General features: G+C 53.7%; 58 protein-coding genes and 2 pseudogenes (2 of these 60 running past the window's edge). 24 read left to right on the top strand and 36 right to left on the bottom strand.

Annotated elements, in window-relative coordinates:
- From GOW60_RS17985 to GOW60_RS17965, 5 genes are all read left to right on the top strand, one after another.
- Nucleotides 1-73: the final stretch of an NAD(P)H-dependent oxidoreductase gene (locus tag GOW60_RS17985; protein WP_171230347.1), read on the top strand. Its footprint begins 536 nt before the window's first position; 73 of the gene's 609 nt are visible here — the last part of the coding sequence; its start codon lies off the left edge, out of view; the stop codon is at nucleotides 71-73.
- Nucleotides 60-779, top strand: a complete 720-nt coding sequence (locus GOW60_RS17980; protein ID WP_171230346.1) for a glutathione S-transferase family protein — start codon at nucleotides 60-62, stop codon at nucleotides 777-779. Before GOW60_RS17985 ends, GOW60_RS17980 begins: the two co-directional genes overlap by 14 nt.
- A 3-nt stretch (nucleotides 780-782) precedes the next feature.
- Entirely contained in the window at nucleotides 783-1436 is a 654-nt protein-coding gene (locus GOW60_RS17975; RefSeq protein WP_371813382.1) for a DsbA family oxidoreductase, read from the top strand.
- A 198-nt stretch (nucleotides 1437-1634) separates the two neighbouring features.
- Nucleotides 1635-2825 (top strand): low temperature requirement protein A, encoded by a 1191-nt coding sequence (locus tag GOW60_RS17970; protein ID WP_171206319.1) that lies wholly within the window; start codon nucleotides 1635-1637, stop codon nucleotides 2823-2825.
- Nucleotides 2818-3783, top strand: coding sequence for an ion transporter (locus GOW60_RS17965; RefSeq protein ID WP_171230345.1), 966 nt, complete (start codon nucleotides 2818-2820; stop codon nucleotides 3781-3783). The genes GOW60_RS17970 and GOW60_RS17965 overlap by 8 nt, the downstream gene beginning before the upstream one ends.
- A gap of 786 nt (nucleotides 3784-4569) precedes the next feature.
- Here the strand turns inward: GOW60_RS17965 and GOW60_RS17960 are convergent.
- The 3 genes from GOW60_RS17960 to GOW60_RS17950 form a co-directional block, all read right to left on the bottom strand.
- Nucleotides 4570-5106 (bottom strand): hypothetical protein, encoded by a 537-nt coding sequence (locus GOW60_RS17960; RefSeq protein ID WP_171230344.1) that lies wholly within the window; start codon nucleotides 5104-5106, stop codon nucleotides 4570-4572.
- Entirely contained in the window at nucleotides 5090-5860 is a 771-nt protein-coding gene (locus GOW60_RS17955; protein WP_171230343.1) for a hypothetical protein, read from the bottom strand. Before GOW60_RS17955 ends, GOW60_RS17960 begins: the two co-directional genes overlap by 17 nt.
- Nucleotides 5861-5935: 75 nt before the next feature.
- On the bottom strand, nucleotides 5936-6451 hold the full coding sequence (locus GOW60_RS17950) for a DUF805 domain-containing protein (protein ID WP_171206323.1): 516 nt from the start codon (nucleotides 6449-6451) through the stop codon (nucleotides 5936-5938).
- A 556-nt stretch (nucleotides 6452-7007) separates the two neighbouring features.
- Here GOW60_RS17950 and GOW60_RS17945 point away from each other — a divergent pair.
- From GOW60_RS17945 to GOW60_RS17915, 7 genes are all read left to right on the top strand, one after another.
- Nucleotides 7008-7307 carry a hypothetical protein gene (locus GOW60_RS17945; protein ID WP_152456658.1) on the top strand — a complete coding sequence of 100 codons (300 nt, stop codon included), beginning with the start codon at nucleotides 7008-7010 and terminating at the stop codon, nucleotides 7305-7307.
- A 364-nt stretch (nucleotides 7308-7671) separates the two neighbouring features.
- On the top strand, nucleotides 7672-7971 hold the full coding sequence (locus tag GOW60_RS17940) for a hypothetical protein (protein ID WP_171230342.1): 300 nt from the start codon (nucleotides 7672-7674) through the stop codon (nucleotides 7969-7971).
- 55 nt (nucleotides 7972-8026) lie between these two features.
- The gene (locus GOW60_RS17935; RefSeq protein WP_171230341.1) at nucleotides 8027-8641 is read left to right on the top strand and encodes a hypothetical protein; all 615 of its coding nucleotides are present in this window, start codon (nucleotides 8027-8029) and stop codon (nucleotides 8639-8641) included.
- A 53-nt stretch (nucleotides 8642-8694) separates the two neighbouring features.
- The gene (locus tag GOW60_RS17930; protein ID WP_171230340.1) at nucleotides 8695-9000 is read left to right on the top strand and encodes a hypothetical protein; all 306 of its coding nucleotides are present in this window, start codon (nucleotides 8695-8697) and stop codon (nucleotides 8998-9000) included.
- A gap of 41 nt (nucleotides 9001-9041) precedes the next feature.
- Nucleotides 9042-9215: a hypothetical protein gene (locus tag GOW60_RS17925; protein ID WP_170755412.1), complete on the top strand. Its 174-nt coding sequence runs from the start codon at nucleotides 9042-9044 to the stop codon at nucleotides 9213-9215.
- A 781-nt stretch (nucleotides 9216-9996) separates the two neighbouring features.
- Nucleotides 9997-11430, top strand: a complete 1434-nt coding sequence (locus GOW60_RS17920) for a hypothetical protein (protein WP_171230339.1) — start codon at nucleotides 9997-9999, stop codon at nucleotides 11428-11430.
- Complete coding sequence (locus GOW60_RS17915) at nucleotides 11420-12361, top strand: metallophosphoesterase (RefSeq protein ID WP_171230338.1); 942 nt, start codon at nucleotides 11420-11422, stop codon at nucleotides 12359-12361. Before GOW60_RS17920 ends, GOW60_RS17915 begins: the two co-directional genes overlap by 11 nt.
- Here GOW60_RS17915 and GOW60_RS17910 read toward each other — a convergent pair whose 3' ends face one another.
- A complete protein-coding gene (locus GOW60_RS17910) occupies nucleotides 12362-13084 on the bottom strand; it encodes a hypothetical protein (RefSeq protein WP_152456651.1) in 723 nt (240 codons plus the stop codon).
- Between the two features lie 217 nt (nucleotides 13085-13301).
- On the opposite strand from GOW60_RS17910, the gene GOW60_RS17905 reads away from it, so the two are divergent.
- Nucleotides 13302-14234: an SdiA-regulated domain-containing protein gene (locus tag GOW60_RS17905; RefSeq protein WP_171230337.1), complete on the top strand. Its 933-nt coding sequence runs from the start codon at nucleotides 13302-13304 to the stop codon at nucleotides 14232-14234.
- Between the two features lie 166 nt (nucleotides 14235-14400).
- Here the strand turns inward: GOW60_RS17905 and GOW60_RS17900 are convergent, their stop codons facing one another.
- From GOW60_RS17900 to GOW60_RS21205, 5 genes and pseudogenes are all read right to left on the bottom strand, one after another.
- Nucleotides 14401-15894, bottom strand: coding sequence for a cryptochrome/photolyase family protein (locus GOW60_RS17900; RefSeq protein WP_171230336.1), 1494 nt, complete (start codon nucleotides 15892-15894; stop codon nucleotides 14401-14403).
- Nucleotides 15895-15897: 3 nt separating this feature from the next.
- Nucleotides 15898-17142 (bottom strand): FAD-binding domain-containing protein, encoded by a 1245-nt coding sequence (locus GOW60_RS17895; protein WP_171230335.1) that lies wholly within the window; start codon nucleotides 17140-17142, stop codon nucleotides 15898-15900.
- Complete coding sequence (locus GOW60_RS17890; RefSeq protein WP_371809425.1) at nucleotides 17139-17270, bottom strand: DUF2256 domain-containing protein; 132 nt, start codon at nucleotides 17268-17270, stop codon at nucleotides 17139-17141. The genes GOW60_RS17895 and GOW60_RS17890 overlap by 4 nt, the downstream gene beginning before the upstream one ends.
- A 5-nt stretch (nucleotides 17271-17275) precedes the next feature.
- A complete protein-coding gene (locus GOW60_RS17885; protein ID WP_254444021.1) occupies nucleotides 17276-18349 on the bottom strand; it encodes an FAD-binding domain-containing protein in 1074 nt (357 codons plus the stop codon).
- A gap of 111 nt (nucleotides 18350-18460) precedes the next feature.
- Nucleotides 18461-18817 (bottom strand): annotated as a pseudogene (locus GOW60_RS21205) (deoxyribodipyrimidine photo-lyase); the annotation flags it as partial.
- Nucleotides 18818-19448: 631 nt separating this feature from the next.
- On the opposite strand from GOW60_RS21205, the gene GOW60_RS17880 reads away from it, so the two are divergent.
- The gene (locus tag GOW60_RS17880) at nucleotides 19449-19988 is read left to right on the top strand and encodes a thiol-disulfide oxidoreductase DCC family protein (protein ID WP_371813381.1); all 540 of its coding nucleotides are present in this window, start codon (nucleotides 19449-19451) and stop codon (nucleotides 19986-19988) included.
- 174 nt (nucleotides 19989-20162) lie between these two features.
- Here the strand turns inward: GOW60_RS17880 and GOW60_RS17875 are convergent, their stop codons facing one another.
- From GOW60_RS17875 to GOW60_RS17865, 3 genes are all read right to left on the bottom strand, one after another.
- Nucleotides 20163-21257: an ABC1 kinase family protein gene (locus tag GOW60_RS17875; protein WP_371813384.1), complete on the bottom strand. Its 1095-nt coding sequence runs from the start codon at nucleotides 21255-21257 to the stop codon at nucleotides 20163-20165.
- 231 nt (nucleotides 21258-21488) lie between these two features.
- Nucleotides 21489-21962, bottom strand: coding sequence for a DUF427 domain-containing protein (locus GOW60_RS17870; RefSeq protein ID WP_171230332.1), 474 nt, complete (start codon nucleotides 21960-21962; stop codon nucleotides 21489-21491).
- Between the two features lie 183 nt (nucleotides 21963-22145).
- Entirely contained in the window at nucleotides 22146-23270 is a 1125-nt protein-coding gene (locus tag GOW60_RS17865; RefSeq protein WP_171230331.1) for a pyridoxal phosphate-dependent aminotransferase, read from the bottom strand.
- A gap of 41 nt (nucleotides 23271-23311) precedes the next feature.
- On the opposite strand from GOW60_RS17865, the gene GOW60_RS17860 reads away from it, so the two are divergent.
- Nucleotides 23312-24067, top strand: coding sequence for an N-acyl homoserine lactonase family protein (locus tag GOW60_RS17860; RefSeq protein ID WP_171230330.1), 756 nt, complete (start codon nucleotides 23312-23314; stop codon nucleotides 24065-24067).
- 49 nt (nucleotides 24068-24116) lie between these two features.
- Here the strand turns inward: GOW60_RS17860 and GOW60_RS17855 are convergent, their stop codons facing one another.
- The 4 genes from GOW60_RS17855 to GOW60_RS17840 all read right to left on the bottom strand — a co-directional run bounded on the left by GOW60_RS17855 (nucleotide 24117) and on the right by GOW60_RS17840 (nucleotide 27305).
- A complete protein-coding gene (locus GOW60_RS17855) occupies nucleotides 24117-24845 on the bottom strand; it encodes an SDR family NAD(P)-dependent oxidoreductase (protein ID WP_171230329.1) in 729 nt (242 codons plus the stop codon).
- Between the two features lie 314 nt (nucleotides 24846-25159).
- Nucleotides 25160-26425, bottom strand: a complete 1266-nt coding sequence (locus tag GOW60_RS17850; RefSeq protein ID WP_171230328.1) for a DUF2254 domain-containing protein — start codon at nucleotides 26423-26425, stop codon at nucleotides 25160-25162.
- Nucleotides 26426-26469: 44 nt separating this feature from the next.
- Nucleotides 26470-26754 (bottom strand): coiled coil domain-containing protein, encoded by a 285-nt coding sequence (locus tag GOW60_RS17845; protein ID WP_171230327.1) that lies wholly within the window; start codon nucleotides 26752-26754, stop codon nucleotides 26470-26472.
- Nucleotides 26755-26804: 50 nt separating this feature from the next.
- Nucleotides 26805-27305 carry a Dps family protein gene (locus GOW60_RS17840; RefSeq protein ID WP_171230326.1) on the bottom strand — a complete coding sequence of 167 codons (501 nt, stop codon included), beginning with the start codon at nucleotides 27303-27305 and terminating at the stop codon, nucleotides 26805-26807.
- A gap of 259 nt (nucleotides 27306-27564) precedes the next feature.
- Between GOW60_RS17840 and GOW60_RS17835 the strand changes: the two genes are divergently transcribed.
- Nucleotides 27565-27735 (top strand): hypothetical protein, encoded by a 171-nt coding sequence (locus GOW60_RS17835; protein ID WP_170791963.1) that lies wholly within the window; start codon nucleotides 27565-27567, stop codon nucleotides 27733-27735.
- A gap of 239 nt (nucleotides 27736-27974) precedes the next feature.
- Here the strand turns inward: GOW60_RS17835 and GOW60_RS17830 are convergent, their stop codons facing one another.
- The 8 genes from GOW60_RS17830 to GOW60_RS17795 all read right to left on the bottom strand — a co-directional run bounded on the left by GOW60_RS17830 (nucleotide 27975) and on the right by GOW60_RS17795 (nucleotide 35998).
- On the bottom strand, nucleotides 27975-28949 hold the full coding sequence (locus GOW60_RS17830; protein ID WP_171120681.1) for an adenylate/guanylate cyclase domain-containing protein: 975 nt from the start codon (nucleotides 28947-28949) through the stop codon (nucleotides 27975-27977).
- Nucleotides 28950-29674: 725 nt separating this feature from the next.
- Nucleotides 29675-30316 (bottom strand): 3-oxo-tetronate 4-phosphate decarboxylase, encoded by a 642-nt coding sequence (gene otnC, locus GOW60_RS17825; protein WP_171230325.1) that lies wholly within the window; start codon nucleotides 30314-30316, stop codon nucleotides 29675-29677.
- On the bottom strand, nucleotides 30313-31590 hold the full coding sequence (gene otnK, locus GOW60_RS17820; protein WP_171230324.1) for a 3-oxo-tetronate kinase: 1278 nt from the start codon (nucleotides 31588-31590) through the stop codon (nucleotides 30313-30315). Before otnK ends, otnC begins: the two co-directional genes overlap by 4 nt.
- The gene (locus GOW60_RS17815; protein ID WP_171230323.1) at nucleotides 31587-32384 is read right to left on the bottom strand and encodes an N-acyl homoserine lactonase family protein; all 798 of its coding nucleotides are present in this window, start codon (nucleotides 32382-32384) and stop codon (nucleotides 31587-31589) included. The genes otnK and GOW60_RS17815 overlap by 4 nt, the downstream gene beginning before the upstream one ends.
- Complete coding sequence (locus GOW60_RS17810; protein ID WP_152456632.1) at nucleotides 32381-32668, bottom strand: putative quinol monooxygenase; 288 nt, start codon at nucleotides 32666-32668, stop codon at nucleotides 32381-32383. The genes GOW60_RS17815 and GOW60_RS17810 overlap by 4 nt, the downstream gene beginning before the upstream one ends.
- Nucleotides 32668-34179 (bottom strand): tripartite tricarboxylate transporter permease, encoded by a 1512-nt coding sequence (locus GOW60_RS17805; protein WP_171230322.1) that lies wholly within the window; start codon nucleotides 34177-34179, stop codon nucleotides 32668-32670. The genes GOW60_RS17810 and GOW60_RS17805 overlap by 1 nt, the downstream gene beginning before the upstream one ends.
- 4 nt (nucleotides 34180-34183) lie before the next feature.
- Nucleotides 34184-34933: a hypothetical protein gene (locus GOW60_RS17800; protein WP_171230321.1), complete on the bottom strand. Its 750-nt coding sequence runs from the start codon at nucleotides 34931-34933 to the stop codon at nucleotides 34184-34186.
- 57 nt (nucleotides 34934-34990) lie between these two features.
- Nucleotides 34991-35998: a tripartite tricarboxylate transporter substrate binding protein gene (locus tag GOW60_RS17795; protein ID WP_171230320.1), complete on the bottom strand. Its 1008-nt coding sequence runs from the start codon at nucleotides 35996-35998 to the stop codon at nucleotides 34991-34993.
- Nucleotides 35999-36134: 136 nt separating this feature from the next.
- Between GOW60_RS17795 and GOW60_RS17790 the strand changes: the two genes are divergently transcribed.
- From GOW60_RS17790 to GOW60_RS17775, 4 genes are all read left to right on the top strand, one after another.
- Complete coding sequence (locus GOW60_RS17790; protein WP_171230319.1) at nucleotides 36135-37223, top strand: isocitrate/isopropylmalate dehydrogenase family protein; 1089 nt, start codon at nucleotides 36135-36137, stop codon at nucleotides 37221-37223.
- Entirely contained in the window at nucleotides 37220-38251 is a 1032-nt protein-coding gene (locus tag GOW60_RS17785; RefSeq protein WP_171230318.1) for a Gfo/Idh/MocA family protein, read from the top strand. Before GOW60_RS17790 ends, GOW60_RS17785 begins: the two co-directional genes overlap by 4 nt.
- A complete protein-coding gene (locus tag GOW60_RS21460) occupies nucleotides 38248-38925 on the top strand; it encodes a GntR family transcriptional regulator (protein WP_171230317.1) in 678 nt (225 codons plus the stop codon). The genes GOW60_RS17785 and GOW60_RS21460 overlap by 4 nt, the downstream gene beginning before the upstream one ends.
- 165 nt (nucleotides 38926-39090) lie before the next feature.
- Entirely contained in the window at nucleotides 39091-41028 is a 1938-nt protein-coding gene (locus GOW60_RS17775; RefSeq protein WP_171230316.1) for a DUF3604 domain-containing protein, read from the top strand.
- A 209-nt stretch (nucleotides 41029-41237) separates the two neighbouring features.
- Here the strand turns inward: GOW60_RS17775 and GOW60_RS21455 are convergent.
- A pseudogene (locus tag GOW60_RS21455) lies at nucleotides 41238-41390 on the bottom strand (adenylate/guanylate cyclase domain-containing protein); the annotation flags it as partial.
- A gap of 481 nt (nucleotides 41391-41871) precedes the next feature.
- Between GOW60_RS21455 and GOW60_RS17765 the strand changes: the two are divergent.
- Nucleotides 41872-43182: a phospholipase D family protein gene (locus GOW60_RS17765; RefSeq protein ID WP_254444016.1), complete on the top strand. Its 1311-nt coding sequence runs from the start codon at nucleotides 41872-41874 to the stop codon at nucleotides 43180-43182.
- 106 nt (nucleotides 43183-43288) lie between these two features.
- Here the strand turns inward: GOW60_RS17765 and GOW60_RS17760 are convergent, their stop codons facing one another.
- Genes GOW60_RS17760 through GOW60_RS17750 form a run of 3 tightly spaced genes read right to left on the bottom strand, consistent with a single transcriptional unit; the run spans nucleotide 43289 to nucleotide 44824 of the window.
- Complete coding sequence (locus GOW60_RS17760) at nucleotides 43289-43804, bottom strand: CIA30 family protein (RefSeq protein WP_254444015.1); 516 nt, start codon at nucleotides 43802-43804, stop codon at nucleotides 43289-43291.
- Between the two features lie 50 nt (nucleotides 43805-43854).
- Nucleotides 43855-44307, bottom strand: a complete 453-nt coding sequence (locus tag GOW60_RS17755) for a TspO/MBR family protein (RefSeq protein WP_171171727.1) — start codon at nucleotides 44305-44307, stop codon at nucleotides 43855-43857.
- 13 nt (nucleotides 44308-44320) lie between these two features.
- Nucleotides 44321-44824 (bottom strand): aggregation factor core, encoded by a 504-nt coding sequence (locus GOW60_RS17750; RefSeq protein ID WP_171230313.1) that lies wholly within the window; start codon nucleotides 44822-44824, stop codon nucleotides 44321-44323.
- Between the two features lie 63 nt (nucleotides 44825-44887).
- On the opposite strand from GOW60_RS17750, the gene GOW60_RS17745 reads away from it, so the two are divergent.
- The gene (locus GOW60_RS17745; protein WP_171230312.1) at nucleotides 44888-45091 is read left to right on the top strand and encodes a hypothetical protein; all 204 of its coding nucleotides are present in this window, start codon (nucleotides 44888-44890) and stop codon (nucleotides 45089-45091) included.
- A 454-nt stretch (nucleotides 45092-45545) separates the two neighbouring features.
- Here the strand turns inward: GOW60_RS17745 and GOW60_RS17740 are convergent, their stop codons facing one another.
- From GOW60_RS17740 to GOW60_RS17730, 3 genes are read right to left on the bottom strand one after another with little or no spacing between them, the layout of a single operon-like run.
- Complete coding sequence (locus GOW60_RS17740; protein ID WP_171230311.1) at nucleotides 45546-46526, bottom strand: GTP-binding protein; 981 nt, start codon at nucleotides 46524-46526, stop codon at nucleotides 45546-45548.
- A gap of 14 nt (nucleotides 46527-46540) precedes the next feature.
- Nucleotides 46541-48007: a guanitoxin biosynthesis MBL fold metallo-hydrolase GntH gene (gene gntH, locus GOW60_RS17735; RefSeq protein ID WP_217355620.1), complete on the bottom strand. Its 1467-nt coding sequence runs from the start codon at nucleotides 48005-48007 to the stop codon at nucleotides 46541-46543.
- Between the two features lie 10 nt (nucleotides 48008-48017).
- Nucleotides 48018-48263, bottom strand: coding sequence for a hypothetical protein (locus GOW60_RS17730; protein ID WP_171230310.1), 246 nt, complete (start codon nucleotides 48261-48263; stop codon nucleotides 48018-48020).
- A gap of 87 nt (nucleotides 48264-48350) precedes the next feature.
- Here GOW60_RS17730 and GOW60_RS17725 point away from each other — a divergent pair, with 87 nt between their 5' ends.
- Entirely contained in the window at nucleotides 48351-49685 is a 1335-nt protein-coding gene (locus GOW60_RS17725) for a hypothetical protein (RefSeq protein WP_171230309.1), read from the top strand.
- A 599-nt stretch (nucleotides 49686-50284) separates the two neighbouring features.
- Here GOW60_RS17725 and GOW60_RS17720 read toward each other — a convergent pair.
- The 4 genes from GOW60_RS17720 to GOW60_RS17705 form a co-directional block, all read right to left on the bottom strand.
- Entirely contained in the window at nucleotides 50285-51391 is a 1107-nt protein-coding gene (locus GOW60_RS17720; protein WP_171230308.1) for an alkene reductase, read from the bottom strand.
- A 122-nt stretch (nucleotides 51392-51513) separates the two neighbouring features.
- Nucleotides 51514-52110, bottom strand: a complete 597-nt coding sequence (locus GOW60_RS17715) for a TetR/AcrR family transcriptional regulator (RefSeq protein WP_171230307.1) — start codon at nucleotides 52108-52110, stop codon at nucleotides 51514-51516.
- 110 nt (nucleotides 52111-52220) lie between these two features.
- Nucleotides 52221-54638 carry a DNA topoisomerase (ATP-hydrolyzing) subunit B gene (gene gyrB, locus GOW60_RS17710; RefSeq protein WP_171230306.1) on the bottom strand — a complete coding sequence of 806 codons (2418 nt, stop codon included), beginning with the start codon at nucleotides 54636-54638 and terminating at the stop codon, nucleotides 52221-52223.
- Nucleotides 54639-54752: 114 nt separating this feature from the next.
- Complete coding sequence (locus GOW60_RS17705) at nucleotides 54753-55325, bottom strand: TetR/AcrR family transcriptional regulator (protein ID WP_171230305.1); 573 nt, start codon at nucleotides 55323-55325, stop codon at nucleotides 54753-54755.
- Between the two features lie 100 nt (nucleotides 55326-55425).
- On the opposite strand from GOW60_RS17705, the gene GOW60_RS17700 reads away from it, so the two are divergent.
- The gene (locus GOW60_RS17700) at nucleotides 55426-55992 is read left to right on the top strand and encodes a carboxymuconolactone decarboxylase family protein (RefSeq protein WP_171230304.1); all 567 of its coding nucleotides are present in this window, start codon (nucleotides 55426-55428) and stop codon (nucleotides 55990-55992) included.
- On the opposite strand, the gene recF is transcribed toward GOW60_RS17700, so the two are convergent.
- Nucleotides 55989-56356: the final stretch of a DNA replication/repair protein RecF gene (gene recF, locus GOW60_RS17695; protein ID WP_171230303.1), read on the bottom strand. It continues 730 nt past the right edge of the window; the window shows 368 of its 1098 coding nt (coding positions 731-1098); the start codon falls outside the window, past its right edge; its stop codon occupies nucleotides 55989-55991. The genes GOW60_RS17700 and recF overlap by 4 nt on opposite strands.

Genomic DNA, 56356 nt, shown 5'->3' with positions numbered 1-56356 from the left:
CGAGGCCGATTTTGCTCGATTTGACGCACATCTGAAAACCACATTTGCGGAGGTTGAACATGTCCCAGCCTGATATTCACCTGTATACCGCAGGCACGATGAACGGCTACAAACCGGTCATTTTTCTGGAAGAGGCAGGTATCGCCTACGACCTGACCCATATCAACTTTTCCAAACACGAGCAGAAGGCGCCGGACTATTTAGCGCTTAATCCGAACGGAAAGATCCCAACGATTGAGGACCGTTCGGAAGGCCGCACGATCTTCGAATCCGGCGCGATCCTGTGGCATCTGGCCGAGAAATACGGAAAATTCCTGCCTTCGGACCCGGCCAAGCGGTCCGAGGTAATGCAGTGGATGCTGTTTCAGGTCGGTCACGTCGGGCCGATGATGGGTCAAGCGATGTATTTCCAGCACATCGCTGCGCCTAATGGCCATGAAGAGCCCTTTTCAATCCGTCGCTACGTGGACGAAAGCCGCCGGTTGATGGAGGTGATGAATACGCGTCTGGACGGGCGGGACTGGATCGCAGCGGACGAATACACCATTGCCGACATGATGCTGTACCCGTGGGCGCGTGCTTATGTCTGGGCACGGGTGGATGTGTCGGACCTACCGCATCTGAACGCCTGGTTCGACCGTATGGATGCGCGACCTGCCGTCCAGCGAGCGCTGACCATCCCCAAGGCTAACCCACAGTTCTGGGATGCTGACGCAGATTCCAGCGCCTTTGCCAAGGAAAACGCGGCGCGTTTTTCCGGCGACGTGAAAGGAACCTGAGCCGTGCAAGCTGCTCTGCCTATTCGCGTCGATATCGTGTCAGACGTTGTTTGTCCTTGGTGTGTGATCGGCTATCACCAACTTGCCAAAGCCGCGCGCGACACTCAGACCGAACTGGATATCCATTGGCATCCATTCGAGTTGAATCCGCAGATGGCCGAGGGTGGTGAGAACCTGCGCGAACACTTGGCATCGAAATACGGGACGACGTTGGAAGGGTCGATCAAGGCACGAGCCCGCCTGACCGAGATGGGCGCGGCACTGGGGTTCACGTTCAATTACGCCGATGACATGCGGATGTATAACACCTTCCGTGCGCATCAATTGATTGACTGGGCCACCGAGCAAGGCAACGGCCATGAAATGAAGCAGGCCCTTTTTTCGGCGTTCTTTACACGCCGCGAAAACGTCTCGGACATACAGGTTCTGGCAAATGCGGCTGCTGGCATCGGGCTGAACCGCGCGGATGCGTTGGACATGTTGCAAAGCCAAGATCGGGCCAATCACGTGCGCCAGAAAGAGCAATTCTGGATCAGCCGAGGAGTTCAGGGTGTGCCCGCAATGGTGTTCGACAAACGTCACCTTGTGACCGGCGCGCAGGGCGAGGAAAACTACGCCCGCATCCTGCTGCATCTACGAGACGACAGGGCCGCGTGACATCCGTGAATACCGGGCACTGCCAGCGCAATAAACCCACGATCGAACAGGTATTGCCTGGCATGCCATCGCTGAACAACCATTGTGGGGGTTGCATGACGAAAGTCTCCGCGACAACCTTCATCTTATAGTGAAACTCAATCTGGGTGGCCGCTTGTCGGCCACCACAGCCTTTCAACCCTGAAGAGTTCCCAATTTATGGCATTGCATGACCACCCCATGTGGCGAAAGCCCCAACATCACCAGGACCTTGACCATGCACATGATCATGTCCACTGGGCCGAGCTGTTCTACGACCTGATCCATGTCGTGACGATCTTTCTGCTGGGCAATTACTTGTCGCATCATCTCGATCTGCATGGATTTCTTGTGTTCGCTGGTATCTTCATCACGCTCTGGTACGCGTGGGGCGAACTCAGCATATTCAACTCGATCTTCGTCAGCACCGATTTCTGGCACCGGCTGATTATGGCCGTGATGATCTGCACGGTGATGTTCATGGCAGCGGCGATCCCGGCTATTGACGGCAAGGGTTGGGTTTTCTTCGCGTTAGGATTTGCAGCGAACAGGGCCATGCTCGCGGCGCTGTACTATCGCGCCCGGCGGGCCAATTCATCTGGCGAGTCCATGTCGACGGCCCAGATCCGGAATTTTTCGGTTTTTGCGGTGATCTTTGCCATCACGGCATTTCTGCCAACACCCTTGGCCTATTGGGTGTTTGCTGCCGCAATGGTGGCCACGCAGGCGATGTACATGATCCCAGGCCTCACTGTATTGCGCTTCGAACGTTTCGTCCCGCGCCTTGGCCATATGGCGGAACGGTTTGCTCTGCTGACACTGATCGTTCTGGGCGAAGGGTTCTTCAAACTCGTCGTAACTTTGTCCGAGAAAGGCATCTACAAAGTCTCACTTGATGTGCTTGTTAATTTCGTCATCGGTGGCGTTTCGATGTTCGTCATGTGCTGGATTTATTTTGACTTTGTCGGCAACGCCAAGCCCAACGACAAGAAGGTGTCGACATTGGTCATCTGGTGGCTTGCGCATCTGATCTTGATGTTATGCGGCGTCATGGTAGGCGTGGCCCTAGCTGCCGAGGTCAAAGTCGGTTTTTGGGAGCCATACCCGACCGAATATGCCGCCATTGGCTGTTTCGGCCTTGCAGGATATATCGCCATGCTTTGGGTGCTCCAGAACGTTATTGAACACCGTCTTGCATCGGACTTTGGGCGCTGGGATGTGCGGGTATTTGGGATCGTTCTGGCTATTGCCTGTTTCTTTATCGTCCCCCATGTTCCCTCGTTGGTTGGCAATCTGATCTGGGGCACAGCCTTGCTATCGCAAATCGCGATCCCCCTGACGCGCGCCTGGACGCAGTTTCGGCATGAGTGAGGCAGTTACAAAGTCGGGCTATCTAAAAAGGAAAGTCTATTGGTGGCTCGAGCGCCCGGACAGGGCGGCCACCGGTCCATGGTTGCTTGAAATAGCTCTAATTGCCCTCATCACACTGAACGTGGCCGCCGTTATCCTGGAGACGGTCGACTCCATATATACCCGTTGGGGCCTAGCGCTGAACCTCTTTGAGGGTTTTTCTCTATTCGTATTCGTGGTCGAATACGCGGCAAGGCTGTGGGTCGCCACCGAAAATCCAAGTTACAAAACGCGCGCTGCCTGGGCCGTCTCCCCGATCGCCATCATCGATTTATTAGCGATTTTACCTGCGCTGCTCTATTTGATCTTCCCGGTTGATCTGCGTCTGTTGCGGACCTTCCGCATGTTGCGGCTCCTCAAACTCACGCGGTACTCGCCTGCACTCGGAATGCTGCTCGCTGTGTTTGAGGAAGAGGCCGGCGCCTTTTTTGCAGGTTTTTTCATCCTGATGGTGATGCTGATCTTTGCTGCCAGCGGTGCCTGGCTGGCAGAGCACGAGGCGCAACCGGAGGCATTCGGATCGATCCCAGCGGCGATGTGGTGGGCGATGGCAACGCTTACGACCGTTGGTTATGGCGACGTGACGCCCGTGACAGTTGCCGGTAAGATCTTCGGCGCTGCGATTACGGTGATTGGCATTGGGATGGCCGCATTGCCCGCAGGGATCATTGCCAGCGGCCTGAACGACCAGTTGCACCGCCGACGGGCCAGCCTGGAACGTGAATTTCGAAAGGCCCTGGAAGACGGCGATATCTGCGACGCGGACGAAGCCGTTATTGAAGCCGTTCGCAAGCAATTGGGTCTCTCGCGTCGCGCTGCCGATCATATCCGAAACCGCGTGCATGCTGAGACCATGTCACAGGCCGATCACTGCCCTACCTGCGGGCAAACTGTGCAAAAGGCCAAGCCCCAAGCGTGAGCAATTGGCCTGCCACGGATCAAGTGCCGAGCTCCCAACTGGATTACAGCAGATCTGTGAAAATGTGGGATTTCGAATAGAGTGTTTCGCGTGCTTGGGTGTTTCACCGCTGTCCTACGCGATCTGTGTTGTCGACGGCATCCACACAACTTGCTGTCGATTGCACGATGGAACAGAACAAGCTTTCTCAGGTTTTTGCGAGTTCAAGCCGGGGGCGAATGACCCAAGCCTGCTTTGGCTGCAATAGCCGCTTCTGTACCAACAGCCGTCCCTTGTTCCAGGGGCGCGACGTGTTGCGAAAACGGGAACTTGGTTTTTGAACATTGTGGAACCTACATCCATTCCCGTCCTTCCCAAAAATCGGCAAGGTGCCAATGGCTGTAGTCTGGTTGCTGCTCGCGTGCCTTCCCTTCGCGCAAAGTCGCCCATGATCGCTGAAATGAAAGCCAGAAGAGCTGCCGATCAGCTCGATTAATACTGGTACCACCTGAGGTGTCGTGACGCAGAACTTGCGGGGAAGCACATGCTGAAGCTTCAAAATGCAGCGGGAGCCGACCACTCTGAACTGCTGCTTGTTGCCTCTTTGTCATCTGTTCTTTTGTCTGAGGTCGTGGGGATTTACCTGCGGTTGAAGCGTATAGGCCGCCCTGTGACTTAAGAAAAACCGCAGAACCTAACCCATAAATCCACGCGGTGTTTGGTCACAGCTTTCCCATAGATCTGCATGCCACAGAGAACCCCAGGAACAAAGGGTCCTCTGACACAGTTGCTAAACACAAAAACAGTTTACTCCCAGCTTCCAGAAGTCGAGCGCCAAGTCTTGGCTTCGGCATCCCAAACACTGGCGCTGACGCATGGCGTCGGATTTATTCCCTCGCAATCGGATCCATGGACGTCCGCGATGACAATGCGTTGGCGCCCAAAGTCAACGACCGACCAGCCTTGGTTGAGCAAGGAATGCACCTCTTCGCTAATCCAAAAGTGCGACATGCATCCGCCGGTACTACAGTAAAGGGATGCGGCGCTCGAACACGCAAAACCAGACTCATTCAGAACCCAGTCGCGTTGTAGATCTCCGTCGAGATCGACCCTTTCAACCGCGCCCCAGGCTATGTCAAACTGACCGTCGTTGAACTCCGCGCAGGCTCGTGCCGCCAGATCAACCTTCGCCTGCAAACCGGGCGGAAGTTGCGATACATCAGCCGCGACAGCTGGTGAGGTCCAAACTAGTCCCGAAACAAGTACGATCCCGAAAACCAAATACTTCAGCTGGTGCACTATTGGGGAAGCTGGTTGGAAGGCGGCGTCAATTGCATTGATCATATCTGAAGTCCCCGTATTCCAGCCAGTTTTTCGCGCCTTCGTTAAAAATCAGAAATTCGGACCTGTCTTCCCCAAGCAGGGCGACGACAAATCCGGCGGGCGGCACAGAGTTTCCGAAGTAACTGTAGGCTGTCATGGCTCTGATCGACTCGCCGTTGACCGTTACTCGCGCGTCCCACTCCCCCTCTGGATTGTCCAGAATTACATATTCGATCTGGCGTTTTATCGCTCCGCCACCACAATAGACAATGCCTTCGGGTGCTTCGTAGGAACCCCCCTGGCGAGCACCTGAATCGCAGGCGGAACGAAGGGACCGAATTGCCGTGCCGGAACCCTTCAAGTCAAAGATTCCGTAGCTGACATCTTGATCAATCATCGACAGATTAACCGATGCATTGGCCGCAAGCTGGTCCAGTACAAAACCATAGTCCTCTTGACTATTGAAACTGACCTCGACGAGATAGTTTTCGACGATCTGCACGGCAGCGTTTTCTGCGCCAACCTGAAATGCCCCAACTTCGGTGGTGCCGTCCTTAAAGAAACGAATGGAAAGCCCCTGCTTCTGCACACTGTCCTGGCTGTCCTCGTATCCAGCCGGAGCAAAGCGAATACGGTCACACTGAAGTTCCAGCGTTATGTTTCCTGTCTGAATAAACGCATTGGGACTAGGCCCGGAACTGAACGACCACTCCGCCGATGCTGTGGTTGCCATTGCCATCATCAGCGCTCCAACGGAAATCGGCTTGAAATTCATTCTTTCTCTCTCCACGGCGTTGCATTTGGCTCTTTCTTTCAGCAGAGCTTCGAGCCCACCGCCCGGGCAACCAGATCAGGAAACAGGTGCGCCGTATTCGTTTGCGCCTTCTTGAGAAGGGCGCGTTAGCCACCAGATCATCAGGATGGACAGAACCAATTGAAGAATTGAGAAAACAACAATGCCGGTTGCGCCCAAGACTGCCGCAGGTCCTCGTAGTGTATCGGGGTTTTCCGTTCCTTGCTCCAATACCGAGAAGAACGCCACCCCACCCAGCATAACAAAAAGCGTTGTAATGCTAAGCGCCATCGGCAGCAGCAAGTACCAGCCAGGTCGCCCTGTATCATGCAGCCTCCGCCAACCGGCGGCTAGCATGGGAATAAGAACGGCCAGTTGGAAAACAGAGGACAAAACCCGAGATCCCTGCCCCGTTTCGGGATTGGTCCCGAATATGATCGTATCCAGCACAGCTAATACGGCACTCACGAGAACCACGAACAAGAAGAACCACCAGTATTCTGATCGTAAAGCCCGACCAGAGAACTGGAAGTATTTCGAAAAACACGTTTTTACTGCTTCAACGAATCCCATGTTTTTGTCCCTTCGTCGTTGCTTGGCGGCGTCAAAAACGCTTGGCCGCGTAGGGAACACTCGCTTTTGCGAAAATCCCCACATTCTTTTTGTTTGAAAGCAAAAGCCTTTCGCACGAAAGCCTAGAGAAATTTACGCGCGGAAAAAATATTGATTTATGAAAAATTAGATTCAAATATGAGAATTCGACGCAACTTTATTTTACCTCCGTTGTTGTCGCTGTCGCCCGATTTACCGGGCCCTTCCGACTGTCGGAGTGAGTGCTGGCAGTCGGAAGGCGTTTTCAATGATTGAGCGTTGGGAGAACGCGATGCTAAGACTCAAAATACTAGCTCTTCTTCCAACATTCGCTCCAGCTTTTTCCAGTGCGGTCACGCGTTGTTGGCAGTGCATGCGATCAACGCAATATTGTTCTGCCGGCCAAACCTTGAATGGCGAGTCTTTTGGGAACGGCAGTCACCAGTTCGAGGTATGCACTATTGGCCGCTTAGGCGCTGGAGCTTCAAAACGTCGCCTCTAATTCAATTGAGATCAAAGAACCCAGAGGGAGAAAAAAATGACCAACAAGATGGTGATGGTTGCAGGCACGACATGTTTCGCACTGCTTGCGGCCTGCGACGATACAGGTACATCAAGCGCGTCTGCCGAGCTCACGCCCGCTCAGCAAGCGTGTTTGCGAGACGTGGCCAATACAACGAACAATTCGCAAGTCGTTGTGCTGTCGTCTGCGTTTAGCGAGGCGGGAACCCAGGTCACTGTCGGCGTTGGCGAAGATCGTGCCCCATGGAACTGTATTGCTTACAGTGATGGCGCCACAGCCGGTATCGAGTTCCTGGGCGACGAAGGCGCATTGTGACCTGCTTGGTGCGTGGCTGAACACGGCCGCGCAGCACTGGCTCGCTCATCGGAAAGCTCGACTTGGTTTGTAGAATAGCCACTATCGTATTCGCGATCCTTTACCTGTTGGCGTTGATTGCGTTCATGACGGGTACATTTGGTTGGTTGGGGCAAGAAAAAGACCCTTTGTCCGGGGTGTTCCTTTTGCCGTTGGGATTGCCTTGGATACTTCTAGCGGACTTGGTCTCGGAGTCGACCAAACCGTGGTTGGCGGTGCTCGCACCGGTTTTCAACCTTTTAGCGCTGGTCTTGATTTGCAAATGGGTACGCAGTTTGCGGCAGTAGTGAACGCCGAACGCATTCTCACCAAAAGGGAGGAAAACATGGGAAAAGTGATCTTGGGTATCGTGATCGGGCTCGTCCTCGGCGTGGTTGGGGCGATGACCTTGGGTGGAGGTGCCGCGATGGGTGTTGGCGTTGCGACAGGCTTGTCCGCCGGTGTCTGCTCTACATTGAAAGGCGCACAAGCCGAGAATCTGATCACCGCCGAGCAAGCGGATCAGATCCTCAATCGCGTGAATTCCGAGATGGCATCACTGCAAGGAATTGAAACGACGGACGAGATCGTCGGCAGCGCACAGGCATGCGATGAGTTTCTGTCCAAGTTGCAGGAAGCGAAATGAAGTTCCGCTTTGTACAGAAGAACACTGTAAGGATTAGCCAACAGGGGACAATCTGATGAAACTCCGTTTACTGAACCTCCTCACACCCATGTTTGCAATTTCGGGCACAGCTGCTCTTGCAATGTCGGAAGCCGATGACGCGTGTATCGATCATTTACGGCAAGTTGGTGGGCCAGACGGTCAATCCGGTACGATTGAGAGCTCAGAGTTTTCCGAAGCTGGCACGCTGGTCATGCTACGTGACGCAGGTGGGACACTTTGGCGATGCATCGCGTACAAGGATGGAAGCATTGGAGAGATGTCGGTTGTCGAGGCGATGGATGATGGTGGTGGAGCTATGGCCGGCGCCGAAGGATCTACTGAAAGCCAACGCGTCAAATTTGATACTGGTTCAACTGGCGCCGAACTCGTTGGCCAACTCGCGCCCGGAGCGTCCGAGCAATATGTCCTTGGCGCCAAAAACGAACAGTTCCTTTACGTTCGCGTTGCTCCGCGAAATGGCTCCTTGGACTACGTTATTCGAAACCCCGATGGTTCTGAACTGTTGGGATTGATGTCGGCGGACAAGGAGTATCGAGGGCAGCTTTGGCAATCCGGTGATCATGTTGTCGAGGTCATCAACCGCGGCAACTCTTCCGTCGGCTACAACGTAATTTTCGGAATTGAATAGATGCTCGACGGAAAACCCTGGAACGGAAACTCAAATCAGCTAGGAAAAAACAGATGAAGTCCAAAGTCTTTTTGGTGATCGGTACAGTGTGTATTTCTGTACTCGCAGCATGCGACGAGAGTGGCGGTTCAGTGGATGCGAGTGCACCAACTGTGGGCAGCTCTAGCGATCTTTCGTCATTTGAAGGGGCCAGAGCGGGTCAGGCTGAAATGGGCATTCAAAGTCTTGGGTTTGAACTTATCCGAAGCGAAGGGCTGACCTCTTACTGGTTTAACAAAGATACCGGCGCATGTGCGCGGATCACGACATCTGAAGGAAGGTATTCAGATGTAACTATGCTGCCATCAGGCGACTGCTGACAATTTTCAACAATCCCAAATCTGAAAAAAGGAGCTCTAGTTTGCATTTCGATCTGGCACATGCGGCGGTCATCGTTGTCGCTTTGATTATCACAAACCTGGCATTGAAATCGGCCGGCGTGATCAACGAAGAAAACAAACACCAGTGGAATTGGAAAGTTGTTCTGGCCTACTTCGTGGTCGTCGTTATCATCAATCTGGTGTGGCCAATTTGAGGCTTCACGGCGGGACGCTAACCGCCACCAAAGATGTTTACGGTGAATGTGTCTCTCCGAGAGAATTCCGGCAGGAAAAGTGTGAGCATCACGGGCTGAACACAGAAAGGAACACGCATGCGGTTTTTGACGTCACTCATATTCATTGGTGTTCTGGCAACCGCTGCGACTTCTGACGTCACCAGCCGAAACGGTGGCCCTAGCAACAGCCAAATGCTTTCAAAAAGTGGCGACGGAGGGGTCGATGGCGTCGCTTTCTTCCGCCCAGTCTTAAGCGGTGTGTTGTATCGATCCGGTTTCAAGGGCGGCGACAAGGATCGAACAGGTCTGAGTGACGTTCAACGCGAAACCTTGTGCGAAAAAGGGTTTTCAACCGGATTTTATGCCGACTTCGGCAAAAACACTCAGTACGGCCGCACAGGTTGTGGGAACGGATCCTTTGACTATCAGAGCGCCAGATCCTCCCGACCCGGCGCCGTCATGGCATCCATACACGAAGTAATTGAAAACCCGGGTAAAGGCCCTGTTCTGGTGCACTGCATGTGGGGTGTTCATTCCTCTGGCGCACTGTCGGCAATGGCGCTTGTTCAGTTTTGCGGTTGGACGGAAGAAAGGGCCAAAGATTATTGGAATGATGCCCGAAACGGGGCACCTTGTTCAGGCGGGTGTGACCAGTGGATTGACTCAAAATTCTCCAAGTTCAGTGTCGACCCAAATCTGAAGATATCCGCCGAACAACGGGCTGCGATTTGCCCTAGATGATCTCCGGAGGACTATTCAAATGAAGTTCCATCTTCTGGGGTCTCTTGCTTTCATTGCACCCACCATCTTGTGGGCAAGCGACGATGTTCAGGGTGAAGCCACGACATTTGATAGTCCCAACGGCGTTACTGAACGCTGTATTCGGATCGAAAAAGTTCCAACGGGCGGGTATAAGAAAAGCGATCTTGAGGAAGAAACAACCTATTGCGAGATTGATTTCTATGCCTCCGAAATTGCTGTTTGCCCAAAAACCTGGAGCACCAGCCCAGGAATGGCCGTCTACGATATTTCGGAAGGACCCTACGCCGGGAACCGTTCCGAATTCGAGAGAAACGCTTGCAAAGAGGGGAAGGCGGCAAAAGATCTGGCAAAGGACAGGGTGGCTAAATTCAAATCCACCATGAACCATAAGGGTACAAGCGGAACGTTTTCAACCTCTTCGCTGCTCTACTACCATTTCTCCAGGTATTTCGACGCGACGGTGAACGTTCCGGTGGCGGTCTGGCGTAGCATGGACGCTCAGGCGCATCTCACCGAGGTCGCAGAGCCCGGCCTTGCGATTTCTGGTGGCTCTCATGGCGGGCGTATGAACCATGAAGGCTGGCGGGTATTCTTGGCTGCGGATGCCGATCCGAACTCGTACCAGCCAACCGATGATCTGTTCACCGCGGATCGAACGCAGATATACGGTGTCCTGCTTGACAGCCCCGGTCATCGCTATGGCTCGGAAATCAACGGCACCCGTAAATCCGGTTGGGGCAAAGGCCAAAACCGCGATTTTCAGGAAACACCCGCCTTCTTGGCCTTGCGGTCTTCAAAACCCTTGCCCGAGGCCATTGCAGAAGGTGTCAGGGAAGGTCGAAAGGATCGGCAGATCAACAAGGATCTCGGCCCCGATGTCAGCGACCAACAGATGGCATTTTGGATGCAAGAACTTACCGAGATTGTTCTGCTCGACTTCATCTTCAGCCAGCAGGACCGCGTAGGAAACATAGACTTCACACCCTATTGGTATTGGGTCGAAGACGGAGACCTGAAGCACAAGAAGGCCAAGCACCATAAGCCAAACCATGGAGATGTTCCAGCCGACGCATTATTGATCCGTCGCAGCAATCTAAACGACAACGATGCTGGTGGGCGTGTCGAATATGCCAACTTTGCGAAATCCACTCAGATGCTGGAGAAAATGCGACACTTTTCTCCACGCACTTACCAGCGCTTGTTTGCTTTGAATAACGACCTTCAAACGCAAGGCCCGATTTATGACTGGTTGTCGCAAAGCTTTGGCCTGTCAGATAGGCAGATTGCGCAAGCCGTTAAAAATACAGCGCTGGCAACGTCCATTCTCCAGAGCAATTGTTCAAAAGGTGTTTTGATGTTCGACTTGGACCCCGTCGCATTCTTTTTGAAAAACGACACCGAGGTAAAGGCTGTGGACTGTAATGACCCGTAAGCGCTCCGTCACCGCGGCGGTGTTGATTTGGTCCGCTCTGCTCACCTGCAAAGCGGCGGCATTGGATGTCATCGTCATATCGGATCTGAATGGAAGCTATGGTTCGGTAAGATACGATGCCCGCGTCGACAAGGCGATTGAAAGGATAATCGAGATTGATCCCGATCTGGTGGTTTCGACCGGAGATATGGTTGCGGGTCAACGCGTTCCCAACTTGTCAGACAAACAGGTCAGAGAGATGTGGAAGGCGTTTCACAAGGAAGTGTCAGACCCGCTTGAGGCTGCCGGAATTCCATTTGCGGTCACGCCGGGAAACCATGATGCCTCTGCCTATCGCGGGTTCGAACGTGAAAGAAAAATATACGCCGAGGAATGGGCGCCGAGAAAACCAGACGTCGATTTCCTGGTTTCGGATGACTATCCGTTCTTCTACGCGTTTGAGATGCAAGGCGTCACGTTTGCGTCTTTGGATGCCACGACCCTTGGGCCGCTATCCGGCGATCAGCAGGACCAACTTGAGGAACTGGGGGCGAATGGAAACCCGATTGTCACTTTCAGTCACCTGCCGCTTTGGCCCTTCGCGATCCAGCGCGAACGCGAAATCATCGGTGACCCGGCACTTGAGAAAATCTACCTGCAAAGCGGGGTCGTTCTGCATCTGTCCGGCCACCATCATGCCTTTTACCCAGGCTGGAAAGACGGTGTGGCTTATGTTTCGCAAGCTTGTTTGGGCGGTGGTCCACGACGGCTGATTGGTGATAATGCCAGATCACCTCACAGCTTCACTCATGTTACGTTCCAGCCGAACGGAGAGTTTGGGATAGCAGTATATCGAGGGCCCAATTTCGAAAGGTCGGTAAACTTCAAGTCGCTCCCGAAAGAGATCAGATCCCCGAATGCGGTGTTGAAACGATTGGACCTTGTGAAATAACTAGAGGTTGAGTTTCAACTCAACTTTTTCGGGGACCAGATCGTTTATCATCTCTTCGATCCGGGCTTCTGAAAGTCCACCCGAAGTAATGAAAAGCAATGAAACGCGAGACTTGCCGGGGACGTGGTGTTTTCTGACCAGCTTCCAGCCGGCGTCTGCGGCCATGGCTTCAATGTCTCCGCTGACGTTCAATGAGTGTTCTTCATCTGAAGCCTTGAGCGAAACTTCCACGCCCTTGTTTCGCCCTCCGAGCCAAATGAAGCACCAACACACAATCGCTACCAGTGTGGCCATTAGTGGCAAGCCCAAACCGACCGCAAGACCAAGAACAGTTACGACTATCATTTCAACGGTGTCTACCGGATCATCAAGATTGGATCGGAACCTGAGCAACGCGCCGATGCCAAAGATAACGAATCCGATCATTGACCCATGTTGAACAACCAGGAATCCAACAGCCATGCCGATAAGCGCATAAAGGAAGAAAAGCCTCGGCATGACCAAGTCGCCGATGCTTCTACGGGCTTTGCGTCTCACCGGATGATAGACGATCAAGCCAGCCAGAATGATCGTGACCACCACATCGAGAGTAAAGAAATACAGTTCCTGTTTGCCGCGAAACTGAGTCCATTGGCGTTCGATCAGAATTTCTGATTCCGAAGCTCCGGCCAGCATCGTTGCAGGATCAATTTGCGACACCGCAGCGCCTGGCAACAGCAGCATCAACAACGCGGTTTTAAACGGGAATGTCGTATTCAGCTTTTCTTCCTTCCTGCTCAGGCCAAGGGCTTAGGCTTCACCACAGGCACATCATGCCCCATTCAATTCAATCGCAACAATCGGGATCAGGTAAAGAGTTCAATGAGCATTCTTCCGACATCGCATCTGAGTTGTGATAAGAACGCGATAAAGGGATGTGTTCCACGGGCGAGAAAACTGAATGGCAGAAAACAAACTGTTTCCGTCAAAACCTGAAATTTCACGGAGCTTCTTTATGCTTAGACGGCTCGCTTTTGCGCCCGGGTTATTGGCGGCGGCCTTCCTGTTATGGGCTGGTCTTGCCCGCGCCGAAAGTGCTGATCTGGTTCTGGTCGATAGGTTCAAGGTCGCAGACAAAACAGAAGGGTTTTCAGAGCCTTCAGGTCTGTCGCTTTCCAGCGCTGAAGGCTTCTTGTGGTCTGTCAGCGATGCCGAACCTAAACTGCACCTACTTGGAATCGACGGGGCATTGGGAAAATCTTTCAAGTTGCCATCACTGAAGGGATCAGACCTCGAGGGTGTCGCTTGGCGAAAAGATGGATCTGTTTTGGTGCTTCAGGAAACTGACCGGTCAATTCTAGTCGTTCACCCAACCGACCCCATTCAACTGACAACGATTCCACTTGCTACTCTCAAGGGTTATTCGGATGCAGCTGAAATGCTCGTCGGCAATCCATTAAACAAAGGGCCTGAGGGCATCACAGTCGATCCGGACACTGGGCGAGTATTCGTGGTCATCGAAGGGAAACCGCGGTTGTTGCTGGTATTGTCGCCAGAGCTGACGGAGATTGAGGAAATCACCCCCTTGGATCGCGAATCTGGTTTTAAGTCTGATCGCGTAAATGACGATGAGCTGGATGTAAGCGGATTGGCTTGGTCTGCGTCCTCAGGTGTACTGTGGATTCTGAGCGACAAAGGGCGCCAGATCTTTTTGTACAATCCCGAGACGAGAACGGCAGAGACAATAGAACTAACTTATATGAAAGACGGCGACCGCAAGGTTGTGAAGCATCCAGAAGGGATCGCCCTGGATGAGCCCAATGGACTTCTCTACATCCTGACAGATGATGCCGAGAAATCGCGACTGTATGTTTTTGATATTCCCGAATTTTGATAGCTAGAAAACGAAGCTCACACCGCCACAATGGTTTCCGCAAGTTGTTGCAGCTTGCTTTGTACGCATCTACCTTGGTCCGCCTCAATCAGAACCGCCGTTGGAGTGTGGCTGGGACTAGGCGACCTTGATCCAGCGCCGGACATTGCGCGGTTAAATTTCATGTTCACGTCATACGTCGCAAAAAGGCTTCAGCCGTCGTGACATGCTTGTTTTTGACCTCTGGCGACATGCGCCCAGCCGTACGGCACATCATCGCCCAACGGGGATTGCCAGCAAGTCTATCTGTGTGTTTCAGGATAAAGCGCCAATAAAGCCCGTCCCAGATATCTGCCCATGGCCCTTTGCCCCAATGGCTCATTTTTCGAATGTAGTTTGAGCCGGAAAAATACGGTTTGGTGGTGATCAACCCGCCATCGGCATGCTGGCTCATCGCGTAGGCATTGGGAACCATCACCCAATCATAGCTGTCGACGAACATTTCCATGAACCAGCGATAGACATGGTCTGGATCAATCTCACACAGAAACATAAATCCTCCCAGTACCATAAGGCGTTCAATGTGGTGGCAATACCCGGTTTCGAGCACCCTTTTGATCGTGTCGTCCAGCGGATCAATACCAGTGGTTCCGTTGTAGAAAGAACGAGGCATAGGGCGGTGATGGCCCCAATGGTTTGTAGTGCGCATCTGCACACCAAGGTTCTCATAGGTAGCACGCATAAACTCGCGCCAGCCAATGATCTGGCGGATGAATCCTTCTACCGAGTTAAGGGGAATGCCCTTGCGATCAGCATGCGCTAGGGCAGCGTCCAAAACTTGCTTAGGCGTCAACAAGCCGATGTTCAAAGCGGGCGTAAGAACGGCATGCCACAGCCAGTTTTCCCCCTCGACAATGGCATCTTCATAGTCGCCAAAGTGTTCGAACCGCCGTTCCAAAAACTGCTCCAGCCAATCGGATGCAGCTTTGTGTGACGTCGGATAAAATAGCGTATCCAGGCTGCCCGATGCATCTGGAAACTCAGCGATAACGCTCGCTTTTGCGGCTTCATCAACTGCGTCATGGGCAGGCCAGTCGATCCAAGGCAGGCTGCTCAACAGCGCCTTGGGCACTTTTTTGCGGTTTTCCTCGTCAAAACTCCATTGTCCCCCGGCCGGTTGGCCGCTGTCCATCAACACGTTCAAACGGCGGCGTTGGCCCTTGTAGAACTCTGCCATGAACCAGCGTTTTCGACCGGCAGACCAATCCAGATTGTCGGCCCGCGTATTCAGAAAACCGGGGGATGGCTGGATATCGAGCGTGATGTCGGTATTGCCAGCCGCTGCCCGAAAACGTCTTTCTGCAATGAAGTCTACTGGATCAACCATGATCACTCGGCTGACACCACGATCACGCAGGTTCTGAAAAAGCCGCAGACATGCACCCGGCTGCCGCTCAAAAGGCCAGATCGCAGCATCAAAGCCCTTGGCGACCAAGCCATCGCGATAGCGCGCCATTGTGGCGCGGTGCAGCCAAAGCTTTTGCTTGTGCATCGTGGCGGGATAATACGCGTCGCCAAAGAACAGCGGGTCTTCGAAAAGCACAACAGTATCGGGCCGGGCGGCCAGTCCCGGGTGTTGGGCAAACAATTGGTTGGGAAGTAAAAGGGCGGCAGTGGACATGGGCTATGGTCTTTGTTGGGTGGCCATGTTCAGTGGGCGTAAGAGCACCGGGATCTTCTTTCGAAGGCCGAAGAACCCGGCCTTCGCATGAGGCCATGTTATAGCGTCGTACGGCCGCATTATCCTGTTCAAAGAAAGGCCTGCGTCTCTCAATACAGGTTCCGCACGATCCAGCCGTGACCGAGTGGGACCGACAGGCGCATAGGCTGTTGCAATGGTCGTAACACCTGCATTCCGTGCTGCCTCGATCAACGTACCACACCAGTCCTCGGTCGATTGCCCGAGTTTTCCGTGGGGTTCCAAGGCGCTGCTCATCGCGCCCTTGGCAAAATCCTGTACAACGTCTCCCAACGGGTTTGGGGATCGACCATGCGTCGCCAAAAGTCCAATCGCGGCAACGGGCGGTGTCGGCATCAATTGATGAGCTGACAGATCATCCTCTGTCAACAGCAACAGATAAGGGCTGTCTGAGGGCAATTGCGGACTTGAAAGGGGAACGAGCGGGTGTTCTACCGGCTCGGTCAGCGGTTCCGCAAATTTGGCCAGGCCTTTCGGTTGAAACCGTCCTTCAGTGTATTTGGCGATGTTGTCAGGGCGCGCGAGGTAAGTTTTGCCTTTCGTGTGCAATCCGCCAACCCAGCGCCAGCTCAGCGTGTTCGATGCGGGATCGCCATCCAGCAAATGTCGCAAAAAGAAATCTGCACCAAGCTGCCAGGGTAAGCGAAGTGTAAAAATCCAGATTGATGCAAACCACATGCGCGCATGGTTATGAAGGTAGCCTGTCGCCATCAGTTCCCGCGCCCAATGGTCGAAACAGTCGATGCCGGTATTGCCGTTCACTGCATCATTGAAACGGGCCTTTAGGCCCTCATCATCCCTTAACCGCTCACAAGCGCTCAGCAAATCCCGCTGATACAGTGACCAGACGCTGGGCCTTTGTTCCAGCCAACCCTTGAAGTACGTGCGCCAAAATACTTCTTGCACGAATTTCTCCGCCGCGTTGAAATTATGCGACGCTAAAACCGTTGCCAGTACTTCTTTCTCCGTTATCAAACGGTGGCGCAGCCAAGGTGACAAACCCGAAACATTGCTGCGACGCTCAGTCCCAAAATCGTAGTTTCGCGCACTTGCGTAATGGCGCCCGGTGCGTCCCACGAACTGCTTCAGCCTTATAAGACCGTTGGTCCTTGTGGGTTTGAAATCAAATGTCTCTTTCGCTTCATCAAGTTCTGAAAACATCTCGATCATGCAGCCGATCTGCATTTTTTTGAGCAGTATTTCACCTCATCCCAAACGTTTTCCCATTTCTTGCGCCAAGTGAACGGGCGCTGGCAGACCGGGCAGACCTTCTGGGGTAAGTCGGCTTTCTTGCGCATCTTCATCACTGATCCTCCAGAGGCAGTCTGAGTTGCTTTTGATTTTGAGACGCCCGCGCGACTTTGCGAGGATTCCGCCGATTCTTTCGGCTGGCGTGTTTTGTCACGATGGCGTGTGCTTCGGAACGAAACTCCGCACTTCGGCGCACGCCCCAAACCCGCTCGCGCGCGGCCTTGGCTGCCGCTAGATGGTCAAAAACACGCTCTGGATAAAGCGTTCCAATGATGTCTTTCGCGTTGTGAGCTTTCCAGGGTTCATGGATATGCTGATCCGCAATTTGGGACAATTCCGGCAACCATGTCCGAATGAACAACCCTTCTGGATCCTGATCATAGCCCTGCTTAACCGGATTATAGATGCGCACGGTATTGATGCCAGTGGTGCCTGATTGCATCTGCACCTGACTCCAGTGAATGCCCGGCTCATAGTCGGTAAACATGCGCGCCAAATGCTCACCCGGGGCCCGCCAATCCAGCCAAAGATGATAACTTGCAGTGGCCATCACCATTGCGCGCATCCGAAAGTTAAGCCAGCCCGTTGCCTGCAATGACCGCATGCATGCGTCCAGAAATGGATATCCCGTTTCTCCGTTGGACCATGCGGTCAAGAGCTGGGCATCTGGCGCTTTCGGTCGAAGACCATCGTAGAGCCGATGCAGATTTTCAAATTCAATCCGGGGTTCATCCTCAAGTTTCTGAATAAAATGGCAATGCCAATGCAAACGGCCCGAAAACGAGCGAAGCGATTTACGCCAATCCTTTGCCTGCGGCGGCAACCGGCGTCTCTGATTTTCAGTAGCTTGCGACACCTCGCGCATCGAAAGCGCACCCCAAGCCAGATAGGGCGACAGCCGCGAACACGCAACGGCCCCCTCCAAGGGGCTGGACATTTCGCGTTGGTATCTTTTGCCACGGTGGGTCAGAAAACTGCTCAGACGTTCCAAACCCACAGCTCGTCCACCGGCTTGACGACCAACACATGTATCATCCCGCAAGCCAAGGTCGCGCCCCGTGGGAATATAGCCTGGTTCTATGTCGATATGCTTAAGCGCAACTGGTGAAGCAACGGGCAAAGCCATAAACCGGTCCCAACGTTCCGCCCAGCCATCGCGAGACCTGAGCCTGCGAAGAACGCCATGGTTTTGTACTTCGTGCCACCGCACGCCGTGGTCCCTGCACCATGCAGCAACCTGACGGTCCCGCTGATAAGTCCAATTGTTTCCTGTTTCTTCATGTGACCAAAGTACGTCTATCAGACCACGATCTTTTAACTTGGAAAGGACCGCCAAAATTTGTCCCGTGCGCACAATGAGTGGTTGTCCCAGTTTCCCAAGGTCATCACGCAACTCAGCGATTGTCTCAGCAACAAAGTTCCACTGCCGTGTTGACGCGTCAGGTTGCTGCCAAAGCTCAGGTTCAACCACATAGAGTGGCAGAACTGGCCCGACCTCAGACGCTTGCGCCAGTGCCGGATGATCATTTACCCGTAAATCCCGTTTGAACCAGACGACCTGCACGATACCTCCGTTTTCAAGGTTTGTACGCATGGCCACTAGAAATGGATCTATGTTCCAGTCTTCCTCACATTCCGCTGTGACGTGGTTTTTGCAGAGAAGCCATTGGCCTTCGGTACATGAATGTCGGAAGCGTTCGCGAACCCACCGAAAGCACGTGGCCAGAAGAAAAAGACCCCGACAAAGGTGACACTGTTGAGTTTTCGCTCTGAGCCTTAAACCACCAAAAAAGGAGCGGGTTAGCCCATCTCTGTCTTATTTGAATTTCTGATTTCTGAGTAAAGGATAAAGAGACCAGCCCGTCGATTTGAACGTTACCAGGCACGGTTGGCAACGGACCTCAGAGCATCCGCCCCGAAAGCTCTGTAAACGCAAGAGGGAGGTATTCAAACGGGACCATCTTGTTTGCGCATCGAAGGCAGTAAGCTTGACTTATGCGGTATCAAGCCCCGTGGATCATGAGCTGCGCCAACCGCTGAGCTTGTGAGATTGCCGTAGTGATCTTCTGGTGGGGCAACTTTTCAGTGCCTTTCGACAAACAGCGAGGGATCTACAAACCCCTCACTTTATTCAATAAAATTTCCCGCACGCCTGCAATTCGGGCGACGCAATCGCTAAAATTTGGCTAGCATCATCACCAGTTGCGGCCTCATAACGCATCTGTATGTCACTGCTGAACCCTCGTTTCTTAGGTATCTGCGCTAAGTCTTGCAACGGGACGGATGAAGCCCACAAGACGAGGTCAAACAAAATGGACAAAACGGACAAAGCTGAGGTTGCGCTCACATCTGATGACGCCGCAACCCATCATTCGTTTGCTACGGTTTATTACGACGGATCTTGCCCGCTTTGCTCCGTTGAGATCGAACACTATGCCTCCTGCGAGGGCGCTGAACGCCTGAGGTTTGTCGACGTTTCCAAATCCAATGTTCGAATTGATGAAGATCTAACGCGGCAAGAAGCTATGGATCGTTTCACTGTACGTCGACCAGACGGAGAACTAGTATCTGGTGCACGCGCGTTTACGGAACTGTGGGGCACTTTACCTAAATGGCGTTGGCTGGCACGGGTGGCAAGCTTGCCGGGGATAACGGCTTTGCTAGAGCTTGCATATCGGTGCTTCCTGCCACTAAGACCGATGCTTTCGAGGATCGCGTCTTGGGTCGGAGCGAAGTCGACTAACGAGACAGGTTCGTCGACATGATCAATCTGGGCGATGGTTATTTCAATGGCTGGTTTGGCTCGTAAAACGGGGGCTCGAACCCGCACTTGGCAACACTCGCATTATACTCGCGCTTTGTTTTGGGTTGGTCACGCATATCGGTGCCGCGGGTTCTGCTATTGCTCGGTTTGCTGGGTTAGGGAGGATAGGGGTCGTTCAGATGACATACTTTGCAAGAAGCGTCTTTACAGGCAGCGAGGCACTCAATCGCGTGGCCAATAAGAACATCCCCCCAATCTTTCGCTGAAGGTAAAGAATATCCATTGGCATTGGGGGCGGGATATACCCGGCCCGGGCCAAGGCCATGCCTTCCTTGTTCAGGTGGTTGGAGAGCGTTCGGTCAGAAAAATCAAATTCATTCGCGGATAGGATTGCGTCGAAGACACTGCGGATCATTCCGAGGATCCGGTCGTCGAACGGGCCATCACCTTCAACAAGCTTCAATTGGATGGCAGCGTTACGAAGCTCTTCTTCATCTTCCCGCAGGCCAGCACGCAGCAGATGCATATACCCATCAATTGCCAATGGTTGCAGGGCTCGGGCCGCGCCAAAATCCAAGAGGCTGATCTTCCCATTTGACGGGTTGTATCGGTAATTGGCAAAATTTGGATCGCTTTGCATGATACCGAACTCGAAAACCTCGCGCAGCGTCAGATCGACCAAGGCTTCTGAGACTCGATTGCGTTCCTCTCTGGTCGCATCACTCACGGTCTCGATAGGGCGACCTTCCAGAAAGGACATCGTTAGAACCTCGGGAGTGCTCCAATCCGGAAAGAACTCCGGAATTTCGAAGGCTTCATCACCCTGCAAGAGGTCAGCAAAGTGGCGCATGTGCCGCCCCTCGCGTTCATAATCCGTTTCTTCATGTAATTGACTGCGCGCCTCTTGGATATACGGCCCCAGATCAAAGCTTTTGGGAAGTAGACCGGACATTCGAACCAGCGCGGCCACATTGGCAACATCGCTGTCGATACTGCGAGCGATACCGGGATATTGCACTTTGATCGCCACATCACGCCCGTCTTTCAAAGTTGCACGATGTACTTGCCCGATACTCGCCGCCGCAATGGGCCTTACATTGAACGTTTTGAAGGATTTGCGCCAATCTGTACCCCAGTTTCGGTTCAGGACGTCACGCAATTGCTTCGGTGGCATGAAATGCGCCTGATCCCGCAAACGTGCCATGATGTCAGCCAGCTCAGGTGGCAAGGCCTCGCCTGCATCCATCGAAATCAGCTGACCCACCTTCATCGCCGCCCCTCGCATGCGCGAAAGCTGATCCGCGATCCGTGTCACGTTACCTGGGGTCATCAACAAACCACGCATATCGGGTCGCGCACCGCGACCGATCTCTCGAAGGGCGCGCACTGCCACGTTTCCTGCAATGCCTGCCGTCATGCTGCTTAAACCGGCAACACGGACCAAACGGCTTGTAGGAACTGCCAAAGAGGTTGTTGAGGATTTAGGGTCAGTCATACATCCTCACCAAAATTCCGTGCCCGGAGAGCCTTTGATGCGACCTTTCAAATTCTCGGTGACCCAACCCCCATAAAAGTCCCCGGGTTGCGGGATCACACGATGCTTGCCAACGAAACAACCGTCCATAAGCCCGGCGTAAAAGGCGACATAGCCCATTATCTGTTCAAACCTGGTGGTTGGTTCCTCGTAACTCCATGCGGCTTTTGTGGCCTTGGCCGCCCCGCTCTGAACGTCCCAGTAACTCGCAACGCCCTTCCATTCGCAGTATGACCTGACCGAGGTTTTTGTCAGAACGGCATCAATGTCATGCGGTGGGATGTAGTACGTTGGGGCGTGGTGGGTCTCGAGTACCTGAAACGCCTGATCGGTTTCTACGATTGTTCGACCGCCAAACTCTATCCGCACGTTATGGGGCACCTCCCGCAGCGCAGGTGGCCGCGGATAGTCTTGCACGTCTTCAATTGTCAAAGCTGTCATTGTGGAACCGGGTTGTGTATTAGGCTGTTCCTTCTTCGAGATAGCGCGCCGACAGCGTTATTCTAGCGAAAGAACTTTCAACACAAGGTAGGCGAACTTGAACCACAATTGGGCTTAGTGTCAGCTTTGATCGGGCTGCACTGTTAGACCGACTTTGCAGCCCGAACCGTCAAAATGAATGTCCTAAGTCTGCCAGTTCGCCAACAGTTCACCCATGCGCTCTAGGCCAAGGTCGAGATTGGCAGCAGCACCTCCTCCGACGCCTAGTCGGACGTGGTTCTGCATCCCGTAAGACGAGCCCGGTAAAAGAAATGTCCGATACGGATCGGCGAGCAAGAGTTTGGCGAAAACATCGCCATCAATCCCGTCAAGCCGTGCCAAACCAATCAATCCAGCCTGAGGTTTGACCCAATCGAGGCGGGGTTGTTCGGCAACAAACCGATCAAGGCGTTCCAGTGTTTTCATCCCAGCTGCCCGCGCAGTTTTCATTGACTGATTGTATCGGTCAGGCCTCAAAGCGATTTCGGCAATGACTTCGCCGAGTATATTCATAATCTCGCTGGAGTTTTCCCGCAGAATTATGGCATCCCAAATCAGATCGGGATCACGGCAAATCATCCATCCGGTGCGCAGCCCCTGGAGCCCCAATGCTTTGGACACGCTGCCCGTCGTGATACCTCTCGGATACAAACCGGCAATCGAAGGGGCACGGGACCCGTCCCATTCCAATCCTGCGTAAACTTCATCAACAACCAGCCATGCGCCGACACGGTTTGCAATTTGCACAAGCCTTTCCAGCTCTGCCCGGGTCATCAGGCGGCCGGTTGGGTTATTGGGGTTGGTGACAAAGATGAGCCGCGTGCGTTCCGTTACTGCGGCTTCAACTTCGTCCAGCGGCAATACCCAACCAGCGCTCTCTTCTCGGTCTACAACTTTGAGAGTCGCGCCAACAGCCTCTGCCAATACGCCCGCTTGCGGCCAGCCCGGGCGTTCAGTTACGACTTCGTCACCCGGTTGGACCAATTGCATGAATGCAAGATAATTGGCTTCCGCAGCGCCTGCGGTGATCAGAACATCGTCTGTTTTGCAAACATCAGACAAGCCGGCGCGGTCCAAGACATGTCGTCGTAAAGCAGGCAGGCCCCGAAAGCTCTTTTGGTTCCAATCCAGCGGCAGTGCTGGGTCCAGCGCATCCATAAACTCACCCAAACACGGCGACGCAGACAAGGAAAACCCAACGAAAGCTTCTGGATCCGCTTCGGTGGTATCCAGCAGGTACTGAAAAAGTGTGTGTATCTTGACTTTCATGCTCAACTCAAAATCCTTGTAGTCAACCAGGGAGAGAGTCTGTGCAAGCAGAAGGATTTGTCAAAGGGCGACCGAGTGACTTGGCAGTTTTGGACTACGGGCTGTTCAAGGTCCATTCCACCGGCCGCATTATTGGGATCTGCGGGTTTCTGATCCGGACGGACTTAGGAGAAGCAATACTCATCGACACTGGGTTTCCTGAAAAATACGCGACCGATACCGACGCCGCAGTCAAAGAAGATCGATTGGACGAGTTCGGCGAGGTCCTGAAGTGTGAACCAGACAATCTGCCACGCGCACAACTGGCAAAACTCGGACTGACTCCGTCAGACATCACATTGCAGATTTGTACGCACACTCATATCGACCATATCGGCGCATTGGCCGACTTTCCAAGCAGTCCAATTCTTATCTCTTCCGCGGAGCGAGCCTTGCCTCGCCCATTGTATTGGGGCGATATACGGCCTTTGGAATGGCCCGATCAGGATTATCTCTTGGTTGATGGCGACGTAGAGATTGGGCCGGGCATCTTCGTTTTGGCCTCACCCGGTCATGCGCCTGGCCAGATCGCAGTAATGGTCGATCTTCCTTCGGGTGCAATTTTGTTAACGAGTGATGCAATATCCCGACCGGCAGAAATCGACGAGAAGTTTGCCGGCTCGTGGGACGAAGATGCCGCAATTGCCAGCGCAGACAGGTTGATGCGTATAGCATCCGAACGAGATGCCTTTGTAATCTATGGGCATTGTCCCAAGCAGTGGCCCGTTCTGAAGAAAGCACCAGAAGTCTACCGTTGATCCCAACCTATGGCTCACTTTTCCCGAAAAGTGATGTCGCGCCTGACAGTTATCTGACGTCGCGCCCTTGATTCAGAATAATCACGTTCCCGCTGGAAACATCACCGGCCGGCGAAATGAGAAAACTGACCCAAGAGGCGATTTGCTCGGGTAGCATCGCGCGACCATGCGGCATGGCACTAACGGCTTTCTCCAAGACTTCCTCGGTCAAGACATTGAACAAAGGTGTCGCGGTCATGGCAGGTGCCAGCGAATTCACACAGATTTTTTCGTTTGCGTATCGACGGGCAAGGTCTTTCGTAAGGGTATCCATAGCAGCCTTTGACGCCCGGTAGTGCGGAGGGTCGAAAACATCGAAATTGTAAGCTCCGTTCGAAGAGATATTTACAATCTTTTTGATGCCTTCGCGTTCCAACATCAACTGAACCGCCTGCTGGCAACAATGGAACGCAGAGTTAAAGTTGATTGCCATCTGTTTTTCGAGTTCCTCGGGCGGAATGTGCGGGAAGTCGGACATGAAGCAGGTGCCCGCGTTGTTTACCAAAGCATCCAGACCGCCGTGCGCTGACTTAATGCCATCAAACGTCTGAGCGATAGCCATGGAATCCGTTAGGTCAACGGAGATCGACTTGAAATCTCGGCCAAATTCAGTTGCCAGTTCGCCCAGACCCTCTTCATTAAGGTCCAGTCCAACGACGTGGAACCCATCTGCCCGCAATTGGCGGCAGATGGCCTTCCCCATCCCTCCCGCGGCGCCAGTCACAACCGCTGTTTTCATAGCAACTCCTCCCACCTTGGCATGAATTGGGGTACTTCGAATTAAAGAAGGAAACTCACAACCCTTTTATCTGAAAGCTGGGAAAGTCAATTCTGCTTGAATTCAGTGCCCGCCCGTTTTGGGCTTTATGTGGTCATTCCCTGCTATCTGCTTTTTAGCTGCTTGGCAGTCAAAACTGCCGTCTGCCTTCATCACCTGCATGCCGTCTTTTTTTAACTTGAAGGCAAGCCCGGCACTCAAGTACGTCTCGATATCACTGCGGATGGCCCAAGCACTTCTCCCCGGCAGAACGGGACTACGCGCGTAAGGGAAGTTTAACTAAGCCCTCGCATTGCAGTTTCGATTTGACCACAAAACTTATCAATATCGCGCTCCAGCATATCGCTTTCTCGGGTCTCATCTCTGACTGCGGTTAGTTCATCTACAATAGCCCGCGCTTCCTTTTCTGGAGCCGCTTCAGCAATGCGAACCAAAGCTCGAATAAGGGCGGCCGTCACGAGGCCATTGCCCCGAGCGGCGCGTCTTAGAGCTGGCATCGAGTCGTGAAACAATGACTCTGCCGTGATGGATGGGTAAACCACCCGCACGGCTCCGTCGTCATCTCGATACACACCCGTGCAGAGCTTGGACGACCACGCACGGGCCAGAGAGGCCGATAGACGGTCGATGCAGACAATTGCGGTGAACGTGTCGTTGACACCCGGCGATAATGCCCGAAGTGCGATTTCAACGAGAAGATGGACAGAAAAACGGATATCTCCGTTAGGGTCTCGCGCGGGGATCAACGGAGCTGCCGCTTGCACCAGATCATTGAGGCTCTCATCAATATCACCATGAACATTGGCCAAAATGTCCGATGGAACCATAAAGTCACCAGGCTGCACATCAAAAACGACGACTGCTCCTGCTTGTTTGGCCGCACGCACCAGTTCTTCGGTGTTGATCGAGTTTACATAACCAGTTCCCGAAGCCGGGACCGGGCGCTTGTCTCCCTCCTCGGGGATTGCCTCTGAAGATGGAATATCTGCACTGTTTTCGATCGCGGTGCTCACTTGACCATCCAAAGCTTCAGAAATCCGCGCCGCCTCCTGATCAATGGTTACGCGCGTCGATACTGTATGGACGAAGAGCAGCAGCAATAGTACTGAGACGATCGAATAGATTATGCCAACCACCACGGCTAGGTTCACGGATGTGTCATCGCGTACCAACCACAAGATCATCAAGCTGTACAAAAACGTTGCTCCAAGTGAACCAACTGCAACCTGGTTTACCCTGTCTTCGCCAAAGCGTTGCAAGAGCCTGGGGCCAATAGATCCAGCTGCCAAGGTGTAGACCAGAAGAACAATGGAATAGACCATGACCAATGCGGACATGGACGCTGCCGAGATTGCGCTCAGTACATCGCTCGCAGTGCGATTCGAAACGCTGAGCCAATCGGAAGCGGACCAACCCCACTTCACAAGCGCTTGCTCGGTCTTGAAGACAATCCCAGCCACCACAAGACCTGAAAGACTTATGGCGGCAGGGATGGTTAGGAATCCGCGAAAATATCTCACTAATTCTCTGGGTGTTTGCATTCCAGTCCCCATTCACAACGCGCGCTTTCTTGACGAACTCTGCTTTACGCGAACCGGTCGGCCGCTTTTTTCAAAGCACTCTGCATGTCATTCCATGCAGCCTCGTAGCCCTCTTTGACGTCTTCCCAGGCCTCGTCGCTGGTCGACTTCAACTCTTTCAGCTGAGCTTCTGCGTCAGACTTTACCTTGTAGAGCTTGCTGAGTTGTTCCTCGAGCTCGATCTTGGCATCCGCTTCCGCCACTTTCAGCTTGGCTTCAAGAACATCAATCTGGGCATTCCAACTATCCAGTTGCAGCTGTGCCTTTTTCTCGTACCCAACACGTGTCATGAGTTTTCCTTTCTTCTCAAACGGTGGTTCAGATCGACGGGAGCCGCCCACTAGGCCGCAACAATCGCCTTGAGCATCCAGACTGCTTCTTCATGCTTCGCCATCCTGGCGTTCATCAGATCCTCTGTAGCCCCATCGCCATAACGGGCGGCGGTCGCGGCAGTCTCACGCAGGTTTCGGGCGATCGCTTCATGGTCTGCAACCAACTGCTTGATCATACCTTCTGCGTCTTTGACCGTTTCTTCTTCGGTCAACTTTGCCTGGCTAACCATGTCAGTGAACGAAATCGGTGCCACCTGACCCAACGCGCGCACGCGCTCGGCCAATTCATCAGTGGCCTCAAACAGGTCACGATACTGACGCTCTGTAAGCTCATGGATCGGCAGGAATAGCGGGCCGACGACGTTCCAATGTGTGCCTTGCGTTTTCACCATCAGGATCATTGTATCGGCCAGTATTTCCGTCACCGCGTTGGCGATCCACGCATTTTTGTCGATGCCTGTATCGTTCGTTTCTTCCTGAACTTCAGACTTCAAAACTTGCTGTATCATTTTCACTCCATTTCGTTTCTTACAGAGTAGAAACTAGGGAGAAAATGGTTAATTTCAAATGAAATCATATACTTATTATAGGTATGCCACGCATAATGGGGCGCTTCATGATCATGGGTATCCAGCCCAACATGCCAACATTGATGTAGACACACAGGCCCATTGCCATACATGCTTGGAGTAACTGACGTAAGCTACTGAGGTCATGCCAGTGTCTGATCAAAATCGACCACCAAAGCGCACTGAAAAACTGCAACTAATGCTCGACCTCGAAGAGCTTAAGGCCATCGATGATTGGCGGTTCGAGAACAGACTGCCATCCAGAGCGGCCGCCATTCGTGAACTTATCCGTCGCGGTCTGATTTCCAATGAGTTCGAAGAACCACCTACTGACGCGCCTTCCGGTGAGTTTCGTGTTGTGGACGAGTGATAGAAGCATCCACAGCGCATTTCGTCTTTGGAAGGACGTGACACTGAACCAACCGAACGTTCCGGCGCGCGAGAAATTGTATGCTGATCTTGTTGCATACTACACACGTGACAGTAGGGCGATAGCCGCAATCCACCGGAGTATTTTGGCGATTTTCTGTACTGTGCAACACAGTGCTTTGTACCCACCTGCTTCGCGAGGGAACCATTCGACTTGTCGGGTTAAGTTAAAGTCAACGCTCAGTTATTCCACTGGAGCCGATACAGTACGTGGTGGCCACGGAGACCTTTGAGCAATCTTGGTTCTAGGCCGGAAAACGAAAAACCGGTCTGTCCGGCAACCATGGCGCGGGTCACATCTGAAACGAGTATTTCACCTGCCACACCAGCCGTTGTAATGCGTGACGCCTTGTTGACCACGGTACCGAAAAAATCTCCACGTGATTGCACGACATCGCCAGTGTGAATTCCAATACGAATACCGAAAAACGGCTCTTCTGAAACCGATGCAATAGCCTTCTGAATTTTGATGGCAGCCGCTAATGCCTCTTTCGCAGACGGAAAGACAGACAACGTTCCGTCTCCAAGCGATTTTACGAACTGGCCATGATGCTTTTCAATGATCGCCGACAAGACCCGGAAATGGTTTTCGATCAGCACCGACCAACGCTGATCACCCAACGCCTCTGCCAATGCCGTACTGCCCTCCACATCAGTGAAAAGTACCGAAGCTAAACCTTCGGTTTGGGTCAGCTCGGGCCCTTCATCGCGTGCGGCATCAATCAGTTTTTGGATGGCCAGCTGTTCCTTACCCACAAGTTCAATATTCGGAGTGGGTACTGAAGCGTGGCGATTGATGATCTTCCAGGCCGCTCCCTCCAGGACAAAAATCAGGACGGTGCGATAGAAGACGGCTTCGTCAAAGCCGACAAACTGAATCTTATGGACAAAGGATGACCATCCCGTTTCTCCGTTTTCGAAGGCTTCCGCTTCAATTTCTTCGAAAACGACCGGTGCCGGGATTTCCGCAAAAAAGCCGCTAACCCCATCACGAACGGCTTGCCCGCTCCAATACTCGCCTTCGCCGGTTCCAACGAACCGAAGTTCTTCTGCTTTCGACAGAAAGTTCCGCAATTCCTCAGTATTCTTCTTGGTTCTGAGAATCTTGTACCAACGCCTGGAAACTGCCAGCAGTTCAGGTGAGGAACGTATCATCGCAAGCAACCCGAGACGCTACATGGGAAGAGACTAAGAAGGCCTTGCAAACGGTATCCCCATTTTTCGAACGACGCAGGTCAATGCTGCCGCCGGGATTTGGTCAGATCAAGACTTTTGTGGCTCTTCAGGACATGACCTGAGCCCGTAAATCTCCTCCAGTTTTGCGTAGAGTCTGGTCAACTTAAGGACGGACAAGTGAAAGTGAGATTCACTGGCGAACAGATCATTCAGATGATCAGCGAACAAGAAGCCTGCGAGAAGACGGGGATGTTTACAAGCACTTTGGGATCAGCCAGAGCACCTTCCACAAATACAAATCGAAGTATGGCGGCATGGAACTGTCCGACGAGAAGCTGCGTGCTTTGGATTCTTAGAACCGGCGGCTGAAGAAGCAGCTAGGCCGCAAGTTCCGCCCACAGTTCATCAAAAACACCCCTGTATTTGAACCGCACGCTCCGCGGAAATCTAATTTTTGTCATCTAAACTGAAGTCCCGGTCACCCGTGAGAAATGAGACATTGAGAGCATAAGCGTTTGTCAGAGTCCGGTGCAGTATTTGCATTCGGCCAGCAAAGAACGCCCGCAATTGATAAGCCACACCGGGTTTAAGTGCCTCAAAACGCGGCTTTCTTGCCATAGATTTCGTTCATTATACTCAAGTTTAACGCCCATAGCCCTGCCCGATTTGCCCAAAAGTCTGCACAGTCAGTATTTGGCGTCGGATTAAACCCCTCCGAATGTCTCTTTGAGTTCTGCGACTTGTTCTGCATCCAACGTTCGGGTTGGCATACCCCGCAGTGTCACGAGCAATTTGGCCGTTTCTTCCAACTCTTCTGCTGCACAAACTGCTGAGAACAGATCCTTTCCCGAGACTACGGGTCCGTGGTTGGCCAACAGTACAGCACTGTATTTACCGCTCAGTTCGCGGATCAGGTCACCAGATTTCGGATCACCCGGCTTGACGTATGGAACTAGTTTGACCGTGCCGACGCGCATCACCACGTACGGCGTCAACGGAGGAATACAATCATCTGGGTTGATGTCTTCCAGACACGACAGGGCGGTGGCCCAGGTCGAGTGCAAATGAACCACCGCGCCCGCTTCTGGTCGAGTCTCATAAAAGGCCTGATGCAGAAAAACCTCTTTGGTCGGCTTGTCGCCAGAGACGTGGTTTCCATTTAAATCAATCTTGGCGATGCGCTCGGGGTTGATATCTCCTAAAGTTGAGTTGGTTGGCGTCATTAGGATACCGTCGTGTAGACGTGCGGAGACATTGCCCGCAGTGCCGACGGAAAATCCACGCTCAAACAGCGAGGCACATAACTCCGACATCTGCTGCCGCAATACCAATTCTTCAGATTTCATGTGCCTGCCTCCATCATTCTGAGAGCCTTCAAAAAGAAGTTCGGAGCGCCAAAGTTTCCAGACTTCAACGCCAGCGCGATGGGTTCGGTTTTTCCAACGCTCAGGACCGGCACGCCCGGGTCAATCTCTGGCCCAACCGACATGGCAGGAGACCCCAGTGCCGCAGACACGGCTTTGGCGACAGCGCCCGACGTCTCCCCTCCTGCCACCACCAATCGCTTGCACCCCGTCAGGACAAGTTCTCGCGCGGTGTCTGCAAAGAGATTGTCCAGCTTTTCCGCTACTTCTTCCTGACCAAATTGGTTTTGGATCGCGCGAACATCTTCCGGGTTTCCCGACGAATATGCGAGCGGCGCCTGACCCAAGTGCGTTTCAAAGAATTCCAAAAGCGTTTGCGTGGTCACATCCCCGGAAATGACGCCCGGAACATCAATTGCGAAGGTCGGATGAGAACTCGCATGAACATCGATCTGCTCACGGGTAGCGCCTGAGCAAGACCCCGCAAGGATCGCCTCGGGCCCCGTGATACCCGGGAACACACTGCCAGCACTTTTGGGTGAAGTCCCTCTCAAGAAGTTTCTTGGTAACCCCAGTGCTATGCCCGATCCCCCAGTAATGAGCTTGGCATCCTTTAGAGTTTCGCCCCAGGCCAACAAATCTTCATCCGAAATCGCATCGCCAATCACAAATCGTTCGTCGGCGCTCTTCAAAGCAGCAGCAATCGCCTCGGATCCTTGCTTCACGGCGTCAATGGGCACCAACCCGACCGCTTCTTCGGTCTGACGCTGCAACCATCGCCGGATGTTTGCATCCGTCATCGGAGTAAGAGGGTGATTTTCCATCCCAGACTCGTGCAACAGCTTGCCGTGCACAAAAAGATGTCCCTGATAGACGGTACGCCCCGTGGTGGGAAAGGCCGGACAGAAAACCACCTTTTGCGCACTCAGTTCATTGGCCAACGCTTCCGCAACGGGGCCGATGTTTCCCGCCAACGTGGAATCGAAGGTCGAGCAATACTTGAAAATGAACTGACCGCATCCTTGATCCGCGAGCCAGCGCAGGGCGCGCACGCTATCTGCAATGGCTTCATCGACGGGTGCAGTGCGGCTTTTGAGAGAGATCACACCCGCTTCGATCGCCTCGTCCGCCGGGGTAGTTGGAATGCCTGTAAACTGAGCCGTTCGTAACCCACCTTCCGGCTCAACGCCCTTTGCCAAGGTGTTCGCAATATCACTCGCACCAGTGAAGTCGTCCGCTATGACGCCGATCTTCATAATTTGATGTCCCTCGTCGGCCCTGGATCCAACCTATGGATATGCGGTGCTGCTCCGACGGGATAAACCTCGCGCACAAGTGGATCGTGGCCGGGCACTATGAGTCGAGGATGCGAAGCCAACCTCTCGAGCGTCTCGAAACCATCCATCATGTCCTGCAGGTCGACGACGATGGGAAAAGCTTTGCGCGCCATGAAATTCTCGTAGTAATGCGAGGCATCTGAGGCGAGTACCATCCACCCGCCTGACGTCCTTACCCGAACGCATTGCAACCCGCGCGAATGCCCCCCGATGCAGTGCACCGTGACCCCATCAGCTATCTCGGCTTCTCCGTCGTAGAATATGACGTGGCCTGAATAGAGACGCTTTACGACCTCGCAAATATGGCCCGCCGAGAAAGGCGCACGCAGATGATCGTGGCACATACAGGGGCCCGTGGCGAAGGCCATTTCCGCCGATTGCATATGCAACTTCGCGTTAGGGAACATATGCAGTCCCCCCGCGTGGTCATAATGAAGATGGGTCACGATGACATCGGTCACCGCTTCGGGCGAAATACCTAAGGGCCGCAAAGCCTCGCGAGGGTCCATCGCGATGGGACGACCCCGGGCAGTGGCCTCGCCGCTATCGTAACCAGTATCGACCAGAATGACTTTGTCGCCGCGTTTGAGCACCCAAACGAAATAATCCATCGCATGAGGCGCGTCGTGATTGTCATCCAAGATGAAGCTATCGCGCCGAGTGCGGGCATTGCGATCTGCATATTTGACGGCGTGGATTTCCCAATCGTTCATCGGATGACCTCGGAATACTGGTGAACAGCTTTGGCTTCTATCATATCAGCCACCGCAGCATCGAAGGACTTGAAATGCGGGCTTTCGAGGTGAACGCCGAACGCGGCAGCGTCCTCATAAACCTCGTAGAGGAACACTGTCTCGGGATCGTCACCGAGGCAAACGTCAAACTGATGGCATCCGGGTTCTTCACGCAAAGAGGTTGAAGCGTTTTCGACCATCAGCGGTAAAAAGGTGTCTCTCGTACCGGGCTTGAGAGTGAAGGTGACAGTAACCGCAAACATCAGACAGAAATTCCTTTCAGACGTGAGAAAGCGCGCTTTGCGACAGGCAGTTGGCTGAGGATCAAACCAATGTTGAGCAGCAGCAGAATGGTCGCACCGGGTCGTGAAAAGAAGACCGAAAGATCCCCGTCCGACAAGAACAGCGACCGGCGGAAGGTTTCGTCAAACAGGCTTCCCAGAATAACACCGATAACCAACGGCGCGATTGGGTATTTCATCAGGTTCATGAAATAGGCAACGGCACCCACACCAAGCATAAGGTAGAGATCATTGATGCCGCCACCAACGCTGAAAGACCCAATTGTTGTCAGAACCATAACGACGGGCAAGAAGATGGTCTGCGGGATGGCGAGTATCTTGATAAATACCCGAGCCGTGAAAAGCCCCATCAGGAACATTGTCAGGGATGCCAGCACAAGTATTGCAACCACGCGCAGAATGATCTCCGGATCAATCGTCGGGCCGGGGATTACGTTGTTGATCTTAAAAGCCCCCATCAAGGCGGCGGCGGGTGGAGAACCGGGAATACCCAACACCAAAAGCGGGATCAGAGCACCACCAATACAGGCATTGTTTGCAGTCTCAGAGCACAACAGACCTTCCAAAGAGCCTTTTCCGTATTTGTCGCCCTCGGCAGATACGGTCTTGCCAACACCGTAGCTGACCCAACCGGCGACGTCTTCGCCCACTCCGGGAAGTGCTCCTACCCCGGTTCCGATCACTCCTGACCGGCCAATGGTCGGTAGGTAGCGCCGAATAGAGCGAAGGTTTGGAACAATACGGCCTTTCAGGGCCAGAACTTTCCCGGCCTCAACGTGCCTCAAACCGTCAATGATTTGGGGAATGGCAAAGGCCCCCATCAAAACTGGCACGACCTGAAATCCGCTCATCAGGTAAGACCAGCCGAAAGTATAGCGTGGTTCAGACAACAGAGGGTCAAGCCCCACCATGGACATCGCAAGCCCGATCAGACCAGCGATCCATCCCTTGATCACCAGGTCTTCGCTCATCAAAGTGCCAGAAAGCAGAATGCCGAACAGGGCCAGCAGTGCTTTCTCCGGGCTTGCGATGTTCTTTGAAACCAAAAGCAGCGCCCAGACGAAAATCAAAAGCGTGATGGTCCCGATTACTGTGCCAATGAAACTGGCCGTCGTGGTGAGCCCTAATGCTTCGCCCCCTCGACCCGCTTTGGCCAGAGGATAGCCATCCATGGCCGTCGCCGCGCTGGCTGCTGTGCCCGGTATATTCAATAGAATTGAGGGGTAAGAGCCGCCGTAAATCGCGCCCACATAGGCGCCGAGCAATGCGATGAGTGAATAGTCCAATGGGATCTTGTTGCCGAAGAATCCCGTCAGGATCGTCACGGCCAGGGTTGCCGTAAGTCCCGGCAATGCTCCAAATGCGATGCCTAGGAATACGGACGCGACCAAGTACAGATAGGTCAGCGGGTCCACTGCCAGGCCCACGAAAGCGGCCCCAAATCCAGCCAGTTGCGAAAGGATAAAGTCCATCCGATCAATCTTTCCATAGAGGATGAAGCGTCACGTAATAGTGGTATTCGATTTGCTTGAAGATCAGCCCGCCGCGCGCGGGCACGTTCTGCCGGAATACAAAGGCCATCGCGCTTACAAGGATGAGCGGGGCAAGTATCGCCACCACTGGAACGAACCGCAAAACGCGTTCAGTAACCGCTTTGGTCAACACCACAAGTGTAAGCGTGACCCAAACGGCCAATGTAAACCAATCATCACCGTGTTCATTCCAATCCGCCTGAGCAGGAAACACGGCGAACGCAAACAAACCGGCAGCGACAACTGCGACACAGGCCACCAAAGCACGCCGCGCATGACCCCCGTAGTAGCCGTAAGTCAAAGCCGTGATCAGCAACCCAGAGCACAGAATGAAGTCCACTCTGGGAACCAGTCCGACGACATATGCAAGAAGGATCAGGCCTATTGTTGAAGCACGGTAGGCTTCGCACTTATCCCATCCAATCCCCAAGGCACTGAACGCGTTTTGAGCTCCGCCCGAACGGACCGAAATAGCCAGCAAAACGAAGGAAAGGACAAGTAACCCGCCGAAGATGAACAGCGGTACAATTGCAGCCGAGTTGTACCAGTCCGATCCACTTACACCGGCGCGGTTTTCACCCCAAAGTGGAATGTCCAATGTCTTCCAAAGGAAAAAGACGGACACTGTGATAAGAGCAATCGCTGCCCAAAAATCGCGCGTCCGCAGGATCAGTGTTTCGTCAGGTTTGTCCATGGCCTGCCTCCTTCAGGAAAGGGCGCGATCGAACGCGCCCTTTCAAAATTGATCGGATTAGGGCTTCTCGATACCCAGCGAGGCCGGATCTACAGTGGCAGCACCAAGGTCCTGCAAGGTATAGGCAAAGGTAGCCTCAAGGTTCGCAAACAATTCTTGAGCTTCTTCGCCGTGCTGACCGCCGACATCGTATTTGTTTGCCGCAGCCCATTCAGCGACGGTGTCGGACGCAATCGCCTGCTCGAACGCATCGCCAAGCGCAGCCTTTACGTCATCTCCGGCTGAACTGTGAACTGCAAACCCGATGGCCTGTTTGAGCGGCAGATACTGGTCGAGCCCGTCGTAGATGCCAAAGGCAGATGGCACTGTTGTGCCAGCAATCTGCGCATCTTCGGGCGTCAACATCGCAAGCGGTTTCAATTGGCCACCCTCGATCAATGGGGCCTGTTCAGCCAGTGAAGTCACAACCAACGCAACTTCACCCGCTATCGCCGCTTCCTGCCCGGGTGCTGAGCCTTTGTATGGAACAAATTTGAATTCTGCACCGGACCCTTTTTCGATGGCCAGAAGGTTCAAGTGGTGGATCGAACCTGCACCGGAAGCCGCTGCTGGAATAGTACCCGGAGCAGCTTTGGCAGCGTCGACCAGTTCTTCCAGCGTATTGTAAGGGCTGTCCGCTGGAACCGAGATCAGATCAGGCGATCCGCCGACAATAAACGGATACCAAAAATCAAATTTCTTGTCCCACCCCCCCTGCACAGCGGCCGTGACATTCGATTCAGACAGACCAACCAACGTGTAGCCATCGTCTGGTTGGTTCATGACGTAGACCATGCCGTTGGAGCCTGCGATCCCACCTGTTTGATTGATCACATTGATCGAAACCGGAAGGTGTTTTTCCATCTCGGCCATGATCATTCGGTTGATCGTGTCCGTGCCACCACCGGCCCCCCAGACCACAGCTGTGGTGATATCACGATAGGGATAATCCTGCGCGGCAGTTGCCCCTGCGATCCCGGTCGCCATCACGGCTGCGGCCGCTAACCGCCCTAGCTTTAGTTTCATTTCCAAGTCCTCCCAAAACAACTTTGCGTTTTTTGTTGCATTTATTTGCGTATACATTAAAGAATGCATTGTCAACGGGCTGTAGTGGAAGCTGCTATCGCGCTATGAATGCAACACGGGAAGGAAGCGGGCCAAAATGAAAAAGACTTACGATATCGCGGTTTTCCACGGGGACGGGATCGGCCCGGAAATTATGGCGCCTACGCTTGAAATTTTGCGCCATCTCTCGCGCGGCAATCCCACCTACGACCTGGCGTTTACAGACGCACCAGCAGGCGCAGGCCACTACGCCAAAACTGGAGAGTCTTTCCCAACAGGATCACTCGAAACTGCACGCAAGGCCGACGCGATTCTGCTGTCAGCAATGGGTTTACCGGATGTTCGATATCCTGACGGAACCGAGATTTCTCCTCAGATAGACCTGCGAAAGCAGCTTGGCCTTTTTGCTGGCGTGCGTCCGGTAAAGGTAAGCAGCGGACAAATGACCCCCTTGGCGCTGCCTCCCGGAAAAGAGATCGACTTTGTCTTGATTCGTGAAAGCACCGAAGGGTTGTTCTTCACCCAAGGAACGGGCGAAGTCACGGAAGATGAGGCGCGTGAAACCCTGCTGATCACCCGCGAGGTATCCGAAAAGCTATTCCGCTTTGCGTTTGATCTCGCCAACAACCGCAAGGCGTCCGGTCGCGGCCCGGGACGAGTAACCTGTGTCGACAAAGCCAATGTATTCCGCGCCTTTGCATTCTTCAGATCAATCTTTGACGCCGAGGCCGCACGCCATCCCGATTTACAAGCAGACCATGCTTATGTTGATGCGACCGCCCTCTGGATGGTCCAGAAGCCTTGGGAATTCGATGTTTTGGTAACTGAGAACATGTTCGGAGATATCCTCTCTGACCTTGGTGCAGGTCTTATGGGCGGTCTTGGACTGGCTCCTTCAGCAGATATCGGATTGAACCACGCCGTGTTCCAACCCTGCCACGGCTCCGCTCCGGACATTGCGGGACAGGGTGTTGCCAACCCTTTTGCAATGTTCCTGTCCGCGGCAATGATGCTTGAATGGTTGGGTTTGACCCATGATCACCCGGAACTGTCCAGCGACGGCGCTCGATTGCGCGAGGCCGTGGAAAAGGTAGTGGCGAACGGTCAAAGCCTGACGCGAGACTTGGGCGGCAAAGCTGGAACTCAGGAAGCGGCCTCAGCGGTATTGGAAGCATTGCCGGCATGAGTACTAAAGAAGCCATTCGGGTCGCGTGTGTAGGTGCGGGATACTTCAGCAAGTTCCACTACGAAAGCTGGTCAAGAATGCCTGGCGCTGTTCCAGTTGCATCCTGCAACCGTGATATCAAAAAAGCGAGGGAAACAGGGCTGGCGGCTTATGATGATCTGTCGAAAATGTTGGAGGCAGAAGAACCGGATCTCGTGGACATCATCCTTCCACCTGTGGCGCAGGCCGAGGCCATCCGCACGGCACTGCGGTTTGGTATCAAGTGGCTGATCTGCCAAAAGCCATTCTGCTTGTCTCTGGGTGAAGCGGAGGAGGTTGTTTCCGAAGCAGAAGAGGTTGGCGCAACTATTGTTGTACACGAGAACTTTCGCTTCCAGCCTTGGTACCGCGCAATCAAGGAAGCGATGGCTGAAGGTCGAATTGGAACGCCTCTACAAGCGACTTTCCGGCTTCGGCCCGGTGACGGACAGGGACCACGCGCCTATCTGGACCGGCAGCCCTACTTTCAGGACATGCCGCGTTTCCTCGTTCATGAAACAGCGGTTCACTGGGTAGACACGTTCCGTTTTTTGTTCGGGGCGCCCAGCGCGGTTTATGCCGACCTGCGTCGAGTGAACCCCGTTATCGCAGGCGAGGACGCAGGTTACATCTTGTTTGATCACCCCAACGGCTTGAAAGCTCTGTTCGACGGGAACAGGTGCCTTGATCACAGTGCCGAAAGCCTGCGCCAAACCATGGGCGAAGCGCTTATTGAAGGAACGACGGGATCGCTGGTTCTTAACGGCGACGGTTCAGTTGAACTCCGCGCTTTTGGAAAACAGGAGCGACAGCAGATTCTACCTCCGAGCGATCACGATGGATTTGGAGGAGACTGCGTCCACGCCTTGCAAAGTCACGTCATTTCGGGCCTTCTACGGGGCACGCCGCTGGAAAACACGGCCCGAGAATATTTGGATGTGATCCGCATAGAAGAGAAAATCTATCTCTCGGCTGCGGAGGGTCGGAAGATCAACCTGGAGACGCCGTGAAGGATCAGGACGCAAAAACTCTTTCCAATACACAACGCGCTGTAAGGGATTTGCGGCGGATGATCCTATCCGGCGAACTTGCTGCCGGAACTGATCATCTGGAATCGGAACTTGCCGAGACCCTTGGCATGTCCCGCACCCCGATACGGGAAGCTGCGCTGATGTTGGAAAGTAAGGGTTTGCTGGAAATGCGGCCCCGGAAGGGCGTGCGGATACTGCCTGTTTCATCAGATGATATGCGTGAAATTTACGACATATTGACGGAACTCGAGAGTCTCGCAGCACAGCGTGCCGCCGAAGCGGGTTACTCAGAAGATGAATTGGCGGTACTCGCCGGATCAATTGCAAAGATGGACCAAGCCATCGAAGCCGAAGACCTTGAAGCCTGGGCCGAGGCCGATGAGCTGTTTCATCAGGAACTCGTGCGTTTAGGTGGCAACAAACGGGTCGAAGCGATTGTGGCCATGATGAGCGATCAGGTTCGTCGCGCACGCGCAACGACACTGTTTATCAGGCCGCTACCAGTCAAATCCAATGAGGATCATCGTGTTGTTTTCCAAGCGATAAGTGAAGGTCGGCCGGATGTCGCGCGTGAACGCCATCGAGAACACAGGCTCCAAGCCAAGACTATGCTTTGTGGGATACTCGAGAAGCATCGGCTCAAAAGCCTTTGAACCACTTGGACGGCTCTTCGAAAATTCATTAAATCGCTAGCACCACGGGATAATTTGCTGCGCCCGGCTCGTTGCAGCCATTTGGTGAAGTTCACGAAGGGTCTACTCCTCAAGTGTAGAAGACATTTATTCTCGGCCGGAAATACTCCGTACCGGAGTTGTGTTATGATGCCTCCAATTATGGAGGAAAAGTTGTTTCGCTATGTTTTGCCCGTCGCTCTCATTTTGGGGAACCCAGTCCTTGCTCAGGATGCAATAAACCCGTCTGGGCTTTCTGGACCTTCTGGTCGCCCTTATTCACCTTACGCTGAGCGCGCGTATCCAACTCAAGTCTATTTTGGAGACACCCACGTTCATACTGGACTTTCCGGGGACGCTGGCGGCGGCGGGACACGCCTCATGCCGCGAGATGCTTATCGGTTTGCGCGTGGCGAAGAGGTGATTTCTAACACGGGTCAACCAGTAAAACTTTCGATACCTCTCGATTTCTTCATGATTACAGACCATTCGGATGCGATGGGAGCAATCACCGACATCATTGGGGGTGCACCCAACATCCTGGCGGATGAGCAAGGCAGATATTTCCACGAGGAATTCAACAAAGGTGGGGAAGCCGCCTTGGCAGCTGCGCTTGAGCTTACCGCGGCATTTGCTCAAGGACAGGTTTCCCCTGCGCTGAACTATCAACCCGGCAATCCCGCTTACGCCCGTGTTTGGGACGACATTATTGATGCCGCGGAGGAGTACAATGACCCCGGCGTGTTCAGCACCTTCATAGCCTATGAATGGACATCTCTGGTTGCAGGGAACAATTTGCACCGAAACGTGATATTTCGCGACGGCCCTGAGCTCACAAGGCAGATACTGCCTTATACAACGACGCCCCCGGTAGGTTCACCAAACCCTCGTGATCTTTGGAAGTGGTTGGAAAACTATGAGCAAACAACCGGCGGGCGTGTGCTTGCTATTCCGCACAATGGAAACTTATCGAACGGCTGGATGTTCCCGCTCGTTGACGATTTCGCAGACGGGGTGCCGTTAGATCCCGCATATGCAGAAGCGCGAAACAAATGGGAAAGGCTATATGAATCAACCCAGATAAAGGGGGACGGTGAGGCCCACCCGTTCCTTTCACCTGACGATGAATTTGCTGACTTCGAAACGTGGGACTTCGGTAACCTTGACGCTTCGGTTCGAAAAGAGGCGGATATGTTGCCCGGCGAATATGCCCGATCCGGGTTGCTTCGCGGCCTGTCGCTTCAAAAATTTCTTGGGGTGAACCCTTTCAAGTTTGGTTTGGGTGGGGCCAGTGACACGCACACAGGTTTGACCGCCCCTGACAACGACAATTTCTTCGGAAAATTTACCGGCTACGAGCCCAGCGAAGAACGGAGCCAACATGTCAGCAAGACGTATGCTGACGGGACTGTTGCGCTGCGGTCGTCGCAATATATTACCGGCGGTCTGACAGCAGTATGGGCCGAGGAGAATTCCCGCACAGCCATCTGGGATGCGATGCATCGGCGTGAAACTTACGCAACAACAGGTCCCCGAATGCGCGTCCGTATGTTCGGTGGATATACTTTTACCGAAGAGGATGCCTTGCGGCGGGACTTGGCGCTTGTGGGATACACCAAAGGTGTGCCGATGGGTGGCGATCTTGGCCCTGGGGAAGGCTCTCCTACTTTTCTGGTATACGCGCTTCGTGATCCGATGGGAGCAAACTTGGATCGAATCCAGATCATAAAGGGTTGGTTAGATGCAGATGGAGAGCAACGGGAAAAAGTCTACGATGTGGCCTGGTCCGGTTCCCGCGAACCAGATGCCGCTGGTAAGCTGCCATCCGTAGGCACCACAGTTAACCTTTCAATCCCCTCGTGGACCAACACGATAGGTGCTTCTGAGTTAGGAACCGTGTGGCAGGATCCCGACTTTGATCCGTCAGAAAGCGCATTTTACTACGCCCGAGTTATCGAAATTCCGACACCCCGCTGGACGGCGTATGATGCCGTTAAGTTTGGAATTCAAATGCCAGACAATGTCCCATTGACAGCGCAGGAACGCGCATACACTTCGCCAATTTGGTACGCACCTGACCAATAGTCCGAACTTGCTGACTGTTCTGCTTTTCGCTTTAGGCCCTCATATCTTGCGTCGAATACTTCAAGTATTTCAGCCTTTTTATGAGGTCGCTCGATTGGTCATAGCGCATGGATGCCGAATGGATCGGAGAAACCCTTGATCATGGTTCCACCAAATGTGTCCAACACATATGCCGCCACCGACAGATCGAAGACTTCTTGATCAATCAATTAAAGGCTTCCGGTTTTCTGCGTCTCTGTCCCAAGGTAAGCAGCAAGGTTTACGGTCGATCCGATACAAGTATACGTCGCCCGATTATCTGTACCGGCATAGCCCGCGACGACTTCGCCAGTCGCTATTCCGATGCTGATTTTCAGGTCACTTTTCCCTTCTGAGCGCCGCTCGTGAACTTACATCTCAATCATGTTATGCATTTCATGCCCTTCCTACCCTGAGCTTTGCGCCAAGTTCGGCGGCGGCTGCGGAACTCCGAAACCGTCGCCCGGCATCAGACTGACAATTCCGCCATTGCTGGTATGCGAAATCAACACTTACAAACGAAACAACCTCAGGCGTCATAGAACAAACTTGCCATCGCATGGTCCGGCGTAGTCACCTAGGGCATACGGTTGGAGGAAACCTATGGCGCAATGGAAGTTCGTGATTGGGGTTTGTTGCGCGCTGTTTCTTGTCGCTTGCGCTCCAAAATCCCGTACATATGAAAAGACAGCATCGGCTGCGCTGCCGGCGAATTCGGGCACGGCTCTGGGCCAGGCGGCCGATCGCCTTGGGGACCCCAAAGACGGTCGGTCAGGCATCAAGCTGATCAGTGATGGAGAAGAAGCGCTTGTTTCACGGCTGCTGTTGGCGGCTGCTGCCGAGCGAACGATAGACGCGCAATACTACCTTCTACACAACGACCCAACAGGTCACCTTTTTGCAGCCAGTCTTTTGCAGGCAGCAGATCGGGGTGTTCGTGTCCGATTGTTGCTGGATGACATGGACACGTCCAGCTATGACGCGATGACGGCCGCGTTGGACAATCACAAAAACATTGAGATCAGGCTATTCAATCCATTTTGGCGGGATCAGAGCCTTTTGATTGCGGGTATCACAGATTTCAAACGCATCAATCGAAGAATGCACAACAAGTCCATGACGGCAGACAATGTGTTCACGATTGTGGGTGGAAGGAACATCGGTGCCGAGTACTTTCTGGCCCGGGAGGAAATGAACTACGCTGATTTGGATGTGCTGGCCGCAGGCCCCGTTGTACGCGAAGTGTCGCGTAGCTTTGACTCTTACTGGAACAGCGAGTTCGCAGTTCCGGCGCGTGCGGTCGTTGGGGAACCCGAAGAATTTGACCTTAGCGATGCGCGAGGCAGGTTGAAGGAACTGGTCGAAGAAGCGAAGCAAACGCAGTACGGCGCCGCCCTCAGAAAGTCAGCACAAGAGAACTTTGCAGATGGAGCCCTGTCACTGGATTGGCTGCCTGCAAAACTATATGCCGATCCGCCTTCAAAAGCTGCGGGTCTGGATAGTTCAGACCCCGTTCTGGCGTCTCAATTGCTTCCGTATTTTGAAAATGCCCGCAGTGAGGTGAATATCGTGTCCGCCTATTTCGTGCCGCGCAACAACGGCGTGAAATGGCTGACCGAACTCGAGAAGCGCGGGGTCGACGTAAAGGTCGTAACCAATTCACTTGCGTCTAACGACGTCGCACCCGTTTACGCACATTACGCTAAAAAACGCCGAGCACTTTTACGCGGTGGAGTAGAACTCTACGAACTGCGACCCGACGCTTATCAAGTTCAACGCCGCGGGATTAACTGGGCTCAATCGCGATCAGGCCTACACTCCAAGGCATTTGCGGTTGATGACCGATACTTGTTCGTAGGGTCGTTCAACTGGGACCCCCGGTCTGTCAACATCAACACCGAGATGGGAATTCTGATTGACTCGCCAGCATTGACTGCACAGACGATGGGTGCCTTGGACGACGTGCTGCCCGCATACACATATCATGTCACACTCGAGCAAGCTGGCCAGCTTAAATGGACGACAAGAGATGATGATGGCAACGTCCTTGAATATGAATCCGAGCCGACAGGATCAGCCTGGGATCACATAGTTTCCGGTTTCCTAAGTATTTTGCCAATTGGGTCGCAGCTTTAGGTCTTTTTGACAAATAGTCTGATGGCGTGTCGCCCTTTTTTGGGGGGCGCGGCTACACCGAAAGGGGGACGCCCAGACATATTTCTGGCCATCGCCCGGGCGACCTTCAGTAAAACCCAATCTCGCTGACATCCACACGGGCCTCGTGATCGCGCCCATAGGCTACAACTCCAACCGAGGTGATTTCGTCAGCGACGGGAATAGCGCGCAACATGGCACCTGAAGCCTTGAAGGCTGACAAAGGCAAAGAGACTTCGGTCCAGTCTTCTGAAGTTGGAAACTCGGCCTGGTAGTATTGCCAAGGAAGCACGGTGCCACGTGTCCTGAGGTGAACAAAGTAGTGCTCGCCGTTACCCCGGACCAACAGCCTTACGCCCGATACGCCAACATCGGGCCGATCAGGCAACTTGCGTCGGAACTGGATGAAGCCACCGTTGTTTTTTGTACTGACGGTTCCGGTCAGACGCGCGAATGCGACATCACCTTCCAAACGAAACTGCACTTGCCCTGAAGAGACGCCTCCCATGACTGTGTCCGCAACATAGTCCCAACGCGTCTCCGGAGACTTGGAAAAGTCCTCAGCAAGGTTTTCATCAGCCTGTGCCATTGTAGATCCGAGCATAACAAGCCCCGAAAAAAGCGCAAAGAAGTTGGCACGCATGTTGTTCCGTCTCAATTCAGTATCGCAATGGAAAGATTAAGCGCCGTGGCAAATGCGACCCATGCACAATACGGCAGGAAGGCCAGCGCGGAGACTGGATCCGAGTTCCTCACCCGAGCGATGAACACGAAGATGACAGCCAGCAACGCAACAATGACCACAAAGGCAACCCACGGCATTTGCAGTACGAAAAAGGTTGGTGACCACAAAAAGTTCAGCCCCATCTGCGCCCACCACAACTTCATGGCGGCCGAGCTCCGGTCTGCTTCGAACTGGCGCCAGCCCGCCATCGCGATCAAAACATAAAGCGCCGTCCAAACCGGGCCAAAAATCCAATTTGGTGGATTGAAAGCAGGTTTAGAAAGTTGCGCATACCAATCACCGGGTGCGGTTAGTATCCCGATCAGGATGCCGCCTCCGAGCATGAGCGCAAGAAATGCTATGCGGATCAACCAGTTCGACATTGCCGGGCAGCTCTCAGCAATCCTTGGTCATCACGTTGACGAACGCTTCGGAAGAGAAGGTCGCAGTATTGGTCTCATCCGAGACAGTATATGACACCATGGCGCCCTCGATCTCCGACCCAGAAACAGTGATTTCGCGTTGCCCAATGGTGTCATCTACATCGATGGTAAAAGCGAGTTGTTCCCCTGCCGCGAGGGAGGCGATCTCAAGTTCAATTGTATTTTGCCCGTCCACGACCGAAGGAAGCTGACGCAGTGCGTCAGCACCTTCAACGAATTCGAGAGGTTGAAAAACCTCCACGCCCGCGCCTTTTTCGGTAACGTCGAAAATCAAACGTCCGGCAGATTGCGACAAGTCAATTTTGACGGTCGAGGCTACGACGTCGCAAGTTCCGACATTTGTCAGAACAAAACGATCCTTTGGTGCGCCCTCTACGAAGCGAATTTGAACACCAGCTTGAAGCGAAGTGGCTGCGAAAAACCCAAGGGTCGCAGCGATAATACTGGGTGGAAGCATTCTTTTCTCCTTGTTAAGAGGTACTTGATAAATACGCCTCGGCGGGTGTCTTGGATCAGATTAATGCCTTTTGCCTATCGTGGTTCAGCCAATAATTGCTTTCGAAGTTACGGCTACAATCGCGCCTCGGAGATCAAGTGCGGCCTGGATGAAATGCAGGTGGCCAATAACTTCGACTGCCACGGGTGGATCGTCGGAATCGCTCCCAAAGTCCCTGATGAGAAGCTCCGCACGCAATTCACCGGGAACATTGGCGGGCAACACTGACGCGCAGTGCTTTGTTCCGACCTCGCCTGACTTTGTCAAAACACTGACGTCACCCGCTGCATGGCTTCCAGATTTTCCTCGGTTGAAAAAAAATAGGCATCCTGTCTTTGCTCCTAGAACCCCAGAAAATGAGATTTGCGACCCTAGGTAACGCCTCGGGCCCGTGGAAAGCAGAAAACAACTCGGCATCTTGTCCTCGGGCTGAACACGGCAATCCGGGTTCTGGGGCTGCATCTTCAAGTTCTGGACCTGAGACGTCCTGCGCGCATACAGCCGTGCCCGACAATACAAACGCAATGGCAGGTGCGGGCCATGTGATCGCTTGAACCAATTTCCCAATCTGTTTCAGCAATCAGGTGTTTCTCCTTATTTGGTCCTCGGCGCTGCGGGCTTTCGGGCAGTTACGAGTTGGAAATAAAGGTTCATACGCAAGCAAGTTTGGTTGAACTTGCCGCTATGCGGTCGCCAACAACGCATCGGAAAGCTCGTATTCCGAAAGGGCTCCCGGTGCACCTATTGCAACAAGCCTTGTTTCGCGTTTTCGGTGGCCCCATACCCCATCCCTTGCGATGTCCATACGTTTTCCAACGACCTGAACGAGAATGCGATGATCCGGGTCCTCCTCGCTAAAAACAAAACCCTTGAGGCGATAGACATCGCTTGGAAGCTTTCGAATTGCACTCCGAAGAGAAGACAAGCTTATCGGGCGTTCAGCTTTCATCATAGTTGTAGAGAAGCTGTCCGAGTGATCAGAGTGGTGGCAACCACAATCCGGTCCATGTTCGTGATGATCGGGTATTTCTGTTTCGAGCTGTTCGGCGGCAAAGCGGCCAACTGAAAGAAGAATATCCAGTGGGACGTCTGCGTTGACAGCTTCGACCAGGCGATATCGACGGAAGCGAGACCCGAGCCAATCGTGCACCTTTTGAACAGCCGCCCTGTCGACGAGATCGACTTTGTTCAAAATAACCATGTCCGAGAACGCGATTTGACGGAGCTTCAGTTCCATTTGTTCCGGCGCAGCAAATAGCTGTTCCGCATCGACAAGACACATTAGGCTGTCCAAGCGGATCATGTCCCGAAACTTCTGATCGGTAAATGTCATCGCGATAGACGACGGGTCGGACACACCACTTGCCTCAAGGACGATGTATTCCGGCTTCTCAGGCCGGGCAAGTACGGCTTCCACCGTTTCGATCAGGTCATCTCGTATCGAGCAACAAACGCAACCATTAGCCAGGCTCATCACATCATCTTCGAGGCCGACTACAAGATCGGCATCGACATTGATGGATCCAAAGTCATTTACCAGAACCGCAACCCGCAACCCGTGATTGCCTGTCAGGATGCGGTTCAAAAGTGTTGTCTTACCGGCTCCTAGAAAGCCGGTAAGGATCGTCACGGGGATCGCAGAAGTCGAACCAAATTCAATCATCGTTCGATCTCCTCTCAGTCTTCATCACGCGTGCCGATTACATCCGAAACTTTGATGGTAAAGTCCTGCGGCCAGTCCCCGCCGGGTGCTCGGAAAACGTCAGTTGGGTAGTACTCGCGTGGATCAATCTCCATATCTCTGTACTTCTGGTCTTGCTGATCTGCTCGGGTGAGCCTCGGGTTCGGTAGTGTGATTTCATCCGGAAGCTCAATACGTCCGGCCTCTGCTGCCGCAGCCAGTTCCCGGAATGGCGGAACGGTACCGGATTTTCCGGGCAGTGCAGCTTTCCTGTACCAAATTGCATCCTTGGTCACGTTCACAACGGCTACATCGAGACCCCATTGGAACAGACCGTCGTAATGAGCGCGAATACCAGCCAGCATTTCAGCGTCGATGTCTTCGTCCTGGGTATAGTGTGTCACCATTCCCAAACGCGGCCTTGTGTCAGCAAAGAGCTTACCCACGGCATAGTGGGAGGTGTGATGCGTATCGATGGTGTAGTTAAAGAGATCCTGTGGGATACCATATTTGTAGGTCATCAGCTGACCAATATCCTGTCCCGACATTTCGGTTACAAAGACATCAACACCTTCGCCGTATTTACGTGAAAGCTCATCCGGGCGACCATCGCCGGTCCATACAAAGCTCAGCCCGTTCCAATCGAGCCGATAGCCAACCGCACCGTCCTTGGCGTGGCTTCGTGGCCAGGACCGAACAGTCACGCCATCTTCGTCATAAACGATGCCGCCTTCCTGACGGAAATCGAATTCGTTGACTTCGATCTCGTAGCCGTCCCCAATCGGGAACACATCAAAGGCCTCCAGATGCCATTTGAGCATCTGTTGCATGCCTTTGACCATTCCGGCTGTCCCAAGTTCCGGTGTCCGACCAGAGGGACCGTGAATGCGCAATGGCGTGTAGCCACCCGACCAGGCACGGAACGGGTAAATATACGGAATGTCGGCATAGTGGTCGACATGCAGGTGAGAGATGAAGATGTCGTTGATCAGTTGCCCCGGTACTTGCATGGCAATGATGTTGCGGACACAACCGGAGCCAAAATCGAAGAAGAACCGCTTTCCATTCCCCAACTCCACCATGATACAAGTACCCGCCTGATCTTCGCGCGGTGGATACGGTGTTGAACCACAGAATGAGATGCGCATCTCATCTGGCCCCAACTCCTCACTCAGTGGAAAATAGTTCGCGTTTGAACCGGTCATGTACTTCGTCGGGCGGAAGTACTCTGGCAATGATATGCCGCCTGCGGGTCGACCGCCATATGGGTTCTTGAGTGTTTCTCCCAGGGGGCCGTCTCCTTCGTGGGCCTCGGCACTTCCTGCCGCAAACCCTGCTGCCCCTGTCGCAGCCGCTCCAGTGGCCAAGCCCTTTAGAACACTCCGCCGCGACGGGTCTTCGATTTGCTCTGTTGGTTGCCCCTGTTTGTTTTCCAGGTCTTTCCCAGTGTCTTCCTTAGTCATGGACCAGTCCTCAGTTAGAAGTGTTGCGAAGGCTTCGCTTCACCATCCGGCGAAGCTCGTTGATCAGCTCAGATTTGATGTGGGTCCATTCCGCGCGCTCTGGGGCTGGTATCGATGTGTCATCCAACAGTGCCGATACTTTCTTCAGGTCTTCGATTGCCTCGCTAAGCAACGCATCCGCTTGGTTATACCCTGAAAGCGCATCGGAAAGCTCTGGAAGCTCGTCACTCAGTTCCCAAGTCACTGGATTATCCATGGTTCCCACTATCTATTCTCAGATCAAGATGAGTGCGGTTGACGATGCAGGCCAAGTGAGTCACCGTGAGTTGGGGGTGAGTTTGCTTTGAACCAAGCTAATGAATTGCCGATAGATCAAGATATTGCACCGCCATCGCCGGAGCTTGTCCGACAGGCACTTCAGAGCGTTGTTTCAAGCGTCGCGTTCCAGGCTTCGCCGCGACTCCAGCAATTTATTACTTACGTGGTCGAAGAAACTCTCGCTGGTCGCGGCGCCCAAATCCGTGGCAAAGCAATCGCAGTCGAAGTTTACGGTCGAAGTATTGATGGCACCGGTGGCCGAAATCTCGTTCGCGTTGAAGCCAGACGGCTGCGTCGACTGCTTCATGAGTTTTACGAAGATCAATGGAACGGCAAAGGGGTTCGCATTTTTGTTGATCCGGGTGGATACAAGCCACGGTTTTCGCAAAAAAATACGACAGCATACGACACTTCAGAGGTACCGAGTAGCGATGTGTTAGCAGAACATCCGCGTTTGCGAAAGTTGCTGCCGCTTGGACTGGGTTGTCTTGTATTGATTGCTGGGCTTGGCTTTTGGCTGGCTCAAGATAGCAATGTGGTTTTGCACCCAACCCAATCCCTAGGACAGGCTGAAAGAGCAGCGCTTGGTGAGCAGTCCTTGACGAGACTTCAGGCGGCTAACCTTGCGGATCAAGCCAGAGGAATGTTTTTTCCTGTTTTCGATGTCAAACGACAGCAAATAGCATTGGGAATGTTCCAACATGCCACAGAGTTGGACTCGGCACTTTCCGATGGCTACGCCGGATCGGCACAAGTTCTGGCGACTTTGGCTATTTTGTCCCCGGACACAGCGCAAAGAGATGACCTCATCAGCAAGGCTTCGGAGATGTCGGGAAGGGCGCTTGATCTGTCTCCGACAGATGCCTGGGCAAACGGCGCAAATGGTTGGGTATTGGCTGCCCAAAATAATCCAGTCGAGGCTAAAAAATATGCAAGAATGTCCGTCGAACTTGCTCCGAATGATGGTCATATCCTGGATCTTGTCGGCATCACAGCCATCCTGGCTAACGCACCGGAACTTGCTGCCGAGGTTAGCAATCCCGAAAGACTAAGGTCAGGATCGGGCCGCTTTGGCGCACGTAATATTTGGGGTGTATCGCAGCTTATGCTCGGGAATTACGAAAAGGTTGTCGAAGCATTTCAAGGCGCGCCCGCTGCCGGTGCGCCCGTAAGTGCTCCGTCGCTCCTATTCCAGGCCGTTGCGCAGGATCAGCTGGGACATTCGCAAGAAGCACAACGACTGGTCACTGAAATGCGCAAAACGTGGCCTGAGTTTCCATCGGAGTTTCTCGCCGGCAGGATCTTCCACAATGATGACGCAACGCGGCAAGCGATACTTGATACTCTGACTAGATACTGATCAAACAAATCGTACCGCAGCCGATGCAAAGTGTTCTAGGGTCAAACCTTGATGTCACATTCAGAGGTACAATGCGACGTTGAACTCGAATGATTGGTCTTGGTCCGAAGACTTTACAGCGTTGAAAGCCATTGAAGATTGCAAGAATTGACGAATCCGGACGACTTTGCACAGCCCGCTTTCTGCGCATCGGAGACCTTTTCAAAAATCCAAGCAAGAAAGGCCGCATAGAACCCAAGGTTCTTGAGGAGGACCTTTACGGGATTCAGCAACGCAAGGGGCCGTAACCGCAAAGACTACGCCAAAAGACTGAACTATTTTGCACGATTTACTTGCGACACTGCGCGGCTCGAGAAACGCGTTCAATTGATTGTAGCCACTGCACGTCTCCCTCAACTAAAACCGGGCGCCTCTCAAACAAGGATGCATCCTGATAGGATAAATTCCAACTTGATCATATGGCAGCAGTTCATTTTCAGGCTTGTGATAGGCCCTCGCCTTAAGAATAGAGATTTCCGTAGTTGCTGGGTGAGCGCGTCCAAGCCGGCGCGCTCACTTTGCTTGGCATAGCCTGTCGCTATGGGGTTAAGAGCGATGTATCACTCTGCAGCGACTGCTTCCTCTTCCAGTGCCGGATAATCGGTATACCCTTTTTCATTGCCGCCGTAGAGAGTGGTTGGATCGAGCTCATTCAGTGCGGCGTCTTTCTCCAGCCGGTTGACAAGATCCGGGTTGGAAATAAACGGCCGACCAAAGGCCACCAGATCGACGGCGCCGGTCTCGACCGCTTCAATCGCCATGTCTCGGTCATAAGCGTTGTTGCCCATTTTAACTCCGTCAAACAATTCATAGAGCGCCTTTAGGTCACCACCTTCAGGAATATCGCGCGGGCCGCCGGTCTGCCCTTCTACGAGATGGAGATAGGCCAACCCATAGCTATTCAACAATTTGATCGCATGCGAGAATGTCGCCTGTGGGTCGCTGTCGGAAATGTTGTTTGCGTCCGAGAACGGGCTGAGGCGGACACCGACGCGGTCTGTGCCCCACACGTCGACAACAGCGTCCATCACCTCTTTCAAGAATCGCGCTCTATTCTCAACAGGACCACCGTATTCGTCTTTACGCTTGTTCGACCCGTCGCGCAGGAACTGATCGATAAGGTATCCGTTGGCTGCATGGACCTCTACACCGTCGAAACCAGCCTCTTTGGCGTTTTCCGCGGCCCTCCGGTAGTCCGCAACAATGTCAGCAATTTCTTCGATGGCCAGAGCTCGCGGTTCGGAAGTTTCAACAAACTGCTCACCATCAAACGTCTTGGCCTTAGCGCCAATTGCGGATGGCGCGACAGGGGCTTCACCACCCTCCTGCAAGCTGTAATGCGAAATCCGTCCGACATGCCAAAGCTGGATTACGATCTTCCCGTCTTTGGCATGGACGGCCTCAGTCACTTTTTTCCAGCCGTCGATTTGCGATTTGGAATAAATGCCGGGCGTCCAGGCATAGCCTTTGCCTTGGAGCGAGATTTGCGATGCTTCCGTGATGATCAGACCAGCAGCTGCCCTCTGCGCGTAGTACTCGGCCTGCAATTCATGGACACTGTCATCCTCAGCTCTTGCCCGGTTACGGGTCAGTGGCGCCATGACAATGCGGTTCTTAAGCTCGATTGCACCAGCTTTGATGCCCGAGAACAGTTTTTCATCAGCCATTGCTGCTTCCTTCTTTGGTAGACTTCGTTCAGATATTATTGGACCAACTAGTCCAATATTGTGCTCACTGTCTCTTGTTTGAGTTTGTGTTAGGTTTCATTTCGTTATGGTGGCGGGAGACCTTATGGCGAAATCACCAACCGGGCTTGTTTCAGGGTTTGCGATATCTGCTCAGCGGGAACGCCCGCCTTACGCAAGGCTAGCGTGCCAATGGCAAGGGAGGCATAGGCGCGCGCCCTGTCGAGCGCCAGACCCGGATCTGAAGGCTCAAGCGCTTCCGCAATAATTTTGTCAATGCTCTCCAAATGTTGGCGCCCGAGATCGGCCACTTCATCATCATGCGGGGCAAGCTCGGTAAGGCAGTTGATCAGCATGCAGCCGTCACGACCTCCTTGCGGATTCGCCAAGGCTTCCATTATCGCGCCGACGGGGTCATCTCCGCCCGCGTCCGCGACGTCGCGCAAAGCTTTCAAACCACGTCTTGAATAGTGGCTGAGGGCTTTGCGAAACAATGCCTGCTTGTTTCCGAAGGTTCCATAAAAGCTGGAACGGCTCAAACCCATGGCCTTGGTCAGATCGTCCACCGACGCGGCCTCGTAGCCCTTGTGCCAAAATACGCACAAGGCTTTTTCCAAAGCATCGGCTTCGTCAAAGGCACGAGGCCTACCCGGGCCTGCGGGCGACTTGATGTCGGCAATTGGAAGGATTTCTTTGCTCATGGCGTAGATGTGGAATGATCAGTCCAGAATTTCAAGGGACCAGTCAGATAAAGCTGTTCATCCGACTTCATTCGCAGGTCTGTTTGGCAAAGGAACTTGCTACAACATGATCAGAAATCCAGATTCTCAACACTCAAGGCGTTTTTCTGGATGAACTCCCGACGAGGTTCCACGACGTCACCCATCAACTTGGTGAACAGATCATCCGCCTCGACCATGTCATCCACGCGCACTTGCAGTAGTGTCCGCGCATCCGGATCCAGTGTCGTTTCCCACAGCTGGTCAGGGTTCATCTCACCCAGGCCTTTATAGCGCTGCAAGGACAAGCCCTTTTCACCCTCTTCCAGAATGGCGCGCAACAAGTCCAGCGGACCGTGGATCATCTGGCTGCGATCACGACGGTTCAAAGTGGCCGGAGAGTTGTAGATCTCTTGCAGGCTTTGCGTAAAGCTACCGGTCTTGCGCGCCTCGCCCGAGCGCAGCATCGGGCCATCCAGCGTGCGAACCTCTTCAACACCGCGCAGGATACGGGCCAGCCGGATGCCGTGATCCTGTGTGATCCGACCCTGCCAACCGCGTTCGTATTCCAACGCGATCAGATCCAGCCGTGCGGCGACTTTGTCAGCCACACCTTGCAGATCGGCGTCCACCGCACCCGGCACGAAAGCCCCAGCCACGGCGGCCTGTTCCAGAATATGACGCGGGTAATGCGTTGGAAACGCGTCCAGCACACGTTTCAACTGGCGCGCTTCGTCCACCACGCGGGTCAGATCCTGACCGACGATCTCTTCGCCCGAGCCCAGTTTCAGAACCGCGCCTTCGACGCCTTGATTGATTAGATAGTCATCCAGAGCGGCCTGATCCTTCAGGTAAACCTCTGACTTTCCGCGGGAAACCTTGTACAGCGGCGGTTGCGCGATATAGAGGTACCCGCCCTCGATCAGCTCTGGCATCTGCCGATAGAAGAAGGTCAGCAACAGGGTCCGGATATGCGCGCCGTCCACATCCGCATCGGTCATGATGACGATCTTGTGGTAGCGCAGCTTTTCAATGTTGAATTCATCGCGGCCAATGCCCGTACCCAGCGCCATGACGAGGTTGCCAATTTCCTGAGACGACAGCATCCGGTCGAACCGGGCGCGTTCCACGTTCAGGATTTTCCCCCGCAAGGGCAGAACCGCCTGCGTCAGACGATCCCGTCCGGTCTGTGCCGATCCACCTGCCGAGTCACCCTCGACGAGGAAGACTTCGGTTTTCGATGGATCTTTCTCGGAACAATCCTTCAGCTTGCCCGCCAGATAGTTCACATCCATCGCCGTCTTGCGCCGGGTCAGCTCGCGCGCCTTCCGCGCAGCTTCCCGGGCCAACGCAGCCTCGATGATCTTGCCGACGATATTCTTGGCCTCGTTGGGGTTTTCTTCGAACCACTCGGCCAGTTTTTCATTCATCAGACCTTCGACAGCCGGACGGACCTCGGAGGAAACCAGCTTGTCCTTGGTCTGGGACGAGAATTTCGGATCGGGCACTTTCACCGACAATACGCAGGTCAAACCTTCGCGCGCATCGTCACCGGTGAAGCTGACCTTTTCCTTTTTCGCGATCCCGCTGGACTGCGCATAGTTGTTGATCGTCCGGGTCAAAGCCCCCCGGAACCCCGCAACGTGGGTCCCGCCGTCGCGCTGCGGGATGTTGTTGGTGAATGGCAGCACCGTTTCGTGGTAGCTGTCATTCCACCACATGGCGATCTCGACACCGATATCGTCGCGCTCGCCCTTGATATAGATCGGCTCGGGCATGGCCGGCGTTTTGGATCGGTCGAGGTATTTGACGAACTCCTTTACGCCGCCCTCGTAGAACAGCTCAGTCTCCAGCCGCTCGGCAGGGCGTTCGTCGATCAGGATGATCCGCACGCCCGAGTTCAGGAAGGCCAGTTCGCGCAGCCGTTTTTCCAACGTCTCGAACGAGTATTCGAGATTCAAGAACGTGTCGGTCGACGCCAGAAACCGCACTTCGGTTCCCGTACGATCGCCGCATTCGCCGACAACCTTCAGATGCTCTGCCGTTTCACCACCCTCAAATCGCGCCACGTGCTCTTTGCCCGCGCGCCAGATGCGCAGCTCCAGCCAATCCGACAGGGCGTTTACCACCGAAACACCCACGCCATGCAAGCCGCCCGACACCTTGTACGAGTTGCTGTCGAACTTGCCGCCCGCGTGCAGCTGGGTCATGATGACCTCTGCTGCTGAAACGCCTTCTTCCGGGTGGATATCAACCGGAATTCCGCGGCCGTTGTCGCTGACCGAAACGCTGGAATCCGCGTGAATTTTCACGGTCACATGGTCGGCGTGACCCGCCAGCGCTTCGTCAATTCCGTTGTCGACAACCTCATACACCATGTGGTGCAGGCCCGATCCATCATCCGTGTCCCCGATATACATCCCGGGGCGTTTGCGAACGGCCTCTAATCCCTTGAGAACTTTGATGGAATCTGCGCCGTATTCTTGAGGAGCCTGTGCGTCTTCGGACATTCAGTCAGTACCTATATTATTTTGGTACCTTATACGTTTTCTGGTGGGGATTGTCACGCGATCCCCCAATATTTTGTGTGTGCTCGGGTCGTTTTCTGCCCATCTGATTCCACCTCATAACCGGTCGATATCAGAAGCGATATCCGCCGCGATTTCCAGCGCATCGACATCCTTGCGTTCGGCCGACAACCGAAGCCCCAGAATGTCCGACTGATACCGGGCCGCCAGCCGATCCGGGTCATGTTCAGGCCGGATTTCACCGGCGGCCTGGGCGCTGCGAAACAGGTCGGCGAAACACGCCTTCATTTCCGCCATGTGACGCGCGGCCTGATCCGCAAGCGTATGATCCTTCGCCTGCAACTCGGCATATGTCTTTGCCAACATGCAAGCCTTTGCCGGGTTCTCGACCGCTTCGATGACCAAACGAGGTTGCGCCTTGAGCGCTTCCTTCGGCCCCAATCTTTCGGCAAGGGCTTTCAGGCGCGCCACACCCTCTTGCGTGTAGCTTTCCAGCGTCAACGCATAGAGCGCATCCTTCGACCCGAAAGCCGCGTAGAAACTGCCGGGTTTCAGCTTCAATTCCCGCTCAAGGTCCTTCAGCGACGTACCAGCCCAACCCTGACGCCAGAAAATGTCACGGGCTTTCTCGATCAACGCGTCGCGATCATATGCGGGTTTACGGGGCATCGGCATCACCAATTCTTGAACGTTCGCTCAAATATATACTTGAGCGATCACTCAAGAAACCCTAAATACCATCCATCGCGCCAGAAACAGGAGTCCCGACATGGCCACTTTCCCGTCTCATGATATCGAATCCGCACCCGAAGCATCCAAACCACTGCTGGAAAAGTCCCAGGCCGCCTTTGGCCGTTTGCCGGGCCTGCACAAGGTGATGGCAGAAAGCCCACAGCACCTTGAAGGCTATCAAGTTCTGCACAGCCTGTTCTTGCAGACCGATTTCGACAACGATGAGAAGACCGTCGTCTGGCAGACCATCAATGTGGAAAACGAATGCCATTACTGCGTGCCCGCGCACACCGGCATCGCAAAGATGATGAAGGTATCAGACGAAATCTCCCAGGCTCTGCGCAATGAAACCCCACTGCCTTCGCCCAAGCTCGAAGCGCTGCGCACCTTCACCCTGCAAGTGATGGAAACCCGTGGCAACCCGACCGAGGAACAGCTTCAGGCGTTCTTCGACGCGGGCTATTCCCATCGTGCGGTTCTGGACGTGGTGCTGGGCCTGGCACAAAAAACCATGTCAAACTACGTCAACCACATGGCCAAAACACCGGTCGATGAAGTCATGCGCGGCTTCCTGTGGGAGCGCAAAGTCAACGAACCGACCTAAGCCGACACCACCGACCCCTCATCGCCTTCGGTCACGATCAGCGTCTGGGCCCGGTCACCCAACTCCTCAAACAGTTCAGGCCCGGTGCCCGTCATCCAGGCCTGAGCACCCAACGCACAGATCTCGTCATAAAGTGAAGCGCGCCGACCCGCGTCCAGATGAGCAGCCACCTCATCCAGCAACACGATCGGTGGCGCACCCACCATTGCGGCCAAAGCTCGGGCATTGGACAGAATCAATGAAACCAGCAGCGCCTTCTGCTCACCGGTCGAACAATCCTTGGCGGGAACACCCTTGGCAGCAAAGACGCCATACAAGTCTGACCGATGCGGCCCAACCAAAGTCCGCCCCGCAGCCAAGTCCC

The organism is Ruegeria sp. HKCCA4008, assembly GCF_013033125.1.
Classification (GTDB): domain Bacteria; phylum Pseudomonadota; class Alphaproteobacteria; order Rhodobacterales; family Rhodobacteraceae; genus Ruegeria.
This window is presented reverse-complemented; position numbering and strand designations above follow the sequence as displayed.

Coding starts and splice junctions, on each gene's coding strand:
- GOW60_RS17980 (WP_171230346.1), top strand. CDS start 60: ATGTCCCAGCCTGATATTCACCTGTATACCGCAGGCACGATGAACGGC.
- GOW60_RS17970 (WP_171206319.1), top strand. CDS start 1,635: ATGGCATTGCATGACCACCCCATGTGGCGAAAGCCCCAACATCACCAG.
- GOW60_RS17965 (WP_171230345.1), top strand. CDS start 2,818: ATGAGTGAGGCAGTTACAAAGTCGGGCTATCTAAAAAGGAAAGTCTAT.
- GOW60_RS17960 (WP_171230344.1), bottom strand. CDS start 5,106: ATGATCAATGCAATTGACGCCGCCTTCCAACCAGCTTCCCCAATAGTG.
- GOW60_RS17955 (WP_171230343.1), bottom strand. CDS start 5,860: ATGAATTTCAAGCCGATTTCCGTTGGAGCGCTGATGATGGCAATGGCA.
- GOW60_RS17950 (WP_171206323.1), bottom strand. CDS start 6,451: ATGGGATTCGTTGAAGCAGTAAAAACGTGTTTTTCGAAATACTTCCAG.
- GOW60_RS17945 (WP_152456658.1), top strand. CDS start 7,008: ATGACCAACAAGATGGTGATGGTTGCAGGCACGACATGTTTCGCACTG.
- GOW60_RS17940 (WP_171230342.1), top strand. CDS start 7,672: ATGGGAAAAGTGATCTTGGGTATCGTGATCGGGCTCGTCCTCGGCGTG.
- GOW60_RS17935 (WP_171230341.1), top strand. CDS start 8,027: ATGAAACTCCGTTTACTGAACCTCCTCACACCCATGTTTGCAATTTCG.
- GOW60_RS17930 (WP_171230340.1), top strand. CDS start 8,695: ATGAAGTCCAAAGTCTTTTTGGTGATCGGTACAGTGTGTATTTCTGTA.
- GOW60_RS17920 (WP_171230339.1), top strand. CDS start 9,997: ATGAAGTTCCATCTTCTGGGGTCTCTTGCTTTCATTGCACCCACCATC.
- GOW60_RS17915 (WP_171230338.1), top strand. CDS start 11,420: ATGACCCGTAAGCGCTCCGTCACCGCGGCGGTGTTGATTTGGTCCGCT.
- GOW60_RS17910 (WP_152456651.1), bottom strand. CDS start 13,084: ATGCTGCTGTTGCCAGGCGCTGCGGTGTCGCAAATTGATCCTGCAACG.
- GOW60_RS17905 (WP_171230337.1), top strand. CDS start 13,302: ATGGCAGAAAACAAACTGTTTCCGTCAAAACCTGAAATTTCACGGAGC.
- GOW60_RS17900 (WP_171230336.1), bottom strand. CDS start 15,894: ATGTCCACTGCCGCCCTTTTACTTCCCAACCAATTGTTTGCCCAACAC.
- GOW60_RS17895 (WP_171230335.1), bottom strand. CDS start 17,142: ATGATCGAGATGTTTTCAGAACTTGATGAAGCGAAAGAGACATTTGAT.
- GOW60_RS17890 (WP_371809425.1), bottom strand. CDS start 17,270: ATGCGCAAGAAAGCCGACTTACCCCAGAAGGTCTGCCCGGTCTGCCAG.
- GOW60_RS17885 (WP_254444021.1), bottom strand. CDS start 18,349: ATGGCTTTGCCCGTTGCTTCACCAGTTGCGCTTAAGCATATCGACATA.
- GOW60_RS17880 (WP_371813381.1), top strand. CDS start 19,449: ATGTCACTGCTGAACCCTCGTTTCTTAGGTATCTGCGCTAAGTCTTGC.
- GOW60_RS17875 (WP_371813384.1), bottom strand. CDS start 21,257: ATGAAGGTGGGTCAGCTGATTTCGATGGATGCAGGCGAGGCCTTGCCA.
- GOW60_RS17870 (WP_171230332.1), bottom strand. CDS start 21,962: ATGACAGCTTTGACAATTGAAGACGTGCAAGACTATCCGCGGCCACCT.
- GOW60_RS17865 (WP_171230331.1), bottom strand. CDS start 23,270: ATGAAAGTCAAGATACACACACTTTTTCAGTACCTGCTGGATACCACC.
- GOW60_RS17855 (WP_171230329.1), bottom strand. CDS start 24,845: ATGAAAACAGCGGTTGTGACTGGCGCCGCGGGAGGGATGGGGAAGGCC.
- GOW60_RS17850 (WP_171230328.1), bottom strand. CDS start 26,425: ATGCAAACACCCAGAGAATTAGTGAGATATTTTCGCGGATTCCTAACC.
- GOW60_RS17845 (WP_171230327.1), bottom strand. CDS start 26,754: ATGACACGTGTTGGGTACGAGAAAAAGGCACAGCTGCAACTGGATAGT.
- GOW60_RS17840 (WP_171230326.1), bottom strand. CDS start 27,305: ATGATACAGCAAGTTTTGAAGTCTGAAGTTCAGGAAGAAACGAACGAT.
- GOW60_RS17835 (WP_170791963.1), top strand. CDS start 27,565: ATGCTCGACCTCGAAGAGCTTAAGGCCATCGATGATTGGCGGTTCGAG.
- GOW60_RS17830 (WP_171120681.1), bottom strand. CDS start 28,949: ATGATACGTTCCTCACCTGAACTGCTGGCAGTTTCCAGGCGTTGGTAC.
- otnC (WP_171230325.1), bottom strand. CDS start 30,316: ATGAAATCTGAAGAATTGGTATTGCGGCAGCAGATGTCGGAGTTATGT.
- otnK (WP_171230324.1), bottom strand. CDS start 31,590: ATGAAGATCGGCGTCATAGCGGACGACTTCACTGGTGCGAGTGATATT.
- GOW60_RS17815 (WP_171230323.1), bottom strand. CDS start 32,384: ATGAACGATTGGGAAATCCACGCCGTCAAATATGCAGATCGCAATGCC.
- GOW60_RS17810 (WP_152456632.1), bottom strand. CDS start 32,668: ATGTTTGCGGTTACTGTCACCTTCACTCTCAAGCCCGGTACGAGAGAC.
- GOW60_RS17805 (WP_171230322.1), bottom strand. CDS start 34,179: ATGGACTTTATCCTTTCGCAACTGGCTGGATTTGGGGCCGCTTTCGTG.
- GOW60_RS17800 (WP_171230321.1), bottom strand. CDS start 34,933: ATGGACAAACCTGACGAAACACTGATCCTGCGGACGCGCGATTTTTGG.
- GOW60_RS17795 (WP_171230320.1), bottom strand. CDS start 35,998: ATGAAACTAAAGCTAGGGCGGTTAGCGGCCGCAGCCGTGATGGCGACC.
- GOW60_RS17790 (WP_171230319.1), top strand. CDS start 36,135: ATGAAAAAGACTTACGATATCGCGGTTTTCCACGGGGACGGGATCGGC.
- GOW60_RS17785 (WP_171230318.1), top strand. CDS start 37,220: ATGAGTACTAAAGAAGCCATTCGGGTCGCGTGTGTAGGTGCGGGATAC.
- GOW60_RS17775 (WP_171230316.1), top strand. CDS start 39,091: ATGATGCCTCCAATTATGGAGGAAAAGTTGTTTCGCTATGTTTTGCCC.
- GOW60_RS17760 (WP_254444015.1), bottom strand. CDS start 43,804: ATGCTCGGATCTACAATGGCACAGGCTGATGAAAACCTTGCTGAGGAC.
- GOW60_RS17755 (WP_171171727.1), bottom strand. CDS start 44,307: ATGTCGAACTGGTTGATCCGCATAGCATTTCTTGCGCTCATGCTCGGA.
- GOW60_RS17750 (WP_171230313.1), bottom strand. CDS start 44,824: ATGCTTCCACCCAGTATTATCGCTGCGACCCTTGGGTTTTTCGCAGCC.
- GOW60_RS17745 (WP_171230312.1), top strand. CDS start 44,888: ATGCCTTTTGCCTATCGTGGTTCAGCCAATAATTGCTTTCGAAGTTAC.
- GOW60_RS17740 (WP_171230311.1), bottom strand. CDS start 46,526: ATGATTGAATTTGGTTCGACTTCTGCGATCCCCGTGACGATCCTTACC.
- gntH (WP_217355620.1), bottom strand. CDS start 48,007: ATGACTAAGGAAGACACTGGGAAAGACCTGGAAAACAAACAGGGGCAA.
- GOW60_RS17730 (WP_171230310.1), bottom strand. CDS start 48,263: ATGGATAATCCAGTGACTTGGGAACTGAGTGACGAGCTTCCAGAGCTT.
- GOW60_RS17720 (WP_171230308.1), bottom strand. CDS start 51,391: ATGGCTGATGAAAAACTGTTCTCGGGCATCAAAGCTGGTGCAATCGAG.
- GOW60_RS17715 (WP_171230307.1), bottom strand. CDS start 52,110: ATGAGCAAAGAAATCCTTCCAATTGCCGACATCAAGTCGCCCGCAGGC.
- gyrB (WP_171230306.1), bottom strand. CDS start 54,638: ATGTCCGAAGACGCACAGGCTCCTCAAGAATACGGCGCAGATTCCATC.
- GOW60_RS17705 (WP_171230305.1), bottom strand. CDS start 55,325: ATGCCCCGTAAACCCGCATATGATCGCGACGCGTTGATCGAGAAAGCC.
- GOW60_RS17700 (WP_171230304.1), top strand. CDS start 55,426: ATGGCCACTTTCCCGTCTCATGATATCGAATCCGCACCCGAAGCATCC.